This window comes from Cribrihabitans neustonicus (assembly GCF_048820895.1).
Lineage (GTDB): Bacteria > Pseudomonadota > Alphaproteobacteria > Rhodobacterales > Rhodobacteraceae > Cribrihabitans_A > Cribrihabitans_A neustonicus.
Genome location: NZ_JBMERQ010000013.1, coordinates 1 through 57,671, shown reverse-complemented (window position 1 = coordinate 57,671; position 57,671 = coordinate 1). Strand labels below are relative to the sequence as shown.

The 57,671-nt window shown below is 63.7% G+C and carries 48 protein-coding genes and 1 pseudogene (1 of these 49 running past the window's edge); 30 read left to right on the top strand and 19 right to left on the bottom strand.

Annotated features, from left to right (window positions below; translation table 11 throughout):
- The 7 genes from ACOHWE_RS17920 to ACOHWE_RS17890 all read left to right on the top strand — a co-directional run.
- Window positions 1-583: the 3' portion of an SDR family NAD(P)-dependent oxidoreductase gene (locus tag ACOHWE_RS17920; protein ID WP_420668100.1), read on the top strand. 188 nt of this gene lie to the left of the window's left edge; the window shows 583 of its 771 coding nt (coding positions 189-771); its start codon lies off the left edge, out of view; it ends in the stop codon at window positions 581-583.
- Entirely contained in the window at window positions 580-1,485 is a 906-nt protein-coding gene (locus ACOHWE_RS17915) for a 2-dehydro-3-deoxygalactonokinase (RefSeq protein ID WP_420668099.1), read from the top strand. The genes ACOHWE_RS17920 and ACOHWE_RS17915 overlap by 4 nt, the downstream gene beginning before the upstream one ends.
- Complete coding sequence (locus tag ACOHWE_RS17910; protein WP_420668098.1) at window positions 1,482-2,090, top strand: 2-dehydro-3-deoxy-6-phosphogalactonate aldolase; 609 nt, start codon at window positions 1,482-1,484, stop codon at window positions 2,088-2,090. The genes ACOHWE_RS17915 and ACOHWE_RS17910 overlap by 4 nt, the downstream gene beginning before the upstream one ends.
- Window positions 2,087-2,938, top strand: coding sequence for an SMP-30/gluconolactonase/LRE family protein (locus tag ACOHWE_RS17905; RefSeq protein WP_420668097.1), 852 nt, complete (start codon window positions 2,087-2,089; stop codon window positions 2,936-2,938). The genes ACOHWE_RS17910 and ACOHWE_RS17905 overlap by 4 nt, the downstream gene beginning before the upstream one ends.
- A 7-nt stretch (window positions 2,939-2,945) precedes the next feature.
- Entirely contained in the window at window positions 2,946-3,959 is a 1,014-nt protein-coding gene (locus tag ACOHWE_RS17900; protein WP_420668096.1) for an aldose epimerase family protein, read from the top strand.
- Between the two features lie 27 nt (window positions 3,960-3,986).
- Window positions 3,987-5,903, top strand: a complete 1,917-nt coding sequence (locus tag ACOHWE_RS17895) for a beta-galactosidase (RefSeq protein WP_420668095.1) — start codon at window positions 3,987-3,989, stop codon at window positions 5,901-5,903.
- 290 nt (window positions 5,904-6,193) lie between these two features.
- Window positions 6,194-8,086, top strand: coding sequence for a methyl-accepting chemotaxis protein (locus tag ACOHWE_RS17890; RefSeq protein ID WP_420668094.1), 1,893 nt, complete (start codon window positions 6,194-6,196; stop codon window positions 8,084-8,086).
- 536 nt (window positions 8,087-8,622) lie between these two features.
- Here the strand turns inward: ACOHWE_RS17890 and ACOHWE_RS17885 are convergent.
- Together ACOHWE_RS17885 and ACOHWE_RS17880 are read right to left on the bottom strand one after the other, a co-directional pair.
- Entirely contained in the window at window positions 8,623-10,836 is a 2,214-nt protein-coding gene (locus ACOHWE_RS17885) for an NADP-dependent isocitrate dehydrogenase (protein ID WP_420668093.1), read from the bottom strand.
- Window positions 10,837-11,154: 318 nt separating this feature from the next.
- A complete protein-coding gene (locus ACOHWE_RS17880; RefSeq protein WP_420668113.1) occupies window positions 11,155-11,619 on the bottom strand; it encodes an SH3 domain-containing protein in 465 nt (154 codons plus the stop codon).
- 219 nt (window positions 11,620-11,838) lie between these two features.
- On the opposite strand from ACOHWE_RS17880, the gene ACOHWE_RS17875 reads away from it, so the two are divergent.
- The 5 genes from ACOHWE_RS17875 (at window position 11,839) to ACOHWE_RS17855 (ending at window position 19,257) form a co-directional block, all read left to right on the top strand.
- Window positions 11,839-12,825, top strand: coding sequence for a 2-hydroxyacid dehydrogenase (locus tag ACOHWE_RS17875; RefSeq protein WP_420668092.1), 987 nt, complete (start codon window positions 11,839-11,841; stop codon window positions 12,823-12,825).
- Between the two features lie 65 nt (window positions 12,826-12,890).
- Entirely contained in the window at window positions 12,891-14,690 is a 1,800-nt protein-coding gene (gene ggt / locus ACOHWE_RS17870; protein WP_420668091.1) for a gamma-glutamyltransferase, read from the top strand.
- A 91-nt stretch (window positions 14,691-14,781) separates the two neighbouring features.
- Entirely contained in the window at window positions 14,782-16,191 is a 1,410-nt protein-coding gene (locus ACOHWE_RS17865; RefSeq protein WP_420668090.1) for an FAD-binding oxidoreductase, read from the top strand.
- Window positions 16,192-16,264: 73 nt separating this feature from the next.
- Complete coding sequence (locus ACOHWE_RS17860; RefSeq protein WP_420668089.1) at window positions 16,265-16,564, top strand: hypothetical protein; 300 nt, start codon at window positions 16,265-16,267, stop codon at window positions 16,562-16,564.
- Window positions 16,565-16,749: 185 nt separating this feature from the next.
- Window positions 16,750-19,257: a GcvT family protein gene (locus ACOHWE_RS17855; protein WP_420668088.1), complete on the top strand. Its 2,508-nt coding sequence runs from the start codon at window positions 16,750-16,752 to the stop codon at window positions 19,255-19,257.
- Between the two features lie 156 nt (window positions 19,258-19,413).
- Here the strand turns inward: ACOHWE_RS17855 and ACOHWE_RS17850 are convergent, their stop codons facing one another.
- Window positions 19,414-19,830 carry a VOC family protein gene (locus ACOHWE_RS17850; protein ID WP_420668087.1) on the bottom strand — a complete coding sequence of 139 codons (417 nt, stop codon included), beginning with the start codon at window positions 19,828-19,830 and terminating at the stop codon, window positions 19,414-19,416.
- 424 nt (window positions 19,831-20,254) lie between these two features.
- Between ACOHWE_RS17850 and ACOHWE_RS17845 the strand changes: the two genes are divergently transcribed.
- A complete protein-coding gene (locus tag ACOHWE_RS17845; RefSeq protein WP_420668086.1) occupies window positions 20,255-20,674 on the top strand; it encodes a PRC-barrel domain-containing protein in 420 nt (139 codons plus the stop codon).
- 136 nt (window positions 20,675-20,810) lie between these two features.
- On the opposite strand, the gene ACOHWE_RS17840 is transcribed toward ACOHWE_RS17845, so the two are convergent.
- The 10 genes from ACOHWE_RS17840 to xdhA all read right to left on the bottom strand — a co-directional run bounded on the left by ACOHWE_RS17840 (window position 20,811) and on the right by xdhA (window position 33,127).
- Window positions 20,811-21,479 (bottom strand): DUF938 domain-containing protein, encoded by a 669-nt coding sequence (locus tag ACOHWE_RS17840; protein WP_420668085.1) that lies wholly within the window; start codon window positions 21,477-21,479, stop codon window positions 20,811-20,813.
- The gene (locus ACOHWE_RS17835; RefSeq protein WP_420668084.1) at window positions 21,479-22,555 is read right to left on the bottom strand and encodes an NAD(P)/FAD-dependent oxidoreductase; all 1,077 of its coding nucleotides are present in this window, start codon (window positions 22,553-22,555) and stop codon (window positions 21,479-21,481) included. Before ACOHWE_RS17835 ends, ACOHWE_RS17840 begins: the two co-directional genes overlap by 1 nt.
- Window positions 22,556-22,559: 4 nt before the next feature.
- A complete protein-coding gene (locus tag ACOHWE_RS17830) occupies window positions 22,560-23,501 on the bottom strand; it encodes an aldo/keto reductase (protein ID WP_420668083.1) in 942 nt (313 codons plus the stop codon).
- A 209-nt stretch (window positions 23,502-23,710) separates the two neighbouring features.
- Window positions 23,711-24,787 carry a BMP family ABC transporter substrate-binding protein gene (locus ACOHWE_RS17825; RefSeq protein ID WP_420668082.1) on the bottom strand — a complete coding sequence of 359 codons (1,077 nt, stop codon included), beginning with the start codon at window positions 24,785-24,787 and terminating at the stop codon, window positions 23,711-23,713.
- A 66-nt stretch (window positions 24,788-24,853) separates the two neighbouring features.
- Window positions 24,854-25,774 carry an ABC transporter permease gene (locus ACOHWE_RS17820; RefSeq protein ID WP_420668081.1) on the bottom strand — a complete coding sequence of 307 codons (921 nt, stop codon included), beginning with the start codon at window positions 25,772-25,774 and terminating at the stop codon, window positions 24,854-24,856.
- Window positions 25,774-26,856 (bottom strand): ABC transporter permease, encoded by a 1,083-nt coding sequence (locus ACOHWE_RS17815; protein ID WP_420668080.1) that lies wholly within the window; start codon window positions 26,854-26,856, stop codon window positions 25,774-25,776. The genes ACOHWE_RS17820 and ACOHWE_RS17815 overlap by 1 nt, the downstream gene beginning before the upstream one ends.
- Window positions 26,857-26,921: 65 nt before the next feature.
- A complete protein-coding gene (locus ACOHWE_RS17810; protein WP_420668079.1) occupies window positions 26,922-28,439 on the bottom strand; it encodes an ABC transporter ATP-binding protein in 1,518 nt (505 codons plus the stop codon).
- On the bottom strand, window positions 28,436-29,383 hold the full coding sequence (xdhC, locus tag ACOHWE_RS17805) for a xanthine dehydrogenase accessory protein XdhC (protein WP_420668078.1): 948 nt from the start codon (window positions 29,381-29,383) through the stop codon (window positions 28,436-28,438). The genes ACOHWE_RS17810 and xdhC overlap by 4 nt, the downstream gene beginning before the upstream one ends.
- Complete coding sequence (gene xdhB / locus ACOHWE_RS17800) at window positions 29,373-31,769, bottom strand: xanthine dehydrogenase molybdopterin binding subunit (protein ID WP_420668077.1); 2,397 nt, start codon at window positions 31,767-31,769, stop codon at window positions 29,373-29,375. The genes xdhC and xdhB overlap by 11 nt, the downstream gene beginning before the upstream one ends.
- A complete protein-coding gene (gene xdhA / locus ACOHWE_RS17795) occupies window positions 31,766-33,127 on the bottom strand; it encodes a xanthine dehydrogenase small subunit (RefSeq protein WP_420668076.1) in 1,362 nt (453 codons plus the stop codon). The genes xdhB and xdhA overlap by 4 nt, the downstream gene beginning before the upstream one ends.
- 361 nt (window positions 33,128-33,488) lie before the next feature.
- On the opposite strand from xdhA, the gene dnaE reads away from it, so the two are divergent.
- Together dnaE and ACOHWE_RS17785 are read left to right on the top strand one after the other, a co-directional pair.
- Complete coding sequence (gene dnaE / locus ACOHWE_RS17790; protein ID WP_420668075.1) at window positions 33,489-37,001, top strand: DNA polymerase III subunit alpha; 3,513 nt, start codon at window positions 33,489-33,491, stop codon at window positions 36,999-37,001.
- A gap of 101 nt (window positions 37,002-37,102) precedes the next feature.
- Window positions 37,103-38,071 (top strand): hypothetical protein, encoded by a 969-nt coding sequence (locus ACOHWE_RS17785; RefSeq protein WP_420668074.1) that lies wholly within the window; start codon window positions 37,103-37,105, stop codon window positions 38,069-38,071.
- Between the two features lie 97 nt (window positions 38,072-38,168).
- Here ACOHWE_RS17785 and ACOHWE_RS17780 read toward each other — a convergent pair whose 3' ends face one another.
- Window positions 38,169-38,606: a nuclear transport factor 2 family protein gene (locus ACOHWE_RS17780; RefSeq protein ID WP_420668073.1), complete on the bottom strand. Its 438-nt coding sequence runs from the start codon at window positions 38,604-38,606 to the stop codon at window positions 38,169-38,171.
- A 157-nt stretch (window positions 38,607-38,763) separates the two neighbouring features.
- Window positions 38,764-38,958, bottom strand: coding sequence for a SlyX family protein (locus ACOHWE_RS17775; protein ID WP_420668072.1), 195 nt, complete (start codon window positions 38,956-38,958; stop codon window positions 38,764-38,766).
- 98 nt (window positions 38,959-39,056) lie between these two features.
- Here ACOHWE_RS17775 and ACOHWE_RS17770 point away from each other — a divergent pair, with 98 nt between their 5' ends.
- The 5 genes from ACOHWE_RS17770 to ACOHWE_RS17750 all read left to right on the top strand — a co-directional run bounded on the left by ACOHWE_RS17770 (window position 39,057) and on the right by ACOHWE_RS17750 (window position 44,152).
- Window positions 39,057-39,860: a crotonase/enoyl-CoA hydratase family protein gene (locus tag ACOHWE_RS17770; RefSeq protein WP_420668071.1), complete on the top strand. Its 804-nt coding sequence runs from the start codon at window positions 39,057-39,059 to the stop codon at window positions 39,858-39,860.
- Between the two features lie 187 nt (window positions 39,861-40,047).
- Window positions 40,048-41,541, top strand: coding sequence for a histidine--tRNA ligase (gene hisS, locus ACOHWE_RS17765; RefSeq protein ID WP_420668070.1), 1,494 nt, complete (start codon window positions 40,048-40,050; stop codon window positions 41,539-41,541).
- Window positions 41,538-42,638, top strand: a complete 1,101-nt coding sequence (locus ACOHWE_RS17760; protein WP_420668069.1) for an ATP phosphoribosyltransferase regulatory subunit — start codon at window positions 41,538-41,540, stop codon at window positions 42,636-42,638. The genes hisS and ACOHWE_RS17760 overlap by 4 nt, the downstream gene beginning before the upstream one ends.
- Complete coding sequence (hisG, locus tag ACOHWE_RS17755) at window positions 42,635-43,327, top strand: ATP phosphoribosyltransferase (RefSeq protein WP_420668068.1); 693 nt, start codon at window positions 42,635-42,637, stop codon at window positions 43,325-43,327. Before ACOHWE_RS17760 ends, hisG begins: the two co-directional genes overlap by 4 nt.
- Window positions 43,328-43,474: 147 nt before the next feature.
- Window positions 43,475-44,152 (top strand): type 1 glutamine amidotransferase domain-containing protein, encoded by a 678-nt coding sequence (locus ACOHWE_RS17750; protein ID WP_420668067.1) that lies wholly within the window; start codon window positions 43,475-43,477, stop codon window positions 44,150-44,152.
- 82 nt (window positions 44,153-44,234) lie between these two features.
- Here the strand turns inward: ACOHWE_RS17750 and ACOHWE_RS17745 are convergent, their stop codons facing one another.
- Window positions 44,235-44,666: a DUF1489 family protein gene (locus ACOHWE_RS17745; protein WP_420668066.1), complete on the bottom strand. Its 432-nt coding sequence runs from the start codon at window positions 44,664-44,666 to the stop codon at window positions 44,235-44,237.
- A gap of 189 nt (window positions 44,667-44,855) precedes the next feature.
- On the opposite strand from ACOHWE_RS17745, the gene ACOHWE_RS17740 reads away from it, so the two are divergent.
- The 7 genes from ACOHWE_RS17740 to ACOHWE_RS17710 all read left to right on the top strand — a co-directional run bounded on the left by ACOHWE_RS17740 (window position 44,856) and on the right by ACOHWE_RS17710 (window position 54,052).
- On the top strand, window positions 44,856-47,141 hold the full coding sequence (locus ACOHWE_RS17740; RefSeq protein WP_420668065.1) for an adenosylcobalamin-dependent ribonucleoside-diphosphate reductase: 2,286 nt from the start codon (window positions 44,856-44,858) through the stop codon (window positions 47,139-47,141).
- A gap of 321 nt (window positions 47,142-47,462) precedes the next feature.
- A complete protein-coding gene (locus ACOHWE_RS17735) occupies window positions 47,463-48,560 on the top strand; it encodes an AAA family ATPase (protein ID WP_420668064.1) in 1,098 nt (365 codons plus the stop codon).
- Between the two features lie 46 nt (window positions 48,561-48,606).
- Entirely contained in the window at window positions 48,607-48,975 is a 369-nt protein-coding gene (locus tag ACOHWE_RS17730; protein ID WP_420668063.1) for a hypothetical protein, read from the top strand.
- 496 nt (window positions 48,976-49,471) lie between these two features.
- Window positions 49,472-50,239: an SIR2 family protein gene (locus tag ACOHWE_RS17725; RefSeq protein WP_420668062.1), complete on the top strand. Its 768-nt coding sequence runs from the start codon at window positions 49,472-49,474 to the stop codon at window positions 50,237-50,239.
- A gap of 195 nt (window positions 50,240-50,434) precedes the next feature.
- Window positions 50,435-51,961, top strand: a complete 1,527-nt coding sequence (locus ACOHWE_RS17720) for a hypothetical protein (RefSeq protein ID WP_420668061.1) — start codon at window positions 50,435-50,437, stop codon at window positions 51,959-51,961.
- Between the two features lie 29 nt (window positions 51,962-51,990).
- Complete coding sequence (locus ACOHWE_RS17715) at window positions 51,991-53,142, top strand: hypothetical protein (RefSeq protein WP_420668060.1); 1,152 nt, start codon at window positions 51,991-51,993, stop codon at window positions 53,140-53,142.
- A 292-nt stretch (window positions 53,143-53,434) separates the two neighbouring features.
- Window positions 53,435-54,052 carry a hypothetical protein gene (locus ACOHWE_RS17710; protein WP_420668059.1) on the top strand — a complete coding sequence of 206 codons (618 nt, stop codon included), beginning with the start codon at window positions 53,435-53,437 and terminating at the stop codon, window positions 54,050-54,052.
- Window positions 54,053-54,386: 334 nt separating this feature from the next.
- On the opposite strand, the pseudogene ACOHWE_RS20150 reads toward ACOHWE_RS17710, so the two are convergent.
- Window positions 54,387-54,494, bottom strand: a pseudogene (locus ACOHWE_RS20150) (transposase); the annotation flags it as partial.
- A gap of 238 nt (window positions 54,495-54,732) precedes the next feature.
- On the opposite strand from ACOHWE_RS20150, the gene ACOHWE_RS17700 reads away from it, so the two are divergent.
- Both ACOHWE_RS17700 and ACOHWE_RS17695 read left to right on the top strand, forming a co-directional pair.
- Window positions 54,733-55,455, top strand: coding sequence for a hypothetical protein (locus ACOHWE_RS17700; protein ID WP_420668058.1), 723 nt, complete (start codon window positions 54,733-54,735; stop codon window positions 55,453-55,455).
- Window positions 55,452-56,078 carry a hypothetical protein gene (locus ACOHWE_RS17695; RefSeq protein WP_420668057.1) on the top strand — a complete coding sequence of 209 codons (627 nt, stop codon included), beginning with the start codon at window positions 55,452-55,454 and terminating at the stop codon, window positions 56,076-56,078. Before ACOHWE_RS17700 ends, ACOHWE_RS17695 begins: the two co-directional genes overlap by 4 nt.
- Before the next feature lie 61 nt (window positions 56,079-56,139).
- Here the strand turns inward: ACOHWE_RS17695 and ACOHWE_RS17690 are convergent, their stop codons facing one another.
- Window positions 56,140-56,358: a hypothetical protein gene (locus ACOHWE_RS17690; RefSeq protein WP_420668056.1), complete on the bottom strand. Its 219-nt coding sequence runs from the start codon at window positions 56,356-56,358 to the stop codon at window positions 56,140-56,142.
- Window positions 56,359-56,617: 259 nt separating this feature from the next.
- On the opposite strand from ACOHWE_RS17690, the gene ACOHWE_RS17685 reads away from it, so the two are divergent.
- Entirely contained in the window at window positions 56,618-57,082 is a 465-nt protein-coding gene (locus tag ACOHWE_RS17685; RefSeq protein ID WP_420668055.1) for a hypothetical protein, read from the top strand.
- Window positions 57,083-57,225: 143 nt separating this feature from the next.
- Here the strand turns inward: ACOHWE_RS17685 and ACOHWE_RS17680 are convergent, their stop codons facing one another.
- Window positions 57,226-57,417 (bottom strand): hypothetical protein, encoded by a 192-nt coding sequence (locus ACOHWE_RS17680; protein WP_420668054.1) that lies wholly within the window; start codon window positions 57,415-57,417, stop codon window positions 57,226-57,228.
- Between the last annotated feature and the right edge of the window lie 254 nt (window positions 57,418-57,671).

Below are 57,671 nucleotides of genomic sequence, written 5' to 3'. Positions count from 1 at the left end.
GTTCCTGCCCTGCGACATCACCGATGTTGCCGCGCTGAAGGATTGCATCGCCAAGGCCGCGGAGGCGTATGGCCCCGTGACCGCGCTGGTCAACAACGCCGCCAACGACCAGCGCCATAGCGCGCTGGACGTGGACGAGGACTTCTGGGACTGGAGCCAGGCGATCAACCTCAAGGCCTATTTCTTTGCCTGCCAGGCGGTGATCCCCGGCATGCGCGATGCCGGCGGCGGCGCGATCGTCAACTTCTCCTCGATCAGCTACATGATGGGCAACACCGGCTACGTCAGCTACACCACCGCCAATTCCGGCATCAACGGCATGACCCGCTCGCTTGCGCGGGAGTTCGGGCCGGACCGCATCCGCGTGAACGCCCTGGCGCCGGGCTGGGTGCTCACCGAAAAGCAGCTCGGCAAATGGGCGACGCCCGAGGCGCTGGCCGCGCATCTGGAGCGGCAATGCCTGAAGGATCACCTCGCGCCGCAGGATATCGTCGATGCGGCGCTGTTCCTCGCGTCTGATACCAGCCGGATGATGACCGGGCAGGCAATGGTCGTCGACGGCGGCGTGGTGGTGACGGGATGAGCGCGGCGGATGCCGCCTGGGTTGCGGCCGATTGGGGCACGTCGAACCTGCGCGCCTGGGTGATGGACGGCGCGGGCGAAGTAATTGCGGCGCTCACCTCGGACCGGGGCATGGGCAGCCTGAAACCCGCAGAGTTCGAGCCGGTTCTTCTGGACCTGATTGCGCCCTATTTCGCGGACCGGACGTTGCCGGTGATCATCTGCGGCATGGCTGGCGCGCGGCAGGGCTGGGTGGAGGCGCCCTACGCCTCCGCCCCCTCTCCGCCGCCCGGTGCTGGCGATGCGGCCCGGCCGGAGGTGTCTGACCCGCGGATCGCGGTCCATATCCTGCCCGGCGTGATGCAGGACGATCCCCCGGACGTGATGCGCGGGGAGGAGACCCAGATCGCGGGCTTCCTGCGTGGCGCGCCAGGGTTCGAGGGCGTGCTTTGCCTGCCGGGGACCCATAGCAAGTGGGTCCGCATCCAAGGCGGAGAGATCACGGGCTTTGCTACCTTCATGACAGGCGAGCTGTTCGCGCTGCTCTCCGGCCAGTCCGTGCTGCGCCATTCGCTCGGCGGCGAGGGCTGGGACGACGCGGCTTTCCAAACCGCCGCCGCGGAGGTGCTGGATGCGCCCGAGCGTCTGGTAGCGCAGCTCTTCCCCCTGCGGGCGGCGTCGCTCTTGCAGGGCACTAGTGCCGCCGCCAGCCGCGCGCGGCTCTCGGGCCTGCTGATGGGCGCCGAGCTCGCCGCCGCGCGGGCGCACTGGCAGGGGCAGGACATCGTGTTGGTCGGCGCGCCTGGGCTCACTGCGCTCTACCGGACGGCGCTGCAGGATCAGGGTGCGAAGGTGCGTGAAACGGATGGCTCCGGGCTGGCCCTGGCGGGGCTGACGGCCGCTTACGAGGAGATGACGACATGAACCGCGAAATCATCGCAATCCTGCGCGGCGTGACGCCCGGCGAAGTGCTGGAGATCGGCCAGGCCCTGGTGGAGGCCGGCATCACCCGCATCGAGGTCCCGCTCAACTCACCCGAGCCGCTGCGCTCCGTTGAGGCGCTGGCCGGTGCGCTGTCCGGGGCCGCTCAGATCGGCGCGGGCACCGTGCTGCGCCCCGAGGACGTGGACGCCGTGCACGCCGCGGGCGGCAGCCTCATCGTCTCGCCCGACTGCAACCCGGAGGTGATCGCCCGCACCAAGGCGCTGGGTATGGCCTCCTTTCCGGGCGTGATGACCCCGACCGAATGCTTCACCGCCCTGCGCCACGGCGCGGACGGGCTGAAGCTGTTTCCCGGCTCGCTCATCGGCATCGCGGGGTTAAAGGCCATCCGCGCGGTCTTGCCGCCCGAGGCGCGCACCTACGCGGTTGGCGGCGTGGGGTCTGAGAATTTCGCCGAATGGTTCGCCGCGGGCGCAACCGGCTTCGGCATCGGCACCGCTCTCTACAAACCCGGGTTCACGGCGGCAGAGGTTGCTGCCCGGGCTGCGGAAATCGTTTCTGCCTACGATGCGGCGGTGGCGGCATGAGCGCGCAGGTATTCGACAGCCGCAACTGCACGCTCGGCGAAGGCCCGCTCTGGCATCCCGAACGTCAGCAGCTGTTCTGGTTCGACATCCAGGGCAAGCGGCTTATGAGCCGGGACGAAAGCGGCCCGTTGGAGTGGCAGTTTGACGAGCATGTCTCGGCCGCGGGCTGGGTCGACCACGACACCCTCTTGATCGCGTCGGAGACCGCGCTGTTCCGCTTCGGATTCGCCGGCGGCACGCGGGAGGATGTGGCGGCGCTGGAGGCGGACAACCCGGTGACCCGCTCCAACGATGGCCGGGCCGATCCGTTCGGCGGCTTCTGGATCGGCACCATGGGCAAGAACGCCGAGCCGGGTGCGGGCGCGATCTACCGTTTTTACAAGGGTGAGCTTGTGCAGCTTGTGCCGGGTATCACTATCTCCAATGCGATCTGCTTCAGCCCGGACGGGCGATACGTTTATTACACCGACACCCCCACCCGCCGCATCCTGCGCCAGCCGCTGGACGGTGAGGGCTGGCCAAAGGGCCCGGCGCAGCTGTTCGCCGACCTCTCAAGCGAGGGGCTGAACCCCGATGGCGCGGTCGTGGACGGCGAAGGCTGCCTGTGGTGCGCGCAGTGGGGCGCCGCGCGCGTCGCCCGCTACGCACCGGACGGGGCGTTTCTTTCCGCCATCGAATATCCGGCCAGCCAGATGACCTGCCCGGCCTTCGGCGGCCCGGACTTGCAAACGCTGTTCGCCACCTCGGCAGCAGAGGGGCTTGATCCGGCGGGAGATAATGACGGCCGGACCTTCGTGGTGAAGACCGGCACCGCGGGACAGGCCGAACACCGCGTTCTCTTGGACTGAGGCGGAGATGGAAGGCGCCGCGGAATTTGGCCGCCTGCCATCGGGCGAAGCGGTTCACCGTTACTCCATCGCGGGCGGCGGGCTGATGGCCAGCATCTTGAGCTACGGCGCCACCGTGCAGGATCTGCGGCTGGAAGGGCACCCGCACCCGCTGGTCCTTGGGGCGGATCACCTCGCGCCCTATCTCGGGCCATTAGCCTATTGCGGCGGCCTGGTGGGCCGGTTCTCCAACCGTATCGCAAACGGGCAGTTTGAGATCGACGGCCGGGCGTTCCAGGCGGACCGCAACGAGAACGGCACGCACTGCCTGCATGGCGGGCGGCGGGGCGCAAGTTCCCGGATCTGGGCTTTGGAGGATCTGGGCGCGGATCGGGTGGTCCTATCATTGCGCATGGCGGACGGGGACATGGGATTTCCTGGAAACCTCGACGTTCGCGCTGCCTTCACCCTCACCGCCTCCAGTGGTCTTGAGATAGAGATTACTGCCCGCACGGACGTACCCACCCCGGTCTCGTTCGCGCATCATGGCTATTTCAATCTCGATGGCAGCCCCGGGATATCCGGCCACCTGTTGAGGATTGATGCGCCCGCCGTCCTGCCGGTGGATCAGGACAACATTCCGACCGGAGAGATCCGTAAGGCAGCAGGCACGGAATTCGATTTCCGTAAGCCCCGCGAAATCGGAGGCCGGCGGCTGGATCACAACTTCTGCATCGCCAGGGCGCCGGGAGTACTGCGCGAGGCAGCGGTCCTAAATGCACCGCAGAGCGGGCTCGCAATGCGGGTGGAGACCACAGCGCCGGGAATTCAGGCCTACACTTGCGACCACCTCCCTCCAGCTGGTGTGCTAGGGTTGGAGGGCCGGCGCTGCGGGCCGCGCGCCGGGCTGGCGCTGGAAACCCAGGCCTGGCCAGACGCTCCGAACCACCGGAATTTCCCGCGCGCAGTCCTGCGGCCGGGCGAGACTTACAGGCACCTGGTTAGATACGGATTCCGCAAACCGGGCAACTCAAGCCGCTGACTGGCTGCAAAACCACATGAGGGCATCATGAAACGCACCCTTGGCACCTGCTACTACCCTGAGCACTGGCCGCGGCGGATCTGGGAGGAGGACGCCCGCCGCATGGCTGAAGCCGGAATCACCTGGGTTCGCATCGGCGAGTTTGCCTGGTCGCGGCTGGAACCGCAGCCGGGCGCCTATGACTTTACCTGGCTGGACGAGGCCATTGCGGTGCTCGGGCAGGCGGGGCTGAAGGTGGTGCTGGGCACGCCCACCGCGACGCCGCCGCGCTGGATGCTGGACCGCCACCCGGACATGCTCGCTGTCGATGCCGGGGGCAGGCCGCGCAAGTTCGGCTCCCGCCGCCACTACTGCTTCAGCCACGAGGGCTACAAGGCCGAATGCGCCCGCATCGTGACCCTTCTGGCCGAGCGCTATGGCACCAATCCCCATATCGCCGCCTGGCAGACCGACAACGAATACGGCTGCCACGACACGGTGATTTCCTACAGTGACAGCGCCGCGCAGGCGTTCCAGAAGTGGCTCGCGGCCCGTTACCCCGCGCAGGGAAACAAAAGCGGCATCGAGGCGCTGAACGAAGCCTGGGGCAACGTGTTCTGGTCGATGGACTACGATGACTTCGGCCAGATCGGCCTGCCCAACCTCACGGTGACCGAGCCAAACCCGTCCCACGTGCTCGACTTCCGCCGCTTCAGCTCGGATCAGGTGGTGGCTTTCAACCGGCTTCAGGCTGAGATCATCCGTGCCCATTCCGCGGCGCCGATCGCCCACAACTACATGGGCCGGATCACCGAATTCGACCATTACAAGGTGGGCGACGACCTGGATATCGCCAGTTGGGACAGCTACCCGCTCGGCTTTCTTGAGGACCGGATCAAGTCCGATGCCGCCCACCAGCGCGCTTACGCGCGTCAGGGCGACCCGGACTTTCAGGCCTTCCACCACGACCTCTACCGCGCCGTGGGCCGCGGCCGCTGGTGGGTGATGGAGCAGCAGCCCGGCCCGGTGAATTGGGCGCCGCACAACCCGGCGCCGCTGCCGGGCATGGTGCGGCTGTGGAGCTGGGAGGCCTTTGCCCATGGTGCGGAGGCGGTTTGCTATTTCCGCTGGCGGCAGGCCCCGATGGCGCAAGAGCAGATGCATGCCGGACTCTTGCGCCCGGACAGCGTGGCAGCACCTGGGCTGGCGGAGGCCATGGAGGTCGCACGCGAACTGGCGGACGCCCCGGAGGTGGCGCCCGTGCAGGCCGAGGTGGCGCTGATCTTCGACTACGAGGCAGACTGGGCCTGGTCGATCCAGCCGCATGGCACCGGGCTCAGCTATTTCGACCTGGTGTTTGAGACCTACCGCGCGATGCGCAAGCTTGGCTGGTCGGTCGACATCCTGCGCCCCGATGCGGCCCTGAGCGGCTACAAACTGATCGCCGCGCCCGGTCTGATGCACATGAGCGATGCCTTGAAGCAGAGGTTGCAGAAAAGCGATGCTCTCTGCCTTCTCGGCCCGCGCAGCGGCGCGCGGGACGCCACCATGCGCACGCCGGTGCCACTGCCGCCGGCTCTGCCCGGCTGGAACCTGACGGTAACCCATGTGGAGAGCCTGCGCCCCGACATGCCCATGCCTCTGAAAGGCGGCGGCGCGGTCACCGGCTACCGTGAGGCGGTGGAGGGCGAATTCGAGGTCATCGAGGCGCTGGAAGACGGCAGCCCGGCCGTTGTCGCGGACGGCCGAAGGATCTATCTGTGCGGCTGGCTGGACCAGGAGGCGTTGGCCGCCGTGCTGCGCCATGCCGCGAAGCGGGCCGGAGTGGAGTGCCTTGATCTGCCAGAGGGCGTCCGGGTCAGGCGGACCGGTGCGGAGTGCTTCTGGTTCAACTACTCGGCAGAGACCCGCGAGGCCGCAGGGCGGTGCCTGCCGCCGGTGTCAGTCTCGCGCACGGCGCTTTGATGCGGGCGGGCGGCGCCGCTGCCGGGGGAGTTTGCGCGCCGGGAGCGGTCCCGCCCGTGCGGGCCATTTTTTATGATGGCAGCGTCCGAATCGCGGCCCGCCGCCGGGTGCCTTCAGGGGCGGGGCCTGCCGCCTGGACACGCCCGGTTTCTGCGCCCGGAGCGCGGCGCCCGGTGTTGGACGGGCGCTAATAATATGCTGGAATTTATGCGAAATGCGGCGGCTAGGGAATTCTTAGGACTCCCTGCCTAACGGTATGTGGAACTGCCCTTAGAAAGGACCTGTTTCAAATGCCTGCACTATTCTACCGTCTTCCCGTGCGAATTTACGCCCTGGCGGCGCTTGCGCTCGGCATGGCGGCCGCGCTGACGGCTGTGCTGCTGTCGCAATCCGTCAAGAACGCTTACGATATGCGTTACCAGGAACTCCACCACGTCACGGACGCGGCAGTGAGCCTGCTGCAGGATCTGGAGACAGGCATTCATGATGGCCGCTTCACCCCGGAACAGGCCCGTGACATCGGCCGCGAGCGCCTGAGCGCCCTGCGTTTTGGCGATGCGGGCTACGTGTTTGTCTTCGATCATGACCTGGTCGTGCAGGCGCACCCGACCGTGCCCGCATGGAATGGCACCAACCAAGGTGAATATGAGGATGTGACCGGCATCAAGGTGTTCCGCGAGCTGGAGAAGATCGCTGCCGCCGATGGTGCGGGGCCGCTGACTTACTACTTCAAGAAGCCGGATTCCGACACCGTCGAAGCCAAGATTGGCTATGTCCAGGCCTTCAAACCCTGGGGCTGGATCGTCGGTACCGGGGCCTACATTTCCGATATCGAGGCCGATGTGGCGGCGATGCGCACCAAGGCCTTGGTCATGTTCGCAATCAGCCTTGCGGTGTTGGCGATTGCCGCCTTCTTCATCACCCGGAGCGTTACCGGGCCGCTCGGCGCGCTGCGCGACCGGATGCTGACTCTTGCAGACGGCGATACCGAAGGCAGCATCCCGGCCACTTGGTCCCGCAGCGAGCTGGGCGAGATGGCGCGTACTCTGGATGTGTTCCGCCAGGCCCAGATCCGGCAGCGCGATCTGGAAGAGGCCAAGAGGGAGCAAGATGAACGGCAGAGCGAGGTCGTGCGCGTGCTGAGCGGAAAGCTCTCGGCCCTGTCTCATGGTGACCTGACCGCACGGATTACCGAAAGCTTCCCGGAGGAATACGAGCAGCTGCGGGCTGATTTCAATTCCACCTCCAGCCGGCTCAGCGATACGGTCTCCCAGGTGATCGACGCGGCCAGCAGCATCAGCAACGGCGCCGCCGAGATCAGCCAGGCCTCCGATGACCTTTCGCAGCGCACGGAAAGCCAGGCCGCCACGCTGGAGGAAACCGCCGCCGCGCTGGACCAGCTGACCGCCAGCGTCAAGTCAGCCGCCGACGGCGCCCGCGGGGTCGAGGCCACAATGGGTGAAGCCCGCGCCGAGGCCGAGGAAAGCGGCAAAGTGGTGCAGAATGCCGTGCAGGCGATGACCGAGATCGAGCAGAGCTCGGCCCATATCTCGCAAATCATCAGTGTGATCGACGACATTGCCTTTCAGACCAACCTGCTGGCGCTGAACGCAGGCGTCGAGGCCGCCCGTGCTGGCGAGGCGGGCAAGGGTTTTGCGGTTGTTGCAAGCGAGGTGCGGGCGCTGGCGCAGCGGTCTTCCGACGCGGCGATGGAGATCAAGACCCTGATTGGCGACAGCTCGAAACAGGTGGAGCGCGGGGTGGACCTCGTCGGCAAGACCGGCGAAGCGCTGCAAAGCATCGTGGCGCGGGTAGGCCATATTTCGAAACTGGTCTCGGGCATCGCCGAAAGCGCCGCGGAGCAGTCCACCGGCCTCGGCGAAATCAATACCGGCGTGACACAGCTCGATCAGGTGACCCAGCAGAACGCCGCGATGGTAGAAGAAGCCAATGCGGCGGGGCATATGCTGAAATCTGATGCCGCCAAGCTGGCCAGCCTGGTCGAGCACTTCAAAATCAGCGGCATGTCCGCGGCTCCTTCGCGGGCAAAACCGGCGCCTGCACCCTCGGTGCCGACCGCCCACGGCGACGATGGCTGGAACAACAGCGCCGCGGTGCAGCCGGTCAAGGTTGTGCCGGCCTCGAACGGCAATGCCGCAAAAGCGCTGTGGGAAGATTTCTGATCCTCCGGCGGCCCATTATTAAAACACCAAAACGCCCGGGTTTGGCCCGGGCGTTTTGCATTCGGGCTGATCGGCGGGGACTGCATTGGTGCCGTCCTTTCGGAAAGCGCCCGCGCTCAGATGCTTGCCCCGCAATCATGCTCCTTCGGGGAACCATACCCTGGGCGCATGATCTTGCATGGCAGGATGCATGTCTTCCGCCGGTCCCGTTCCCGGTTCGCAGTACAGGGGGCGCCTGCCAAATCAGGAGAAGGACCGGGAGTATCGGTGGATCGTGCCGGCAGGCCGCCGCGCATCGCCGGCGCGCGCCCCGCATGGTGGCGAGTTCGGGAGGCTGGGACATTCTCGATACGGAGCACGGGTTGGACGCGGCCCCCGTTTGGATTGCCCCAGCGCGCCAGCAGTTCAGGGCCTGCCGTTATCCGGGAATAGTGTGTTGCTCCAGCATGACAAACCGACATGGCCTGCATGCACTTGAAAAAAAACGCCCGGCGGGATGGCCGGGCGTTTCTCCGCTTCCGATCAGACGCTGGCGTTTAGCCGATGATCGCGTTCAGCGTTGCCGAGGGGCGCATCACCTTGGCCTTCAGCTCGGTGCTGGGGTGGTAATAGCCGCCGATGTCGGCCGGCTCGCCCTGCACTGCGGCGAGTTCGCTGAGGATCTCTTCTTCCTTGGCTCCCAGCGCTTCGGCGATCGGTGCGAAATGCTTGGCGAGGTCAGCGTCCTCGGTCTGCGCCGCCAGTGCTTCGGCCCAGTAGCGGGCAAACCAGTAGTGGCTGTCGCGGTTGTCCGGCTCACCAACCTTGCGCGAGGGCGAGCGGTTGTGGTCGAGGATGCCTTGAGTGGCGTCCTCGGCCGCCTTGCCCAGCACGGCTGCCTTGGCGTTGCTTTTCACGTCGGCGAGGAACTTGAGGCTTTCCCCGAGGGCGCAGAATTCCCCCATCGAATCCCAGCGCAGGTGGTTTTCCTGCACCAGCTGCTGCACGTGCTTGGGGGCGGAGCCGCCGGCGCCGGTCTCGAACAGGCCGCCGCCGTTCATCAGCTTCACGATCGACAGCATCTTGGCCGAGGTGCCCAGCTCAAGGATCGGGAACAGGTCGGTCAGGTAATCGCGCAGCACGTTGCCGGTTATGGCGATGCTGTCCTTGCCTGCGGTGATGGTCTCCAGTGACTGGCGGGTCGCTTCGCGCGGGGCGAGGATTTGGAACTTGTCCGCAACACCGGCGTCTTCCAGCGCGGGCTTCACGTATTTGATCAGCTCGGCATCGTGGGCGCGCTTGGCGTCCAGCCAGAAGATTGCCTCGGAGCCGGTCAGGCGCTGACGGTCCATCGCCAGCTGGATCCAGTTCTCGATCGGCGCCTTCTTCACGGTGCAGGCGCGCCAGATGTCGCCTTCCTCCACGTTGTGGGAATGCAGCGTTTCGGCGTTGGAGAGCACGATGCGGATGGTGCCGTCTGCGGGGGCCTCGAACGTGGTCGGGTGGGAGCCGTATTCCTCGGCCTTCTGCGCCATCAGGCCGACGTTGGCGACCGAACCCGCCTTGGTCACGTCCAGCGCGCCGTTTTCCTTGAAGAACTTGATGGTCTCATCATAGACCGGCGCGTAGCAGTTGTCCGGGATGACGCAGTTCACGTCGCCTTTTTCGCCCTTGGAATCCCAGCCCTTGCCGCCAGCGCGGATCACCGCGGGCATCGAGGCGTCGATGATCACGTCGGAGGGCACGTGCAGGTTGGTGATGCCCTTGTCGCTGTCGACCATGTACATCTCGGGGCGCTCGGCGCGGATGTTCTCGATCGCGGCGACGATGTCGGGGTTGTTCTTTACCCGCTCCAGCAGGTCGCCCATGCCGGAGTTGGGGTTGACGCCCAGCTCGCGCAGCTCCGCGCCGTATTTCTCGAACACCGGCGCCAGCCAGGCCTTCACCGCGTAGCCGAAGATGATCGGGTCGGAGACCTTCATCATCGTCGCCTTCATGTGCAGCGAGAACATGGTGCCGTCGGACTTGGTGTCCTCGATCGCGTTGCCAAGGAAATCGGACAGCGCTTTCACAGACATGAAGGTGGCGTCGGCAACGGTGCCTTCTTCCAGCGGCCAGCCGTCCTTCAGCACGGTGACGGTGCCATCCGTGGCAACAAACTCGATCCGCGCGGCACCGGCCTGGGCGGCGGTGATGGTGGCGGATTTCTCGTTTGCGTAAAAGTCGTTGCCCGGCATCGAGGAGACCTTGGTCTTGCTGTCTGCCGACCATTTGCCCATCGAGTGCGGGTTCTTCTGGGCAAAGTTCTTCACCGCCTTCGCGGCGCGTCGGTCGGAGTTGCCTTCACGCAGGACCGGGTTCACCGCCGAACCCTTGATCGCGTCGTAGCGGGCGCGGACCGACTGCTCTTCCTCGGTTTCCGGCTTCTCCGGATAGTCGGGAATGTCGTAGCCCTGCGCCTGCAGCTCGGCGATGGCGGCGGTGAGCTGGGGCACCGAGGCCGAGATGTTGGGCAGCTTGATCACGTTGGCGTCCGGGGTCTTCACCAGCTCGCCCAGGGCAGCCAGGTCATCGGGCTGGCGCTGGTCTTCGGTCAGCTTCTCCGGGAAGGCGGCGATGATGCGGCCCGCGAGGGAAATATCCTTGGTGCCAACGGTGACGCCTGCGGCTTCGGCGAACTTGCGGATCACCGGCAGGAAGGAGGCCGAGGCCAACTCGGGCGCTTCGTCTACGATGGTATACAAAATGTCGGGGTTTGAGTTTTCTGCCATGTTCCACAACCTTTCAGCGAGTTCGGAGGCTTTGATAATGTCTGCGTAGCGGCGCTGCGCCCCAAGGTCATGCCAGCGGCGGGACAGGGCCCCGCGCCGGGCGGCCGGCAGGGGCGGCCATCGGGTATGGCCCTCATGTAAAACACGATTGCCGCGGGTGCAATTGCCCCCTGCATCTTTCACACCGCGCGGATTGCCGCGTTGCGGGGCTCAGGCCTTGAGAGGAAGGGAAGGGGGGCGCTGCCATTCTTGGCCTTGCGGCCAATTCACCCCGGGGTATTTACGGCCAGAAAGTGGCGGCGGGTGCGGGACGCGGGGTTATTCCCGGACTTCGTCCGGGGCCACGCCCCAGAGCTTCTCCTTGGGTGCCCAGCCACGGTACCCGCCGGCCGAAATCTCGCACCAATCCGGGTTGCAGGCGCCGAGCCGGGCCACCACGCCCAGCTCGAAAGCGGCGGCCACCGGTGCGCGCGCGTCCGGTTTGGAGTGCACGGTAAGCATGTCCTCCTCCACCAGCACGGTGCGCACGCCCGAGAGCAGCGCATAGTGGACCCAGCCGCCGGCGCCGTCGCGGTCGCGCACCCGGCGCCAGTGGCCGTATTCGGCGGTAATCTCCAGCGGCATACTGCGGCGCTTGAATACCCAGTCGATTTTGTGGGTGAGCGAGGGCCCCCGCCGCACGTTGCCCTCCGCGGCCTTCATGGAGACGAAACGGGGCAGCGGCAGGTTGGTGACCGGGCCGCGGTTTTCCGCCCGCGCCGCGGCGGCCGCACCCGCGGCCATCACAAGCGCAACCGCCGCCGCTGCCAGATGGCGCCATGCCAATGCCGCTTTTTTCACTGCCAGTCCGCCTCTATGCCTTGCCGTCTGTATTTCCCGACCCTCCGCCGCAGTACAAGACGGCGCTGAAGGGGAGATGCGCATGGGTTCTTGTGCCCGTCTGCGTCCTGCGCCACGATGCCACGCAAGCGCAACAATTGAAAAGACCAGGGGAGAGCGCAAGTGCCAAGAGAACGTCTGAGTGTTGTCGTGACGCGACGGTTGCCGGAACCGGTGGAGACGCGGCTGAGCGAGCTGTTTGATGTGCGCCTGCGTGAGGATGACACACCGATGACCAAAGCCGAGCTGGCGGCGGCGATGAAGGAGGCCGACGTGCTGGTGCCCACGGTCACCGACACGATTGACGCAGGCCTCCTGGGACAGGCGGGGGAGCGGCTGAAACTGATCGCCAATTACGGCGCCGGGGTGGACCATATCGATGTTGCGACGGCGCGTCAGCGGGGCATTCTGGTCTCCAACACGCCCGGCGTGCTCACCGATGACACCGCCGACATGACGATGGCGCTGATCATGGCGGTGGTGCGCCGCATTCCAGAGGGCCTCGCCGTGATGCAGAGCGGCGACTGGAAGGGCTGGGCGCCGACCGCGCTTCTGGGCGGGCGCATTGCCGGGCGGCGGCTCGGCATCCTCGGCATGGGCCGGATCGGCCAGGCGGTGGCCCGGCGCGCCGCTGCCTTCGGCATGCAGGTGCATTACCACAACCGCCGCCGCCTGCGCCCCGAGATCGAGGAACAGCTGGAGGCGACCTATTGGGAGAGCCTTGACCAGATGGTGGCGCGGATGGACGTGCTGTCGATCAACTGCCCATCCACGCCTTCGACCTTCCATTTGATGAACGCGCGGCGGCTTAAGCTGATGAAGCCCTCGGCGGTGATCGTGAATACTTCGCGCGGGGAGGTGATCGACGAGCATGCGCTGACCCGGATGCTGCGTGCGGGCGAAATCGCGGGCGCCGGGCTGGACGTCTATGAACACGGGACAGACATCAACCCGCGCCTGCGCGAGCTGTCCAATGTGGTGCTGCTGCCGCATATGGGGTCGGCCACCATCGAGGGCCGGATCGAGATGGGCGAGAAAGTGCTGTTGAACATCAAGACTTTCGAGGACGGGCACCGGCCGCCGGATCAGGTGGTGCCGTCGATGCTTTAGGCTGCCGTTGGCCCGCCCGGGCCGGGATTGGAACGGAACAATTGCGCATAGAGAGAGGGATTTACATGAGGTATTCTACGCTGGTTCTGGCACTGGGTGCCGCCTTATCCGCTCCGGCCACGGCGCAGGAGGCCGCCGATGCGGTGGCGCCGGAAAGTGCGGCACCGGGCAGTATCGCAGCGATCTCGGAAGAAGTCGCGGCGGCGCAGGAGGCCAAGGCAGCAGGCCGCGTGGTAGAGGCCGAGAACTGGATGGTTGCGGCCGCCAACCCCCACGCGGTGGCCGCGGGGGCGGAAGTTCTGCGCGGCGGCGGCACAGCGGCGGACGCAATGGTGGCGGTGCAGGCGGTGCTGGGCCTGGTGGAGCCGCAATCCTCGGGCCTTGGCGGCGGCGCGTTTCTGGTCTGGTATGACGCCGAGACCGGAGAACTGACCACCCTCGATGGGCGCGAGACCGCGCCAATGGCGGCGACGCCGCTGCTGTTTCAGGATGAGACCGGCGCGCCGCTGAAGTTCTATGACGCGGTAGTGGGCGGCCGCTCGGTCGGCACGCCTGGGACGCCCGCACTGATGGAGGCCGCGCACCGTCGCTGGGGGCAGGCCAACTGGGCGGGGCTGTTCGAACCTGCGGTGCGGCTGGCAGAGGAGGGATTTGCCGTCTCGCCCCGCCTTGCCGCGCTGGTTGCAGGCGATGCCGAACGGCTTGGGCGCTTCCCCGCCACCGCCGCCTATTTCCTGCCCGGGGGCGCGCCGCTGGCCGAAGGCGCGACGCTGCAGAACCCGGAGTATGCCGCCACCCTGCGCGCCCTGGCTGAGGAGGGCGCGAAGGCGTTCTATACCGGCCCGCTGGCGGCTAAGATCGTTGACACTGTAACCGGCGCGGAGGGCAATGCGGGCGTGCTCTCGGCCACCGACCTGGCGCTTTATCACGTGAAGGAGCGCCCGGCCGTCTGCGTCACCTACCGCGCCTTCGAGGCTTGCGGCATGGGGCCTCCGTCTTCGGGGGCGCTTTCGGTGGGACAGATCCTCGGCATGCTGGGGCAGTATGACCTGGCCGAACTGGGCGCGGAGAGCGCCGAGGCTTGGCGGCTGATCGGCGATGCCTCGCGCCTGGCCTTTGCCGACCGCGGCCGCTACATCGCCGACAGCGACTATGTTCCCGTGCCAACGCATGGGCTGGTGGCGGCGGATTACTTGGCGGCGCGGGCGGAACTGCTGGCCGGTGACGACGCGCTGCCGGAGGTGGCGCCGGGCGCGCCGGAGTTCGACCACGCGGGCCTAGCGCCCCGGCTGGCGGATGACCAGTCGATTGAGCTGCCCTCGACCTCGCATATCTCCATCGTCGATCAGTACGGCAACGTGCTGTCGATGACGACGACGATCGAGAACGGCTTTGGCTCGCGGCTGATGACGGGCGGCTTCCTGCTGAACAACGAGCTCACGGATTTCTCCTTCCGCACCCATGTGGAGGGCGCGCCGATTGCCAACCGGGTGGAGCCGGGCAAGCGGCCGCGCTCCTCGATGGCGCCGACGATTGTGCTCAAAGACGGCGAACCGGTGCTGGCGATCGGCTCACCGGGCGGCAGCCGGATCATCGGCTACGTGGCAAAATCCATCGTGGCCTGGGCCGACTGGGGGCTGAACCTGCAGGAGGCGCTGGCGCTGCCGCATGCGGTGAACCGCTTCGGAACCTTCGACCTCGAAGCGGGCACCAGCGCGGAAGCGCTGGAAGGGGCGCTTGCGGAAATGGGCTATGAGGTGAACATCCGCGATCTGACCTCCGGCCTGCATGCCATCGAAATCGGCGAAGAGGGTCTGAAGGGCGCGGCCGATCCGCGCCGGGAAGGCATTGCGCTGGGCGGGTAAGCACGGCGGCTCTTGTTCCGGATCATTGCCCGCCTATAGTGCGGCGTAAAAAAATGGTGTGTCCGCATACCAGCCACAAGGAGACCCGCAAATGGTGCAAGCGACACCGCTGCCGCGCAACGAGGCCGGTATCAAAGCTGCCGTCGATATCCTGAAGCAGCAGTTTGGCGAGCGTTTGCAGACTGGCCGGGCGATCCGCGAGCAGCACGGCCATACCACCACCTGGATCGTCAACCAGGCGCCCGACGCTGTGGTCTTCCCTGCCTCGACCGAAGAAGTCTCAGCCATCGTGAAGGTCTGTGCGGAGCATGGCGTACCGGTCATTCCCTTCGGCACCGGCACCTCGCTCGAGGGCCATGTGAACGCGCCTGCGGGCGGTATTTGCATCGACATGATGCGCATGGACAGGATTCTGGCCGTTCACCCGGAGGATCTGGACGTGGTGGTCCAGCCTGGCGTGACGCGCGAGCAGCTCAACACACATTTGCGCGACCAGGGGCTGTTCTTTCCCATCGACCCCGGCGCAAATGCTTCGCTGGGCGGCATGGCGGCGACGCGGGCGTCGGGGACTAACGCTGTGCGCTATGGCACGATGAAGGACAACGTGCTGGGGCTGGAGGCGGTGATGGCCGATGGCGGCGTGATCCGCACCGCACAGCGGGCGCGGAAATCCTCCGCTGGCTATGACCTGACCCGGCTGCTGGTCGGCTCCGAAGGCACCTTGGGGCTGATCACCGAGCTGACTCTGAAACTGCAGGGCATTCCGGAAGCGATCCGCTCCGCCCGTTGTTCTTTCCGCACGGTCGATGACGCCTGCCGCGCGGTGATGATGACCATCCAATACGGCATCCCGGTGGCGCGGATCGAGCTGCTGGACGCGCTCAGCGTGCGTGCAGCCAACGCCTATTCCAAGCTGGAGCTGCCGGAGACACCGCTGCTGCTGCTGGAGTTCCACGGCTCGGACGCGGGCGTGGTGGAACAGGCGGAGACTTTCGGCGGCATCGCCGGGGAATTCGGCGGCTTCGACTTTGCCGCCGCCTCCACCGCGGAGGAGCGCAATGCGCTGTGGCAGGCGCGCCATGACATGTACTGGGCGTGCCTGCAGCTGCGTCCGGCTGCCAAGGGCATCTCCACCGATGTCTGCGTGCCGGTGTCGCGGCTGGCGGAATGCGTCGGCGCCGCCCGCGCCAAGGCCGAGGAACTGGAGCTGATGGCGCCAATGGTGGGCCACGTGGGCGACGGCAACTTCCACGCGCTGCTGCTTATCGACATGGAGAGCGCGGAGGAGCGGCAGAAGGCCGAGGAGTATATCGGCTGGCTCAACGATCTGGCGATCTCTATGGAGGGCACCTGCACGGGCGAGCACGGCATCGGCCAAGGCAAGCGGCCTTACCTGCAGAAGGAGCTGGGCGCAGCCACCCGCTACATGGCTGCAGTGAAGGCGGCCCTGGACCCGGAGAACATCCTGAACCCCGGCAAGATCCTGACTGGCAAGGAGTAGCCGCGGGCCTGCCGGAAAACGGCCGCAATCTTCTGCTCTTCTGACCCCGGGTTTGTCTGGGGGAGGGGCGGTCATGGCGCTTCGGAAAGCGATTGGCATTGTGGTTTTTGCGGCGCAGTCCGTGGTCGCTGCCGACTACTTCATCCAGACCCGGGACGCCGGGCTTGTCTGGGGCGAATTGAGTAGCGCGGACTATGCCGCGATCGTGCGGGCTCGCTTTGCGGGCGGGGCCGCTGGATCGCATTCTCTTGCCGAGCTTGCTTCCGGCGTGGGGAGAGAAGAGCCGATTTCCGCTGCGGACCCTGGAGGTAATTCCAAAGGCGAAGCCCCCGGCATCTGCATCCGGCGCGGCACCGCGCTGCAGTGCAACTAGGCGGCCGCGGCGCGGCCGAAGCGGCGGAAAACAAGGGCGCTCCGGCCCGCCAACAGCAAGAATTCCGCATCCCAAGCGGGCGCAGGTCGGTTTTGTCGGTTTTTCGGTCGGATGGATTTCGCGCAATTTCCCGCGCTTGGGCATAAACCGTCCTCAAGAATCCCATAACTCCGGAGAGCGGGCGAATGAAAACCCAAGTCAAAGCACTGGTTGTCGGCGGCGGTGCCGTTGGCACCTCGATTGCCTATCACCTGGCCAAAGCCGGCTGGGACGACGTCATGCTGATCGAGCGTGACGAGCTGACCTCCGGCTCGACCTGGCACGCAGCCGGCCTCCTGCCGCTGTTCAACATGTCCTATGCGACCACCCACATCCACAAGTACTCGGTCGATTTTTACAAGACCCTGGAAGAGGAAACCGGCTTGAACGCAGGTTTCGCCGTGGTGGGCAACCTGCGCATGGCGCAGACCCAGGAGCGCATGGACGAATACATGCTCTATGCCTCCACCGCCGAAACCTGCGACGTCAAATACGAGTGGCTGACCCCGGAGCAGATCAAGGAACGCTGGCCGCTGATCGAGACCTCCGATCTGAAGGGCGCGATCTACCACACCGAGGACGGCTATATTAACCCCGCCGACGTGACCCAGGCGATGGCCAAGGGGGCCCGCCAGCGCGGTGTCGAGATCGTCCGGAAGATGCAGGCCGATGCCTTCCACTGGACGGGCACCCATTGGGAAGTCACCTGTACCAAGATGGTCGAGAAGGGCGGCAACCTGGTCGAGTCCGACGAGAAGGTGGTAATCACCGCCGAGCACGTCGTAACCGCATCCGGCAACCACGCGCAGCGCACCGCAAAGATGCTGGGCATCAAGATGCCGGCGATCCCGGTCGAGCACACCTTCATCGTCATGGATCAGGACCCCGAGCTGGTCAAATGGCGCGCAGCCGGCAATCCGGAGCACCCGGTCGTGCGCGACGCCGACAACGAATCCTATGCCCGCGAGGAGCGCGGCGGCTGGATCCTCGGCATCTACGAGCGCGGCGCGCCCGCGCGCTTCGAGCATGGCGTGCCGGACAGCTTCCGCGCCGACCTGTTCCCGCTGGATCTGGACCGGATCGCCGACCAGTACATGGCGATGGCCGAGCGCGTTCCCTCCTGCGCCGAGAGCGGTCTCAAGGACGACTTTAACGGCCCGATCTGCTATACCCCCGACGGCAACCCGCTGGTCGGCCCGGCTCCGGGCCTGCGCAACATGTGGCTGGCAGAAGGCTTCTCCTTCGGCATCACCGCTGCCGGCGGCACCGGCTACTATCTGGCGCAGATGATGGTGGACGGCGAGGCCGAGATCGACATGGCGTCGCTCGACCCCAAGCGCTACTCGCAGAACTGGATGACCACCGAGTTCGCGGCCCGCAAGAACGAAGAGTGCTACGAGCACGTCTATATCCTGCACCACCCGGATGAGGAGCGCGAGGCCTGCCGTCCGCTGCGCACCGCTCCCGCCTATGATCGCCAGAAGGCGCGTGGCGCTCAGTTCGGCTTCGTGAACGGCTGGGAACGCCCGAACTACTACGGCCCGCTGGACGCACCAGAAAACTTCGACCACGACTCCCGCTCCTTCCGCCGCGGCAAGTGGTGGCAGTATGCCGTGGAAGAAGCCAAGGCGATCCGTGAGGGCGTCGGCCTGATCGACGCAACCGCCTTTACCAAACATGTCGTCAAAGGCCCCGGTGCCACCCGGTTCCTGGATTGGTTCACCTGCAACAAGCTGCCCAAAATCGGCCGTATCAACCTCACCTACGCGCTGACCTCGGCGGGCACCACCCGCACCGAATACACCATCGTGCGCAACGGTGAGAACAACTACTACCTGGTCTCCGCCGGTGCCTGGACCGAGTATGACGCGGACTTCCTGAGGAAGGCCGCCGAGGACAAGATGGAGGAGTTCGGCTACATCGAGATCCAGGATGTGACCACCCAGTGGGGCGTCTTTGCCATCGCAGGGCCGAAGTCGCGCGACGTTCTGAAAGAAGTGATCAACGACGCAGATCCGGAAACCGCGCTGTCGAACAAGCGCTTCCCGTGGCTTTCGGCCAAGCAGATCGAACTGGGCATGTGCCCGGTCAATGCGATCCGCGTTGCCTACACAGGCGAGCTGGGCTGGGAGCTGCATCACCCCATCGAGATGCAGAACTACCTGTTCGACCTGCTCGAAAAGGCCGGTGAAAAGCACGGCATGAAGCTGGTCGGCGCGCGCGCCCAGAACTGGCTGCGCCAGGAGAAATCCTACCGTGCCTTCGGCAACGAGCTGGGCCGCGATGCAACCCCGCTGGAAGCCGACCTGCCGCGCTTTGTCGAGCTGGAGAAGGACTTCCACGGCAAGGACAAGCTGATCGAGACCGGCGTGCGCGTCAAATGCTGCACCCTGCTGATCGACGGCCCCTCGGACGCCGACCCCTGGGGCCGCGAGGCGCTCTATACCGAAGAGGGCACCCGCGTCGGGCGTCTGACTTCTGGCGGCTACTCGGTGGCCTTCGGCAAGTCCATCGGCATGGGCTACGTGAAGCCGGAGCTCGCTGTGGAAGGCACCAGGCTGAAGGTCAAGATGCAGGACAAGCTGTGGAATGCGGTAGTCACCTGCGACAGCCCCTATGACCCGAAGAACGAGACCATCCGCCAGAACGGGTGAGGTCTCGTGCGAGAACTTACGAAGCCCCGGTCTTTGGCCGGGGCTTTTTCGTTGGGGGACTGCGGTCGGCCGGACGGCGCACAAGGGCGGTTTCGAGCCCATTCGACCGGTTTCCCGCAGTGCAGCGTATGGTTCCGGCGGCTTGTGGAACAGGCCTTATCCGTCCCGCCCCGGTTCGTTCGGATCACTTGAAAACAGGGCGATCTTGTTGCCCTGGGGATCGCGAAGGTAACCAACATAGAACTGCGGTCCATAAGCGGCACGAAACCCCGGCTCCCCTTCGCTGGAACCGCCCGCGAGCAGCGCGGCGGTGTAGAGGTCACGCACCTGCTTCTGATTTCGGGCCGCGAATGCGACCATGAACCCGTTTCCGGCCGAGGCAGGACCTCCGTCGAAGGGAGGCTTGACGTAGAAGTCAGGCAGAACGGGAGACTGCCCCGGTTCTGCAGGCAGCGCATAACTCAGTCCCGCTGGGCCTTCTTTCAGCTCGTAGCCAAGGGCCGGAAGGAACGCGGAATAAAACCGCTTTGCGCGCGCGATATCGTCCGCTCCAATTGTGACGTAGGCAATCATACTTCGTGTTTCTTTCCGAATGCCTGGTTACTCAGGCGAGATCACTGGGGTTTTGTCAGCTTACAGATAACCCGGCCCATTGTGCGATCCCTGTCGTTCCCCGAAGCCGGCAACGGTGCAACTGCAGTGCAAGCTCACCTGGCCCCGCGCGCGGCAATGCCGCCCAACCCTGCAGGCGTCTCTCCAGGAGGCTTTACCTTGCACCCGTGCGTATGGAGCGCAGGGCCGGGTGCTTCGCCGAAAACCGGAATTCAGGCAGCCCCCGCGGCGGCGCGCGGCGCAGCGGCTCTCTGCCCCCGGCTCTCCGCGCCAGCTGCAACCGGCGTGGCAGCGGCCAAGGGGCTGGATATTTCTTGCATTTTCCAGGAACCTTCGCGCCCGGCACTCGTTACCCTGATGAAGCAACTGGGAAAGGAGAAGTCACATGAAACGTCTCGCAACCATCGCCCTCGCCGCAGGTATGGCAGCTGCGCCGGCACTGGCCGAAACGCACATGGACACCGCCAACCTGATCCGCACCCGCGACATCACCGGCGGCGACATTTACACTCTGAACGGCCCGATGGATGAGGACACCTGGGGCAATTGGGAAGCTGATGGTGTCGGACCTGACTGGAACGACATCGGTGAGATCGAAGACATCATTCTGGACCGCAACGGCCAGGTGAAAGGCGTGGTAGCAGAGATCGGCGGCTTCCTGGACGTGGGCGACAAACACGTGATGATCCCGGTCGAGGACATGCGTCTGGCACCGGTTGACGACAAGAAATACGTGATCGTCACCCGCTTCACCGAAGAGCAGCTGGAAGAGATGCCTTCGGTCGACGAAGGCTGGTGGGATTAATCTTTCCTAACCCAAATGAGGGGCCGCAAGGCCCCTCTTTCCTTTTGCGGGGTGCGGTGATTGCGGAATTGGAGAGTGTAAATTTCCAGCCCGGTTACTGCGCCGGAATCCGGTTCCCCGTCGCGGCCGTCCGGCCTCAGCCCACCGGCTTCTCCGCAATGAACGCGAGGTTGTTGGCAGGCATCTCGGCCACCTCAACCACCTGCAGCCCGGCCGCTGCAAGCCAGGTTTCAACCGCCCGGTCGTCCTTGTAGCCTATCTTGGGGTCATGTGCGCTGAGGGTAGCATGGAAGGCGCGGTCTCCGGGGCTTGTCAGCTTTCCTGCGCGCAGGAAGGGGCCATAGAGTACGAAACGCCCGCCTGGCGCAAGTGCGGCGGCGGCTTCGCGAACCAGCACCTGCGCTTCGCTTCCACTGATCAGGTGCAGGAGATTGATGAGAACGATCAGGTTCTGGCCAGAATGCAACGCTGACCAGCCAGGTGCCGCCGCATCGACTTCGATAGGTGCCCTGAGATTATCGAGACCGGCCTCTGAGACATACGCCTGAATGCTGGCGAGCCGGGACGGGTCCAGTTCGCTCGGCTGCCAAATCAGGTTCGGCATGCAAGAAGCGCAGGCCACGGCGTGCTGGCCCGTGCCGCTGGCCAATTCCAGCGCGTGGCCGCGTTCCGGTGCAACACGCAGAAGCAAATCGCGGATTGCCGGCGTGTTGCGGGCCGCAGCCGGAGCTGTGAGCTTATCCGAGCCTGGCGCCGCCTCAGGCCGCGCTGCTGAGGCGGCGCCGGGCACCCCGCGCAGCGGCATCAGCGCAGCCGGTCCGGCCGCAGTGCCGCCACAGCCGCGGCATCGAGTTCGGGGTTGCGGCCCGCCACCAAATCGGCCAGGAGCTGCGAGGCGGCAGGCGCGGTCTGAAAGCCGTAGCCGCCCTGCGCCGCGCACCAGATGAACTCCGGACAGGCCGGGTCCGGTCCCAGCACCAGTGCCCCGTCCGCAACGAAACTGCGCAGCCCGGCCCAGTTGCTCTCCACCCTTGTGACCGGTTCGCTCACCATCGCCTCGTAACGGGCAAGCCCCTCGGCCAGCACCATGTCGTCGGCAAAGGCGTCATGCGGCTCCACCGGGTCAGCATCAGCGGGGGAGACCAGCAGCTTGCCCGCATCCGGTTTGGCGTACCAGGTCTCGCCTGCGCCGAGCAGCATCGGCCAGCCGCGCACGTCGTGGCCGCCCGGCGAAGGCAGCCGCGCCATTGAGCGCCGCCGCGGCTGCAAGCCGACGGGCACGACGTTTGCCAGGGCCGCGATACGGTCAGCCCAGGCGCCCGCGGCGTTGACTAGCTGGCGGCCTTCATACGCCTCGCCGCCCGCCTGCAGCTGCCAGCCGCCAGCGATGCGGGTGATCGTGGTAACCGGCGCCTTGGTCACCACTCTGCCGCCGCCCGCGCGCACGGATCGCGCGAAATCCTGCAGCATCCGGTCTGTGTCGATATCCTCGGCTTCGCTGCTGAACGCGGTTTGGGCTACTGTATTCCGGTTCAAAACTGGCACCATTGCGCGGGCCTCATCGAGGTCCAGCGGCGCCATTCCCAGCGCATCGCAGTCGCGCGCAAAGAGGTCGGCTTCCTCCGTCCCCGCCACTAGCATCAGCCCGCGCGGTGTGAGATAACCGCCATTGGACTCGCGGTGGTAGGCGGCGCTCGCCCGGCTCAGCGCCACCACCGCGGAATTGCCGTAGTTTTGCTCGAACAGCGCAGCGGAGCGGCCCGAGGCGTGGTAGCCAAGCGCGTCCTCCATCTCCAGCACGGTCACCTGTCCTAGCGCCGAGAGCCGCGCCGCAGCGCTCAAGCCCGCGATGCCGCCGCCGATCACGAGGAAATCCTGCATTCGCCTAGGCCTCCTGTTCTTCGAGCCGGTCGGTGGCAGGTGCGGGCCGCGGGCTGAGGGCGGCGATGGCCTGGTAGAGTTCGCGGTCCATCCGCAGATCAAGTGCCGCCAGCGAGGGCTGGAGCTGTTCCGCGTTACGGGCCGAGATGATCGGCATCGGCCGCGCGGGATGTGCCGCCGCCCAGGCCACGGCAAGGGTGGCGGGATGAGTGCCGCGCTCCGCCGCGAGCGCCGCCAGCCGCTGCGCGGTCTCGCGCATGTGCGCCTCGCCATAACGGCGGTTATAGCGCGGATCCTCGTCCAGACGCCCACTGCCGCCCGCAGCGTATTTGCCGCTCAGCAACCCGCCACCGAGCGGCGAATAGGGCGCCACGGCGATGTCCTGGTCGGCGCACATCGGCAGGATCTCGACCTCGGCCTGGCGTTTCACCAGCGAATACATTGGCTGCACTATGTCGATGGCGAGTCCCGAGACGGCGCCCTCCATCTGTGCCTTCATTACCTGCCACGCGGCGAAGTTGGATAACCCCGCATAGCGGATCAGCCCGGCGTCCTGCAGCGTGGCAAGGCATTCCAGCGACTCATGCAGGTCCGTGTCCGGATCGAACCGGTGCAGATAAAGGATATCGATCATCTCCAGCCCCAAACGCCGGCGGCTGTCGTCGAACTGGCTGCGGATGTTCTCCGCACCCGCACCGCCGGTGTAGCCCGCCTTGGTGGCGATCAGCAGGCGGTCGCGTTCCTCGCGGACCAGCCGGCCCAGGATCCGCTCCGAGCTGCCATCGGTATAGACCCAGGCGGTGTCGAAATGATTGATACCCGCTGCCCGGCAGGCGGCATACATCGCGGCTGACTGCGCCTCATCGGCGCGGCCGCCGAACTGCATGGTGCCAAAGGCAAAACGGCTGGCTGGAGTGCCATCCTGTGTGGTCAGAATCCTGCTCATGCGCGGAGAGTGGCACAGGACCGGAGGATCCGGAAGCGCGATTTGGCGATGCCGCCCAAAGGCGGCGGGGCGAGGATTCCGGACGGATCCTGGGCGGGGAATTCCCGAATTTTCCGGGCCGCCGCGCGGCCGGGCGCAGCACGTCCTGGAGGGCAGCAAAAAGGCCCGCCTTGCGGCGGACCTTTCCGGTATCCAATAGGACCTCGGGCTTACTGCGGGATGTCGCCGTCGATACCCTCGACATAGAAGTTCATACCCGCGAGCGTGCCGTCATCGGCCACTTCGCCCTCGGCCAGCCACGGCGTGCCGTCCTGCTTGTTGAGCGGGCCGGTGAAGGGGTGGTGCTCACCGCTGGCGATGGCTTCCTTCAGGGCCAGCGCGGCCTCCTTGACCTCGGCCGGAACCGCGTCGGAAATCTCGCCGATTTCGACCATGCCTTCCTTGATGCCGTGCCAGGTGTCGACGCTTTCCCAGGTGCCGTCCATCACCGCCTTGGTGCGCTCGATGTAATAGGGCGCCCAGTTGTCGATGATCGAGGAGACCCGCGGCTTCGGAGCGTATTCGGACATGTCGGAGGCCTGGCCGAAGGTGATCACGTTGCCCGCCGCCTGAGCCGCTGCCTGCGGCGCGGTCGAGTCGGTGTGCTGCAGGATCACGTCGGCGCCCTGTTCGATCAGCACGCTGGCCGCGTCGGCCTCTTTGGCCGGATCGAACCAAGTGAAGGCCCAGACGATCTTGAACTGGACGTCGGGGTTTACCTTCTTGGCGTGGATATAGGCCGAGTTGATGCCGCGGATCACTTCCGGGATCGGGTAGGAGCCGATGTAGCCGATAATGTTGCTTTCGGTCATGTGGCCCGCGATGGTGCCCTGCACCGCCCGGCCCTCATAGAAGCGGGCGGAATAGGTCGAGACGTTATCGGCGCGTTTGTAGCCGGTGGCGTGCTCGAACTTCACATTGGGGAATTTCTTGGCGACGTTGATGGTCGGGTCCATGTAGCCAAATGAGGTGGTGAAGATCAGGTCGGCGCCCTCCAGCGCCATCTGGGTCATCACCCGCTCGGCGTCGGGGCCTTCTGCCACGTTCTCCACGTATACCGTTTCGACCTTGTCGCCGAACTCGGCTTCGACGGCCTTGCGGCCCTGGTCGTGCTCATAGGTCCAGCCGCCATCGCCCACCGGGCCGACGTAGACGAAGCCCACCTTGGTCTTGTCTTCGGCAGCCAGCGCGCCGCCGGCCAGGCCCAGGGCCATTGCGGCGCTGGTGAGAAGGGTTGTCAGTTTCATCAACGGGCTCTCCCAAGTTGGTTTTGTTTGGCCCCGAAGGCCCGGGGCGGGCATGAGCCTCCCGCGTTAGCGGGAGGCGTGGAAATTGCGGCCGAGCGACGCCGGGGCGCTGCTTTTGTCCGCAGAAAGGATAACAAGCACAAGGATCGTAATCAGATAGGGTGACATTGCCAGATACTCGACCGGGATGGCAACGCCCGCCGCCTGCAGATTGAGCTGGACCACGGTGACGCCGCCGAAAAGATAGGCACCCGCCAGCGCGCGCCACGGCTTCCAGCTGGCAAAGACCACCAGCGCCAGGGCAATCCAGCCGATGCCCGCGGTCATCCCCTCGGTCCATTGCGGCACCCGGATCAGGCTGATGTAGGCGCCGCCAAGCCCGGCGCAGGCGCCGCCGAACATGATCGCCATCAGGCGGATCTTCACCACCTTGTAGCCAAGCGCATGGGCGGCGTCGTGGCTCTCGCCCACCGCGCGCAGGACCAGCCCCATGCGCGAGTATTTCAGAATCCACCAGACGGCAGCGGTCAGCAGGATGCCGAAATAAAGCACGATGTCATGGCTGAACAGGATCGGCCCGATCACCGGCAGCTCGCTCAGAACCGGGATGTGGATATCGCCCATCCGCGGGGGTTTGACACCGACATACGACTGCCCCATCAGAGCGGAGAGGCCGAGCCCGAACAGGGTAAGCGCAAGTCCCGAGGCGACCTGGTTCGCCAGCGCGAATTGGGTCAAAATCGCGAACAGGATCGACAGTGCCGCCCCTGCAAAGGCCGCAGCGACAAAGCCCAGGGCAGGGGAGCCGGTTTCCACCGCGGTGGCGAAGCCTGCGATGGCACCGACGATCATCATGCCCTCGACGCCGAGGTTCAGGACACCGGATTTCTCCACTACGAGTTCGCCGATGGCGGCCAGCAGCAGCGGGGTCGCCGCCACCATCAGGGAGGCGATCAGCAGGACCGGGTTGATTGCAGAAAGATCCATCAGGCCACCTCCGGCTTGCCGATTGCGATGCGGAAATTGGTGAGCAGGTCGAAGGCCAGCAGGAAGAAGAGGAGCATGCCCTGGAAAACCTGAATGGCAGCGGCGGGCAGCTGCAAATTCGACTGGGCAATGTCGCCGCCAATATAGGTGAGCGCCAGCAACCCGCCCGCGAGCAGGATGCCCACCGGGTGCAGCCGGCCGAGGAAGGCGACGATAATGGCGGTGAATCCGTACCCCACGTTGAAGTCGATGGAGATCTGCCCCGACGGCCCGGAGACCTCGAACAGGCCAGCAAGCCCCGCCAGCGCGCCGGAGGTGCCAAGGCAGAACAGGATCAGCCGCGCCGGGTTGACGCCTGCGAAGCGCGCCGCGCGCGGTGCCTCGCCGGTCAGGCGGATGTGGTAGCCCAGCATGTGCCGGTTGAGGAGCACATAGGCAAAGATCACCGCGATCAGCGCCGCGACCACGCCCCAGTGCATGCCGGTGCCTGTGATCAGCTCGGCGTTATGGGCGCTGTCCCAAGCCTGCAGGTTGCGCGAGCCGGGAAAGCCGAAGCCCTCGGGGTTCTTCAACAGCCCCAGCGAGACCGAGGCCAGCATCTGCTCCGCCACATAGACGAGCATCAGGGAAACCAGGATCTCGTTGGTGCCGAAGCGCACTTTCAGAACCGCCGGGATCATCGCCCAGGCCCAGCCGCCAAGCGCGCCGGCGATCACCATGATCGGGAAGATGTACCAGGCCTCAAGCGGATAGAAGGCAAGGCCCGCGCCCGCGCCGCAGATGGCGCCCATAATATACTGGCCCTCGGCGCCGATGTTCCAGATACCAGCGCGGAAGCCCAGCGACAGGCCAATCGCGATCAGCACCAGCGGCGCGCCCTTTACCAATAGCTGTGGCCGGTAGTAGAAGGCGAACTCGCCGAACAGCGGGTCCCAGAAAATAATGCGGATCGCCTCGACGGGCGGTTTGCCAAGTGCGGCGAACAGCAGCCCGCCAAACACCATCGTGGCCAGCACCGCCACCAGCGGCGTGGCCATCGACCAGGCGCGCGACGGCTGCGGCCGTTTCTCAAGCCGGATCATTCAGACGGCTCCCTGTTTCATCTTTCCAAAAATACTCTCGCCGGAGGCGAATTCTGCGGGCCGCCTCAGACATGCGCCACTTCCATGCCATGCGCACCGCCCATCATCAGGCCGATCTCGTCCACAGTCAGGCCCATCGCCTCGCGCGGGGCGCTCAGGCGGCCTTCGTTGAGGGCGGCGAAACTGTCGGAGATCTCCATCAGTTCGTCCAGGTCCTGGCTGATGCAGATCACGGCCGTACCCTTTGCTGCGAGGTCCAGCAGCGACTGGCGGATGGCGGCGGCGGCGGCGGCATCGACGCCCCAGGTCGGCTGGTTCACCACCAGAACCTCGGGGTCCTGAAGCACCTCGCGGCCGATCACAAACTTCTGCAGGTTGCCGCCGGACAGCGAGCGTGCCGCGTTGCCGGGGCCGGGGGTGCGCACGTCAAAGGCCTTGATCACGCGCTCGGCAAACTCCTTGGAGGCGCCCCAGTTCAGAAACCCGTTCTTTTCCAGCTTCTCCCGCACCGAGGCGGTCAGCATGGCATTCTCGGTCAGGCTCATGTCCGGTGCCGCGGCGTGGCCGAGGCGCTCTTCCGGGGCGGCCAGCACACCGAGCCTGCGCCGCGCGGTGGGACCGAGGCGGCCAATCGGCTTCCCGTGCAGCTTCACTGCGTCCGGAGCGGTCAGCGTTTCACCGGACAAGACGCCAAGGAGCTCGTCCTGGCCGTTGCCGGCCACGCCGCCGATGCCCAGGATCTCGCCCTTGCGCACGGTCAGGTGCACGTTCTTCAGCGCGGTGCCGAAGGCCGAGGGCGCGGGCACCGAAAGGCCGGTGATGTCGAGCGCCACCTCTCCAAGCGCGCGCCCCGAACGTTCCGGGGTTTGCAGCGCGCTGCCCACCATCATCTCCGCCATGTCGCGGGCCGAGGTCTCCGAAGGCGTGCATTCGCCCACGTTCTTGCCCAGCCGCAGGATGGTGGCGTGGTCGCAAAGCGTGCGGATCTCTTCCAGCTTGTGGGAGATATAGAGGATCGAGGTGCCCTCGCCGCGCAGTTTCTGCAGGGTCTTGAACAGGATCTCCACCTCCTGCGGTGTCAGCACCGAGGTCGGCTCGTCCATGATAAGGAGCTTCGGGTCTTGCAGCAGGCAGCGGATGATCTCCACCCGCTGGCGCTCCCCGGCGGAGAGGTCCCCGACGGTGCGGAACGGGTCGAGCGGCAGGCCGTAGGTCTCCGACACCTCGCGGATGCGGGCGGCGAGGTCGCGCATCGGCGGCGGGTTCTCCATCCCCAGCGCGATGTTTTCCGCCACGTTCAGCGCGTCGAACAGCGAGAAATGCTGGAACACCATGGCGATGCCGTCGGCACGCGCCTGGCGCGGCTCGCCCGGTTCGAACGGCTGGCCGCGCAGCAGCATCTTACCGCTGTCGGGTTTCACCAGCCCGTAAATCATCTTTACCAAAGTCGATTTCCCGGCGCCGTTTTCGCCCAGGAGGGCATGCACCTCGCCTTCGCCGATGTCGAAGGAGACATTGTCGTTGGCCACAACTCCGGGGTAGGCCTTTGTCAGGCCTTGCAGGCTCAAGAGTGGAACGGTCACGCGCGGCGGTCCTCTTTCAATTCGTTTTTTGCACCGAGCCGCAGCAGCTGTGCCGCGACGCCGACCGCAATCATTTGCGGATGTTTGCCCAGTTGCGGATCGCCGATCGGGCAAGTGATCCTGGTGATCTGCTCCGGGCTATGGCCCAGGGCAGAAAGGCGCGCGCGGAACCGCGCCCATTTCGTGGCCGAGCCGATCAGCCCGGCAAAGGCGAAACCATGGCTCAGCAGGCCGTGGCATAGCGCCAGATCCAGTGCGTGGGAATAGGTTAGCACCAAATGTTGTGCATTCTCAGGTGCATGACGCAGCAGGAGCACAGGATCTGCCGCCACCAGTTGGGTGACCTGGGGCGGGATCTGATCCGGGAAGCGTTCGGGCGCGGTGTCGACCCAGGTGATCTCCAGCCCCGGCATCGGCGACAGCACATCGACAAGCGCGCGGCCGACATGGCCCGCGCCCCAGATCCACAGGGGCGTTTCCGGGCGGTGCACGGGTTCGATCATCCAGTCCCCGGCCAGCTGCGGCTCTGGCGCGCGTCCCTGGCTGCGGGCGGCGGCGAGGATGCGGCTTACCGCAAGCGGCATCTCTGCGGGCGCTGCGGCAGCTGCTGCCGGGCGGGCGATGACCTCCGCGTCCAGCCTGGCCACTTCGGCGGCGGTGTAGACCTCGCTCAGCAGCGTGACCGAGCCGCCGCAGCACTGGCCAAGCGCGGGCCCCAGCGCATGGGTGCTGAGCAGCGAAGGCTGGCGCTGCCTGCGCGCGGCCGCAGCGGCCTCGAACTCCAGCGAGCCGCCGCCGATGGTGCCGGACTGGCCATCCTCCCAGACCAGCATGGCCGCGCCCGGCTCGCGGGGGGAGGAGCCGCGCACGGCGGCGATCACCACGCGGACCACGCGGCCCTGCGCTTCCACCGCCTGCCGGAGCGCCTGGACATCAAACCCCATCGCGCAGCCTCCGCGTGGCGCGCCAGAGCTCCTCTGCCGTCGCAGGCGCATTCAGATGCGGGTAGCCGTCGCCGAAGGCCGCGGCCGCGTCGCTCAGCGCAAGCCAGGCGGAGATGCCCAGCATGAAGGGCGGCTCCCCCACTGCCTTGGAGCGGTAGATGGTGTTTTCACGGTTGGTGCAGTTGAACAGCTCAACGTTGAACACATCCGGCCGGTCCGAGCAGGCCGGGATCTTGTAGGTGGAGGGCGCATGGGTGCGCAGCCGTCCGGCGCCGTCCCAGACCAGCTCCTCGGTGGTGAGCCAGCCCGCCCCCTGCACATAGCCGCCCTCGACCTGGCCCTTGTCAATGGCCGGGTTCAGCGAGGCGCCGGCGTCATGCAGGATGTCGCAGCGCAGGATGCGGTTCTCGCCGGTGCGCCCGTCGAGCGCAACCTCGGTAATCGCGGCGCCATAGGCGAAGTAGTAGAACGGCCGCCCGCGGCCCTTGATGCGGTCCCATTCGATCTTCGGCGTCTTGTAGAAACCGGTAGCGCTGAGGCTCACGCGGTTCTCGTAGGCCAGCCTGGCGGCCTCGGTAAAGGTCAGCACCTCGCCGCCCACATGCACCTTGCCGCCGGCAAAGCGGATGTCGCGGGTCTGGTAGCGTTCGGCCAGCAGATCCTCGATCCGGGCGCGGATCTCGTCGCAGGCGGCCTTCACCGCCATGCCGTTGAGGTCCGACCCGGAAGAGGCCGCAGTGGCCGAGGTGTTGGGCACCTTGGCAGTGTCGGTGGCGGTGATCTTCACCATTTCCAGCCCGACGCCAAAGCGGCTGGCGGCGACCTGCGCCACTTTCTGGAACAGACCCTGGCCCATCTCGGTGCCGCCATGGTTCATGTGGATCGAGCCGTCCTGATAGACATGCACCAAAGCGCCCGCCTGGTTGAGGTGGGTGAGGGTGAAGGAGATGCCGAATTTAACGGGCGAAAAGGCAATGCCCTTCTTGATATGCGTGTTCTCCCGATTCCACTTGCGCACCGCGTCGCGCCGGGCGGCGTAGTCGGCGCTTTCGGCGAGCTGCTCGGTCATCTCGTGCAGAATGAAGTCTTCGACCGGCATGTGGTAGGGCGTGGTTTGCACTCCCGCTGGCGGCTCCGGCACCTCGGCGGGCTGCGGGGCGGCCCCGCGGGAGGCGAGATCGCCGCCGCCTTCCGGCAGCTTGCGCCGGTCGTGCGCCTCACCCGGGCTGGCATCGCCATCCTGCATAGGGGCGTAGTAGTTCAGCCGCCGCACCTCCAGCGGATCGCGGCTGAGGGTATGGGCGATGTGGTCCATCACCCGCTCGATCCCGACCATACCCTGCGGTCCGCCAAAGCCGCGGTAGGCGGTGGCGCTTTGCAGGTTGGTCTTGAGCCGGTGGCTCTCGATCCGGATCGCGGGGATCAGATAGGCGTTGTCTGCATGCAGCATTGCGCGGTCCGCGACCGGCAGCGACAGGTCCTGCGCCCAGCCGCAGTTCACCAGGTGCAGGAACTCGACGCCCAGCAGGCGCCCCTCCGCGTCAAAGCCCGCGCGGTAGGAGATCCGGAACGCGTGGCGCTTGCCGGTGATCACCATGTCGTCGTCGCGGTCATAGCGCATCTTGCAGGGCTTGCCGGTGAGGCGGGCTGCAACGGCACAGGCCACCGCCAGGGCGTTGCCCTGGCTTTCCTTGCCGCCAAAGCCGCCGCCCATGCGCCGGGTCTCCACACGAACCGAGTGCATCGGCAGCCCGATTGCTTCCGCCACCTTGTGCTGGATCTCGGTCGGGTGCTGGGTGGAGGAATGCACCAGCATGCCGCCATCTTCCTGCGGCAGCGCCATCGCCGCCTGGCCTTCGAGGTAGAAATGCTCCTGCCCGCCAATCTCGAAGGTATCCTCCACCACATGCGGGGCGGCGCCGATGGCCCGGGCAGCATCGCCTTTCTCGTAGATGCGCGGGCCTTCCTCGAAACGGCTGTCTGCGGCAAGCGCGGCATCGAGCGTCAGCAATGCCTCTTCCTCCGCGTACTCCACCCGGCCCTTGCGGGCGGCGACACGGGCATTGCGGTGGCTGTCGGCCACTACCAGGAACACTTGCTGTCCGATGTAATGCACTGTGCCGTCAGCCAGGAGCGGCTCGTCGTGCAGCGACGGAGAGACATCGTTGTCAAACGGCAGGTCGGCGGCGGTGAGCACTGCCACCACGCCGGGGCTCGCTTTCACCTCCGTAAGGTCCATCGCGGTGATCCGCCCCTTGGCGATGGGCGAGAGCCCAAACGCCAGATGCAGCGTGCCGCGCGGAGCGGGGATGTCGTCCACATAACGGGCGGCGCCGGTCACATGCAGGCGGGCGGCGTCATGCGGCAGGGGTTTGGTCACGCTCACGGCCGCACCTCCAGCACCGAAACAGGCGCGCCGGAGAGGTCGGAATAATAGCGGTCCAGCATGTTGCGCGCGGTTTCCAGCCGGTAATCGGCGGAGGCGCGCATGTCGGTCATCGGGGTGAAGTCCTGATCGAAGGCGGCCGAGGCCTGCTCAACGGTGGCCTCGCTCCAGGGTTGGCCGGTGAGGGCGGCCTCAACGTGCGCTGCGCGTTTCGGAATGCCCGCCATGCCGCCAAAGGCGATGCGGGCGGAAGTAACAGTGCCATCCTCCACCGTCACGTTGAAGGCGCCCAGCACGGCGGAGATATCCTGGTCAAAGCGTTTTGAAAGCTTGTAGACCCGCAAGGCATCCGGCTGGCGTGCGAAGCTGACGGCCTCGACGAATTCGCCTGGCTGGCGGTCCTGCTTGCCGTAGTCGAGGAAGAAGTCCTCCAGCGGTATTTCGCGCCGGGTACCGCCCTTGCGCAGGTGCAGTGTGGCCCCGAGCGCGATCAGCGCGGGCGGGTTGTCCCCGATCGGCGACCCATTGGCGATATTGCCGCCCACGGTCGCCGCAGCCCGTATCTGCTGGGAAGCAAAGCGGCGCGCCATTTCGGCGTAAGAAGGGTGCAAGTCCTGCATTGCCGCACGCAACCGGTTCATGTCCGCCATCGCGCCGATGCGTACGCTGTCTTCGGTGATGGTGATGTCCTTCAGATCGGGGCAGCCGTCGAGGAAGATCATCTGCGGCAGATCGCGCAGGCCCTTGGTGACCCAGAGGCCCACGTCGGTGGCGCCGGCCACGAGGGTGGCGCCGGGGTTCTCTTCATAGAGTTTGGCCAGTTCGTCCGCGGTGCGCGGCATCAAGGGCTGGGCGCCGGGCTCGCCGGCGTGGTCCTGCGCGATCCAGTCGGGCACCGGGTGTTTGGCGGCGGCCTCCGACGCGCGGATGATGGGGGCGTAGCCAGTGCAGCGGCACAGGTTGCCTGCGAGCTGGTCGTCGTAGTCTTTGGCGCCGTTGGCGTGCGCGGTGACCATCGCCATGATGAAGCCCGGGGTGCAGAAGCCGCACTGGCTGCCGTGGTGCTCCACCATCGCTTCCTGGACCGGATGCAGGCTGCCATCCGGGCCTGCGGCGCCTTCGACGGTGCGCACCGCCTTGCCGTTAAGCTGCGGCAAAAACAGGATGCAGGCGTTCAGGGGCTTGCTGCCGTACGCATCGGTGACCATCACCGTGCAGGCGCCGCAGTCGCCTTCGTTGCAGCCTTCCTTGGTTCCGGTGAGTCCGCGGTCCTCGCGCAGCCAGTCGAGCAGGGTTGCTGCCGGGTCGGGGTCCGGCAGGCTTACCTCCTCACCGTTGAGATGAAAGGTAACCGTCATAGCTGAAACCCGCCGCCTTACCCCGTGAACCCAAGATGCCCTCCTTCGATGCGGCGTAGAAAGAGCGGCGGGCCTTGCTTTTGCTTGCTGATCAATAGCCTAGGGAGCATTGCCGTGTTATGGCAAGAAAAACTGACACTGCGATGCAGCAAATAGAGGGACAGATTGTTTCTCAAGCACGGCCCCGCCGGTTATTATCTAATAATTATAGCGGGTTGTTGCGGGTCATCTGCTGCGTGCTATGGAAGGACTTTCAATTTTTTCCGAATGGTCCAGCGCCGCTTGCCTGGCGCTGTGCAGGCCTGCAGCGCCACCGCAAATGGGCCTTCGCCCCGCCGCGCCAATCGGGTAGCGTGCCGGCATGACCAGCTCTCCCCGATTCATCCACCTGCGCACCCATACCGAATACTCGCTTCTGGAGGGCGCGCTGCGGCTGAAGAAGCTGCCGGACCTCTGCAAGAAGCATGACATGCCTGCGATTGCGGTTACCGACACCAACGCGATGTTTTCGGCGCTGGAGTTCTCGGTGACCCTCTCCGGTGCGGGCATCCAGCCGATCATCGGCTGCCAGGTCGATCTGACCTTCCAGGAGGCGGAACCGGGCGGCAAGCCCAGGCCGCCCGCGCCGCTGGTGCTGCTGGCCCAGAGCGAGGAAGGCTACGAGGGGCTGATGCGGCTGTCTTCCTGTCTTTATGTCGACAAGGGCGGTCAGCTGCCGCAGGTGACGCTGGAGGATCTGGAGGCCAACAGCGCCGGGCTGATCTGCCTCTCCGGCGGGCCGGACGGACCAGTGGGACAGCTGTTGCAGCAGCGCCAGCGCCCGGCCGCCGAGGCGCTGATGCAGCGGCTGAGGGAGATCTACCCGGACCGGCTCTATGTCGAACTGCAGCGCCACCCGGGCGAGGACGGCCAGCCGGAGGCCGAAAAGCTGACCGAGCGCGGCCATGTGGAGATGGCTTACGCGATGGGTTTGCCGCTGGTCGCCACCAATGATGTCTATTTCCCCAACCCGGAGATGTACGAGGCGCATGATGCGATGATCTGCATCGCCGAGGGGGCCTATGTCGACCAGGCCGAGCCGCGCCGCCGCCTGACTGCGCAGCATTACTTCAAGAGCCAGCAGGAGATGGTGACGCTGTTTGCCGACCTGCCGGAGGCAATCGAGAACACGGTGGAAATCGCCAAGCGCTGCGCCTTCATGGCCTACCGGCGCGATCCGATCCTGCCGAAATTCGCCGATGACGAGGTTGAGGAACTGCGCCGCCAGGCCAACGAGGGCCTGCAGAACCGGCTCGCGGTGATCCCCCATGCGGTGAGTGTGGAGGAATACCAGGAGCGGCTCGATTTCGAGCTGGGCATCATTGAGGGCATGGGCTTCCCCGGCTACTTCCTGATCGTTGCCGACTTCATCAAGTGGGCCAAGGATCAGGGCATCCCGGTGGGACCGGGCCGGGGTTCGGGCGCAGGCTCGCTCGTGGCATATGCGCTCACCATCACCGACCTCGACCCGCTGCGCTACTCGCTGCTGTTCGAACGCTTCCTGAACCCGGAACGGGTGTCGATGCCCGACTTCGACATCGACTTCTGCATGGACCGCCGCGAAGAGGTGATCCGCTACGTGCAGGAGAAATACGGCCGCGACAGGGTGGGGCAGATCATCACCTTCGGTGCACTCTTGTCGAAGGCCGCGGTGCGGGACATCGGCCGGGTGCTGCAGATGCCCTATGGCCAGGTCGACCGTCTGTCCAAGATGATCCCGGTCGAGGGCGTGAAGCCGGTATCGATCGAGAAGGCGCTGCAGGACGAGCCGCGCCTGAAGGAGGAAGCCCGCGACGAGCCGGTGGTGGACCGGCTTCTGACCTACGGCCAGCAGGTTGAGGGGCTGCTCAGGAATGCCTCCACCCACGCCGCGGGCGTGGTGATCGGTGACCGGCCGCTGGATGCGCTGGTGCCGCTCTATCAGGATCCGCGTTCGGACATGCCGGCCACACAGTTCAACATGAAATGGGTCGAGCAGGCCGGGCTGGTGAAGTTCGACTTTCTCGGCCTGAAGACTCTCACCGTTATTCAGAACGCGGTGGACCTGATCCGCCAGTCAGGCCGCGACCTGCATATCGCCGCCGACGGCACCCAGCTCTATGACCCTCCGCCGGGTGCAGAGAACGAGATCAACGCCATTCCGCTTGATGACAAGGCGACCTACGACCTCTATTCCCGGGCCAAGACGGTGGCGGTGTTCCAGGTGGAATCCACCGGCATGATGGATGCGCTGAAGCGCATGAAGCCCACCTGTATCGAGGACATCGTGGCGCTTGTGGCGCTGTACCGGCCAGGCCCGATGGAGAACATCCCGGTCTACTGCGAGGTGAAGAACGGCCAGCGCGAGATCACCTCGGTGCATCCGCTGATCGACCACATCCTGGAAGAAACCCAGGGCATCATCGTCTACCAGGAGCAGGTGATGCAGATTGCCCAGGTGATGGCGGGCTACTCGCTGGGCGGCGCGGACCTGCTGCGCCGCGCCATGGGCAAGAAGATCAAGGAGGCGATGGACGCTGAGCGTCCGAAGTTCGAATCCGGCGCCGCCAAGAACGGAGTGGAGAAGAAAAAGGCCTCCGAGGTCTTCGACCTGCTGGAGAAATTCGCCAACTACGGCTTCAACAAGTCGCACGCGGCGGCATATGCGGTGGTGTCCTACCAGACCGGCTGGCTCAAGGCGAACCACCCGGTGGAGTTCATGGCGGGTGTCATGAACTGCGATATCCACCTGACCGACAAGCTGGCGATCTACTTTGAGGAGGTCCGCAAGGGGCTCGGCCTGAAATACGTGCCGCCCTGCGTCAACCGCTCTCTCGCCACCTTCAACGTGGTCAACGGCGAGCTGGTCTATGCGCTGGGCGCGCTGAAGAACGTCGGGCTCGACGTGATGCGGCTGGTGACCGCGGCGCGCATGGAAGACGGCCACGAGCGGCCTTTCGTCAACCTCTATGACTTTGCCCGCCGAGTGAACCTCAAGAAGGTCGGCAAGCGGCCCTTGGAGATGATGGCGCGGGCCGGGGCCTTCGACCAGCTCGACCCCAACCGCCGCCGGGTGTTCGAGAGCCTGGAGGCGCTGGTTGCCTATTCCGCCGCGGTGCACGAGCAGAAGAACTCCAGCCAGGTGTCGCTGTTCGGCGAGGCGGGCGACGACCTGCCCGAACCGCGGCTGGCGGCGGTGCCGGACTGGCTGCCCGCCGAGCGGCTCAGCGAGGAGTTCAAGGCGGTCGGCTTCTACCTGTCGGGCCATCCGCTCGACGACTATATGCCTGCCTTGAAGCGCAAGGACGTGATGACGCTGGACGAGGTGACCGCCAAGGCCGAGCGCGGGCCCTTCATGGCCAAGATGGCAGGGGTGGTGGCCGGCCGGCAGGAGCGCAAATCGGCCCGCGGCAACCGCTTTGCCTTCGCGCAGCTGTCCGATCCGTCGGGGGCATTCGAGGTCACGCTTTTCTCCGAAGTGCTGGAGAAGTCGCGCGAGTTCCTCGACACCGGCGCCAAGGTGGTGATTACTGCCGAGGCGACGATGGAGAGCGACCAGCTGAAGCTCCTGGTGCGCTCGGTCGGGCCGGTGGATGCAGCGATTGCCGACGCCGGGCGCAGCAGCCTGCGGGTCTATCTGAACGACCCCGCCGCGGTGGCGACGGTGGCGCAGGTGCTGGAAGACGCCAAGTCCGCCGCCCGCAATGCGGCACGGGGCGAGATTTACATGTACTTGCAGGACCCCGGCCTGCCCGGCGATGTTGAGATGGACCTGGGCCAGCCCTTCCCGATCAACCCGCAGATCAAGGGCGCTCTGAAGTCGCTGGAAGGCGTGCTGGACGTGGAGGAGATTTGAGGGCGCGGCGGCCACTGGAAACAGCTGGACGTGTGCCTGAATATACGTAGCTGCGAGGTTGTTACCTTGGTTCTTGACCGCTATGAGGAGCGCCGGGCCGAATGCTGAACGGCAAGGGAAGCTGGAAAGGAACGACCTTGGATCATACTCTGCAGAACCCGCGGACAATTCTGACCTGTTTTGCCGGGCGCAGGCAGTTCATGGAAGTCCAGCTCAAATATGTCCTGAAACTTCTTGACCGCTATGAATGGCTCGAACGCTACGACGTCTGGAACTTCGCGTGGGATGAAGAGGACCGGCGCTGGCTCGAGACCCTGCCGGATCTGCACCCGAAAATCCGGGTCTGCCATGCCCCTGCCGAAGGGGAAGCAGCCAGAGCGGGTGACCTGGCCTCGAAGCAGTTTGCCCACTTCTTCACCGACGCCTATCCTGCGCGCGAATACCGGGATGCAGTCTTCGTAAAGATGGACGATGACACGCCCTACATCGACGTTAATAACTTCGGAAACTTCATCGCAATCCGCGCGGCGTTCCCTCAGTATTTCCTGGTTTCCGCAGATGTGACGAACAACGACCTGCGCGTGGAGGATCCGACGAAGTCCCACGAAAAACTGCTGGCGACACTGGAGGGGCAGGGGCAAACCGGACCGGTATACGGGCAGGTCTATTCGAACACACTGCGGCTTTCGATTAATTTCGTCAGTTGGCTGGGCACGGATCTGCCCTTCATCCGCGACGAGTTTTCCAATGGCATCGGGTCCGACGACGAATGGCGGATGTGCCACAGCATCGCAAGCAGGCTGCGGCGGGAAAACCTCATCGTCAAAGGATATAATGCCGCTCACCTGTGCTTTTTCCAGCAGTTGTCAGAGCCCGGCTACGACGTCGGCGGCACGCTGCGAAGGTATGCGGCAATTGCCGATGGAACTGATATCCACCCGGGTGCCTGGGCGGGGTTTGAAGCGTTGGACTTGACGATCCCGGAAAAGGTCGTCCGCAAGAGGAAACGCGTGCGCCCCAAAAAATACTTGCGGCGCAAGGTGGGGAAGATCCTGAAGAGTTTCTCCTAGCGTCCCGGGCCGGGGGGCAAGTTCCCTGCCATGCTTCTGTGTCGGCGTCTGCATTCAACCGGGACTGGATAACGCAAATCGCGCGCCCCTCCGGGAGCTATCTCCAGTCGAGACGGGCCCCGCTGAGGCAGACCGGCAGGGTATCGGGCGGCATCTGGCCCAGCCCCTCGAAGAGCTTGATATAGTTCAGGCTGGAGTGGATGGCGGTGATCTGGCCGTCCTCGACCTTGAAGATCATCTGGCCGTCGAACTCGAAGGGCGGGCGGCTCGGGTGGTTCGGCACCTTCACGGTGAAACAGGTGATCACCCAGTCGCCCGCTTCCTCGAACACCGAGAACCCGAACTGCGGCGCGCCGCCGAGAAGCGCCTTCATCGTGGTTACGAAATCCGAGGCAATGAACTGCTTGCCCATCAGGCTGGAAACCGGGCCTGTGGCCTCGGTCCCCTCTGCAAACATCTCGCCCAGAACGTCGTTGTTGTCGCGGTACCAGACTTCCTCGAACCAAAAGCGGACCAGCTCTGCGTTGCTTGCCACGTCGAATTTCCGTTCATCGTTATTTCTGCGTGAAATACATGTGCAGAAGTTATATTTCGCCGAGGTTAATTGACGCCGGTTTTGCCGGACGCGCCAGGCGTATGGCGGATCGGACAAATCCGACCGTCCAGCCTGGCTTGGCGCGCCCGGGCGTCCCTCAGTAATGCGGCGGGCGTTCGTCGCCGAAGACCACGCCGCCGCTGCCCTCCTGCTGGCGGTCAGCCTCGCGCTGCATCAGCATGGCGACACGGCGGGTGAGGACTTCGATCTCCTGCTGCTGGCGGGCGATCACCTCGCTCATCTCGTCGACGCCGCGGGTCAGATGGGCGATTTGCTCTTCCAGATGCTGCATCCTTGTTCTCCTGCGCTGCGCCGTGACGTCATAGGCGCAGGGGGCTTGCCCGTCCAGCCCGGGACGATCCAGGCTTTCCGGCAGAGGAGGGCCAGCCCATGACGATCCGCAGCGAAACCCGCGAGGGTATCACTACCGTGACTCTGAACAGGCCGGAGGTCCGCAACGCGGTGGACCCAGAGACCGCGCAGGCGCTTTATGACGCGTTTCTGGCGTTCGAGGCCGACACGAATGCCCAGGTGGCGGTGCTGACCGGGGAGGGCGGCTGTTTCTGCGCGGGCTTTGATCTGAAGGCCGCAGGCGCTGGGGCGGCGGAAGGCTGGATCGCCGGGCTCGATATCCCCGAGGACTGGGACGATCCCGTCGGCGCGCCCCGGCCGGGGCCAATGGGGCCGTCGCGGTTATTGCTTTCGAAGCCGGTGATCGCCGCTATAGAAGGCCCGGCGGTGGCAGGGGGGATGGAGCTCGCCGCGTGGTGCGATCTGCGGGTGATGGCGGAAGGGGCCGTCACCGGGGTGTTCTGCCGCCGCTGGGGTGTGCCCTTGATCGACGGCGGCACCGTGCGGCTGCCGCAGATACTGGGGCAGGGACGGGCCAATGACCTGATCCTGACCGGGCGCGCGGTGGGGGCTGAGGAGGCTCTGCAGCTCGGCTTTGCCAATCGTATCTGCGCGCGCAGCGCGGCGCTGGAGACCGCGCTGGACTTGGCCCGGGACCTCACCCGCTTCCCGCAGCTCTGCCTGCGCGCGGATCACCTTTCGGCCCGAATGCCGCCCGGGGCGCTGGCGGAGGCGCTGCGGCGGGAGTGGCGCAGCGCCGCGGTCTTTGCCGCCGAGGGGAAGGCAGGCGCCGCGCGCTTTGCCGCAGGCCGCGGGCGCGGCGGGGATTTTTCAGAGATCTGAGGCTTGGCCGCCGCCGGGCTGGCGCACCTTTGCTGCGCGAAGACGCAAGACATCCGGCGAGGGTATTTTTGCCAGCGTGAACGCACTTCTGCGGCCATTGGCAGGGGCCTCGCGCCTTGCCGCGGGGCGGCGCTTGGGCTAGACCCCGCGGCGAGCAATTGACCCAACCACCCGCGAGGAGGCCGAGATGGCCAAAGTGAAGAAACAGCCCCGCCCCAAGGCGCAGACGCCGAAGGGGTTCCGTGACTATTTCGGTGCGGAGGTGACCCAGCGCAGCGAGATGCTGCGGGCCATCGCGGGTGTGTATCATCATTACGGCTTCGAGGCGCTGGAATCCTCGGCGGTGGAGACCGTCGAAGCGCTGGGCAAGTTCCTGCCCGATGTCGACCGCCCGAACGAGGGCGTCTTTGCCTGGCAGGAGTTCGACGAGAAGGACAACGGCGAATGGATGGCGCTGCGCTATGACCTGACCGCGCCGCTGGCGCGGGTCTATGCCCAGCACCGCAACGACCTGCCGACGCCCTACCGCCGCTATGCGATGGGCCCGGTCTGGCGCAACGAGAAGCCCGGGCCGGGCCGTTACCGCCAGTTCTACCAGTGCGATGCGGATACCGTCGGCAGCGCCTCGATGGCGGCGGATGCGGAGATCTGCGCGATGCTCAGCGACACGCTGGAGACCGTCGGCATTCCGCGCGGCGATTACCTGGTGCGGGTCAACAACCGCAAGGTTCTGAATGGCGTTTTGGAGGCCATGGGGCTGGAGAACGCCGACGGCAAGCGCGAGGACGTGCTGCGCACCATCGACAAGTTCGACAAGGTGGGCGAAGCGGGCGTGCGCGAGCTGCTGACCAAAGGGCGGCTCGATGCGTCCGGCGCCTTCATCGACGGGGTTGGCCTGAGCGACGATCAGGCTGGACCCGTTCTGGCGTTCCTGACCTCCAAGGCAGCGGATGCGGCCGGCACCATTGCCAACCTGCGCGCCGCGGTGGGCGACAGCAAGGCGGGCCAGGACGGCATTGCAGAGCTGGAACAGATCGGCGAGCTCTTGGCCGCGGGCGGCTATGGTCCCGACCGGATCGAGATCGACCCCTCGGTGGTGCGCGGTCTGGGCTATTACACGGGCCCGGTGTTCGAGGCGGAGCTGACCTTTGAGATTTTCGATGAAAAAGGCCGCAAGCGCCAGTTCGGCTCGGTTGCGGGCGGCGGGCGTTACGACGATCTGGTAAAGCGCTTCACCGGACAGGAAGTGCCCGCGACCGGCGTCTCCATCGGCGTCGACCGGCTGCTGGCGGCGCTGCGCGAGAAGGGCCGCATCCAGGCGCAGGCCACGGGGCCGGTGGTGGTCACCGTGATGGACCGCGCCCGGATGGCGGATTACCAGGCGATGGTGGCGGAGCTCAGGAACGCGGGCATCCGCGCCGAGGTCTATCTGGGCAACCCCAAGAACTTCGGCAACCAGCTGAAATACGCGGACAAACGCAACTCGCCCGTTGCCGTGATCGAAGGCGGCGACGAGAAGGATAAGGGTATCGTGCAGATCAAGGACCTGATCCTGGGCGCGAAGATCGCCGAGAGCGCAACTCTGGAAGAGTGGAAGGAAAGGCCAAGCCAGTTCGAAGTGCCGCGCGGCGAGCTGGCCGCCAAGGTGCGGGAAATCCTCGACGGGCAGGGCGCGGAATGACGGTCCGGTCGCAGGCCCAGGCCTCCGTGCAGGCCCGCGCTGCGATGCTGCGGCTGCGCTTCGAGGCCGCGGGCGCGCAGGTGGTGGATACGCCTCTGCTGCAGCCCGCCGATACCCTTCTGGACCTCTACGGCGAGGACATCCGCGGCCGCGCTTACGTGACCTCCGACGCCCTGCGCGGAGAGCAGATGCTGCGTCCCGACTTCACCGTGCCGGTGGTGGAAGCACATATGCGCGATGGCGCGGAACCCGCCCGCTATACCTACTCGGGCGAGGTGTTCCGCCGCCAGGAGATCGACCCGGACCGGCCCAATGAATACCTGCAGGTCGGTTACGAAGTCTTCGAGCGGGACGATCCGGCAGCGGCTGATGCCGAAGTGTTCTCGCTCTTCGCCCTGCAGGTGCGCGGCCTGCCGCTGCGCGCGGCAACTGGGGACATCGGCATCCTGATGGCCGCGGTCGAGGGGCTGGCGACCACCGATAAGCGCAAGGCGGCGCTGATGCGCCACATCTGGCGGCCGCGCCGCTTCCGCGCGCTTTTGGACCGCTATGCCGGCCGCACGCCGGTGCCAGCGAGCCGCAAGAAGCTCCTCTCTTCCGAGGGCGTCCTAACCGGCTCGGCAGTGGAAATCGGCAAGCGCCGCGCCGCCGAGATCCAGGAGCGGATCGAGGCCCTGCGAGCGGATGCCGCCGCCCCGCCGATCCCCGAGCATGAGCTTCTGGCGCTTGAGGCGCTGATGGCGGTGCGCGAAACCGTGCCTTTCGCGCTGGAGCGGATGCGCGACATTGCGGTCGATCTGCCCGCGATCACCCCGGCGCTGGACCGGCTTGAAGAGCGCACCGCGGCGATGAAGGCACGCGGCGTCGATGTCGATGCGCTGGACTTCGAGGCCTCTTACGGGCGCACCTCGATGGAATATTACGACGGCTTCGTCTTCGGCTTCTACGCCGCCAAGCGCCCCGATCTGCCGCCGGTCGCCAGCGGCGGGCGCTATGACGCGCTGACCCGCAGGCTGGGGCAGGGCGAGGAGATTCCCGCCGTGGGCGGGGTGCTGCGGCCCGATCTGATGCTGCAACTGGAGGCGGGCAAGCCATGACGCTGAAGCTTGGGGTGCCGTCCAAGGGGCGGCTGATGGAGAAGACCTTCGACTGGTTCGCCAAACGCGGCGTGACGCTGGAGCGGACCGGGGCGGAGCGCGAATATGCGGGCCGCGTCGAGGGTGTCGACGGGGTCGAGCTGGTGCTGTTGTCTGCGGGCGAAATTCCGCGCGAGCTGGCGGCAGGGCGCATTCACCTTGGCGTCACCGGCACCGACCTGGTGCACGAAAAACTGCCGCGCTGGGAGCAGCAGGTGGAAGAAGTGGAGCCGCTGGGATTTGGCCACGCCGACCTGATCCTCGCGGTGCCTCTGTGCTGGATCGACGTCGACACGCTTGACGATCTCGATGCCGCCGCCGCGGCCTTCCGGGCGCGGCATGGCCACCGGCTGCGGATTGCGACCAAGTACCACCGGCTGGTACGCGAATTCCTGACCGAAGCGGGGGTCGCCGATTACCAGCTCGTCGACAGCCAGGGCGCGACCGAAGGCACGGTGAAGAACGAAACCGCCGAGATGGTCGCCGACATCACCTCCACCGGGGAGACGCTGCGGGCAAACCACCTGAAGCTGCTGTCGGACGGGCTGGTGCTGAAGTCGCAGGCAACGCTGTGGCGCAGCCGGGTGGCCAAATGCACCAAGGCGGAAAAGGCGGCTCTGAACGCGCTGCTGGCCAAACTGGACAGCTGAGCCGCGGTGAGGCGGCGCCGTTTGGTTCCGCAATTGCGATGAATTTTCTGTGATCCCGGGCGCCGCTGATTTATTGGGCGCCCGGGTTTCAATCCTGCAAACCGGGCATAGTTGGGGTGGGGTAAGCTCCAACTGAAAGGACAGGATATGAAGATTCTGATGGTTTTGACCTCGCACGATCAGCTGGGGGACACCGGGGAAAAGACCGGTTTCTGGCTGGAGGAATTTGCGGCACCTTACTACGTGCTGCGCGATGCCGGTGCCGAGATCACTCTGGCCTCGCCGAAGGGCGGCCAGCCGCCGCTGGACCCGAAATCCGATTCCGAGGACGCCCAGACCGACGCGACCCGCCGCTTCAAGCAGGATGAGGACGCGCAGAAGGCGCTGGCTAATACGGTGAAACTTTCCGCCGTCGAAGCGGATCAGTTCGATGCGGTCTTTTATCCGGGCGGCCATGGCCCGCTGTGGGATCTGGCCGGGGATGCGGACAGCCGCAGACTTCTGGAAAGCTTTGCCGCCGCGGACCGACCGATCGGCGCCGTCTGCCATGCACCGGGTGTTTTCCGCCACGTGAATGGCAGCAATGGCGAGCCGCTGGTGAAGGGCCGCCGTGTTGCGGGCTTTACCAACAGCGAGGAAGAGGCCGTGGGCCTCACCGATGTGGTGCCCTTCCTGGTCGAGGACATGCTGAAGGAAAAGGGCGGCAACTACGAAAAGGGCGACGACTGGGCGCCATACGTCGTGGTAGACGGCAAGCTGGTGACCGGCCAGAACCCGGCCTCTTCCGAAGGCGCGGCCAAGGAGCTTCTGGCGCTGTTGAAGTAGTCACGCGGCAAGTGCGGGGCAGGCGGCGGCAAACCGCCTGTCCATCCTGCCCGTGCGGCGGGCGCCTGCCAGTCTGATCCGGTCAGATTACCCCGATCTCTGCCAGCGCCTGAGACAGTTCCGGCGGCAGCGGCTCCTCCTGGCTGCGGCTCTGCGTCAGGTCGGCGGGGCTCTCCCCGGGCTTGAGGTAGCGCCATCCCTGGAACGGCCGCTTGATTGCGGTGTGGGTGCGGTGGATCTCCGGATCGAGCACGATGGCGCAGCGGCGTGTGCCGTCGCTGCCGGTCACCTCGTCGAGGCTGACAATGCGTTGGCGGCATTGGATAAGCCCCTTGATGACCCAGTAGATCGAGCCGCCGTTGAGCAGCTCGGCCTCGCGTTTCGGCCACATCCGGGTGACATGGCGCGGGTGCCCGCCGCGCGCGCGCGCAGCCTGCGACGTCTGCCAGGCGATCAGGCTGTCAACGCTTTCGGTACCCACTGAAAGCTTTACTAGGTTGATGAAGTTATCCACAGATTCCCCACAGAGTCTTCCCGAAAGATACCTTTATATAGTAGGTCGAAGTTTGGTTCCAGCAAGGTGTTGTGGTATACTCGGCAAGAAAATCGTAACGGAATGCGTTTTCCGCGTTGAGCCTGCCGCGGCCCCTGGTGTATCCAGACCGCCATTCCTTACCGCCTTCACGACTCAGAGGACCGACATATGAGCCGCTTTGCCGCCCCCATCGCCGAGCAGATCTGGGATATGAAATACCGTTTCAAACAGGCAGACGGCACTCCGATCGATGTCACCGTCGAGGACTCCTGGCGGCGGATCGCGCGCGACTTGGCGCAGGCGGAAAAGAAGCCCGAGGTGTGGGAGGAGAAATTCTTCGCAGCCCTGGAAGACTTCAAGTACCTGCCCGCAGGCCGGATCACCGCAGGCGCGGGCACCGCGCGCCAGGTGACCCTGTTCAACTGCTTTGTGATGGGCACCGTGCCGGACAGCATGTCGGGCATCTTCGACATGCTGAAGGAAGCCGCGCTGACCATGCAGCAGGGCGGCGGCATCGGCTATGACTTTTCCACCATCCGCCCGCGCGGCGCCGACGTGAAGGGCGTGGCCGCGGATGCCTCCGGCCCCTTGTCGTTCATGGACGTCTGGGACGCGATGTGCCGGACCATCATGTCCGCAGGCTCCCGCCGCGGCGCGATGATGGCGACCATGCGCTGCGACCACCCGGACATCGAGCAGTTCATCACCGCGAAGTCCGACCCCGCCCGCCTGCGCATGTTCAACATGTCGGTGCTGGTCACCGATGCCTTCATGGAAGCGGTGAAGGCCGATGGCTCCTGGGATCTGCAGTTCGGCGGCAAGGTCTACCACACCGTGCAGGCGCGCGACCTGTGGAACAAGATCATGCAGGCGACCTATGACTACGCCGAGCCGGGCGTGATCTTCATCGACCGCATCAACAAGGCCAACAACCTCTCCTACTGCGAGCAGATCTCGGCCACCAACCCCTGCGGCGAGCAGCCGCTGCCGCCCTACGGCGCCTGCCTGCTGGGCTCGATCAACATGGCCCGCCTGGTCGCCAACCCGTTCGAGGCAGACGCACACCTGGATCAGGCTGCAATGCAGGAGCTGGTCGCGACCGCGGTGCGGATGATGGACAACGTTGTCGACGTCTCCAAGTTCCCGCTGGAGGCGCAGGCCCAGGAAGCCCGGAACAAGCGCCGCATCGGCCTTGGCGTCACCGGCCTGGCCGACGCGCTGCTGATGCTCGGCCTGCGCTATGGCTCGGACGAGGCGGCGCGTCAGACCGACGAATGGCTGCACGCGATCGCCCGCGCCGCCTATCTGGCGTCGGTGGACTTGGCGAAGGAAAAGGGTGCCTTCCCGCTGTTTGACGCAGAGAAATACCTGAACTCCGGCAACATGCTGAACATGGATGAGGACGTGCGCGAGGCGATCCGCAAACACGGCATCCGCAACGCGCTGCTGACCTCGATCGCGCCGACAGGCACTATCTCGCTCTATGCAGGCAACGTGTCGTCGGGGATCGAGCCGGTCTTCGCCTATGCCTACACCCGCAAGGTGCTGCAGAAGGACGGCTCCCGCACCGAGGAGGAAGTGGTCGATTACGCGGTGCAGATGTACCGCGAGAAATTCGGCGCGGACGCCAAGCTGCCCGACTATTTCGTGAACGCCCAGACCCTGACACCCGGCGAGCACGTCAAGATGCAGGCCGCGGCGCAGAAATGGATCGACTCGTCGATCTCCAAGACCATCAACTGTCCGGAAGACATCTCATTCGATGCCTTCAAGGACGTCTACATGCAGGCCTGGGACGAGGGCTGCAAAGGCTGCACCACCTACCGGCCGAATGACGTGACCGGCTCGGTTCTGTCGGTCTCCGAGACTGCCGACACCGCCCCGGGCGAAAGCGCCGGCGCGCCGCAGCAAAGCGACAGCGCCGAGGTCGTCTACATGTCCGAGCCCCTCGACCGCCCGCAATCGCTGGAGGGCCACACCTACAAGCTGAAGTGGCCGGACAGTGAGCACGCGATCTACCTCACTATCAACGACATCATTATCAACGGCCACCGCCGTCCGTTCGAGGTCTTCATCAACTCCAAGAACATGGAGCATTACGCCTGGACCCTGGCGCTGACCCGGATGATCTCGGCCGTATTCCGCCGCGGCGGCGACGTGTCGTTCGTGGTGGAAGAGCTGAAAGCGGTGTTCGATCCGCGCGGCGGTGCCTGGGTGCAGGGCAAGTACATCCCCTCGATTCTGGCCGCGATCGGCGGCGTGATCGAGACGCATCTGGTCAAGACCGGTTTCCTGGAAGGCGAAGGCATGGGCCTCAAGTCCGACCCGCAGGCGCAGGTGGTGAACCTAAACCAGCCCCGCGGAAAGGCCTGCCCCAGCTGCGGCCAGTATGACATGCAGATGGTCGAAGGCTGCATGACCTGCCGCAGCTGCGGCCACTCCAAGTGCGGCTGAGGCGCGCAGCGATGTAGAGTGTATGGCCCGCGAAATCGTGACCATTTTGGGGGTTTTCTGACCATTCCGACACGGGTTTAATGACCACCGGCCGCGGCGCGGCCGGTGGTTTCTTTTTAAAACAATGACATAGGTGGCGGTTGCCTTTTGCCTTCTGACGAGGCCGGTTCGCCTGAACAAGCCCGCTCTGCCTGTTGACTGAAACCGCTGTTCTGAGCAGGACTGTAGCTCAAACCTGGCCAGGTTCTTTCCTTCACTTACCCGAGTACACCCTGTGCAATCGGGAGCCAGACGGCGCTGTGCGCCGGGAAAGGGCCAGCTATGTCCAAGATCAAATTCATCGACGCAGAGTTCCTAGATGCCGACAAAGAACGTCGGGCAATACGGCGGCGCCTGGAGCGGTTTCTGAAAGAGCGGCGCGTATCAGAGCGCGGCGTTGTGCCTCCGGAACCGGAGGATCCGGAAGACGTCCTGCGGTGGGAAACAGACTTGATGCAGGTTCGTTTCGAGCGCGAAGTTCAGGACCGCATAGACCGCCGGGTGAACAGGCTGGCGGAGCGGCGGGACGCGGCTGCAGGTCTCACCCACCTGAAGCGCGATGACCGAAGGGCGCTCGAGGCTCTGCGCAACGGTGTGAGATTGATCCGGATCCGGACAGAACACCAAGCGGATGAAATCGCCGCTGGAATCCATGCCGACATGCCCTGGATGGCACCTGCGACGGATCTCCTTTGGAAATCGATGCGGCGATCAGTCCGCAATGGGGATTCGGGCTTTCGCTTGCCTCCGGTGCTGCTGGACGGACCCCCGGGAATTGGCAAGAGCATGTGGGCCCGTCAGCTGAGCACAGCACTTGGTGTGCCCCGCTGTGGCGTAGAGGCGACGGCAGAGCAGGCGTCGTTCGGCATCGTGGGCTCCCAGCGCGGCTGGGCCAACGCACAGCCGGGACGCCCTTTGATGACGATCCTGAAGCACCTGATCGCGAACCCGATTGTCGTTGTGGATGAGGTGGAGAAGGCCGGGGTCGCAACTTCGGTCAAAGGGAACAGCTTTGGACTTTCCGAGGGGCTGCTGTCCCTTTTGGAGCCATCCTCAGCGGCATCTTGGCAATGCCCCTATTATCAGGTCGGGTTCGACATGTCCCGGATCAGCTGGGTGCTGACCAGCAACACCTTAACCACCTTGCCAGCCCCTCTGTTAAGCCGCCTGGAGGTCATAAAGCTGTCACCTGTCCCGGTGCCTGACCTGGTAGCCTTTGCCCGCCGTGAGGGCGGCAGGCGCGGGTTGGCACAAGCGTCTGTCGAGGCCGTAGTCGAGGTGCTGGAGATTTCTGGTCAGACAGCGCCGTTGAGCCTGCGGCATGTCATTCGGATGCTCACCCGGGGGGAAGCGTTGGAGGCGGCTCGGCTTCTTCATTGAACATGCAATTTCTTTAAACGTAGAACTTTATTGGAAGGAGCCGCATATGGCCGACCGAAATCATTACATCACTGTTGAAGCGCAGCGCATCATGGAGCGGTTTCCCGAGGTGTATGGGCCTCCGCCTTGGAGCATCAAGAAGACAAGCCTCGCTTGGGGCTTCGCCTGTGGCGAGGGCTGGTATCCTCTGATTGAGCGCCTTAGTGCAGATCTCGCCGACATCATACGTGAGGATGGTCTGACACGCTTCCGGGCGCAGCAGGTTAAACAGAAACTGGGTGAGTTGCGGTTCTATGCGCTCGGCGGCAACGAGCGCACCGCCTATCGGATAGCTCAGGCCCAATGGAAGCTGCGAAGACCTGTGAGCATTGCGGTACTCGGTCGGCCCAGAAGAAATCCCTCGGCGGCTGGCTAACAACCACATGCGATACCTGCGCCATGCGGCTATTGAGGTCTCGATCTTAGCAGGAGCAGCACCCCTAATTGCTTTTGGGGGCATGCTCTGAGCCTTTAAGTGTCTCCTACTGCTTGTAGACATGCTGTAGGCGTGAAGGCTGGTAGCCAACTTCCCGTATTCGGACATCCCACTTGGCGTAGGAGATGGCGTGGTTCAGCACAGATGATGCTGGGCTTAGCAGGAATGTCAGCGATGCGCAGAAAACGCCCTTTGCAAATCAATCCCAGCGGCCAAGTCCAGCCTTGATTTTCGCCGCGCTGCCGCGATCAAGAGCTGTCGCTCGTCGTGGGTGCAGCATGAAGTTGTCATCGTGTGGCCGGGCTACCGAACTTTGCTACCGTTCGCTGCAGTCACAACCGTAAGCCGTAGAATAGCACAAGCTGACATTGGGGCTTGGCTGTCTGCAGAAATGGCACAGTTGCTCAGGCACACGTTTAAAGTTAGCTGTTTAGGCATGAAATTACTTCCTGACGGTCCAGATATTCCTCAAGAATTAATCGCCGCCCAAGAAAAGGGTGAAGTGCTGTTCATCTGTGGGGCAGGAGTGTCAATGACGGTCGGTTTGCCGTCGTTTCGAGGACTTGTTGCTGCAGTCTATGGAGAGCTTGGCGAAAATTGGCATCTACATCCGGCCGAACGCGAGGTAATGGAACAGGGCGGTCGGCTTGCGGGGCAGTATGATCGAGTGCTTCGCTTGCTGGAGCGACGTTTGACAGCAGTGGGCACAGGGAACGCCGGCCGCCTGCGTGAGCGATTGAGAGATGCTATTCGTATAAAGCTTCAGCTTCCCCAAGAAGGGGAAGTGAACCTAGAGGCTCACGCGGCATTACTTGACCTCTCCCGAGACTCAGAGAGCCAGATCAGGCTAGTGACCACCAACTTCGATACGCTTTTTGAGCGAGCATGGCCGCGGGGTGGGAGGGCTCCTTCGTTCGCTGGGCCAGCGATGCCGCAGCCGAAGACTGCGGGCTGTGCAGGTGTGATGCACCTGCACGGACGCCTTGCGGATGAACATCTGGGTTTGTCCGAAACTGATCTTGTTCTAACAAGCGCCGAATTTGGCGATGCCTACCTGCGCTCTGGATGGGCCTCTCGATATGTCTACGACTTGGTCCGTGCATACACTGTGGTGCTGGTTGGGTACCAAGCCGACGATCCGCCTATGCGGTATTTACTTGAAGTACTGGAGGCAGATAGACAACGGTACTCTGACCTTCGGTAAGTTTACGCCTTCGCCAACGCGGAAGACGACGAGGTGCTAACCCGCGCTCTGTGGGAGAGCAAAGGGGTCACGCCCATTCTCCATATAGTCGACGACAATGGCGGATACGATCCGCTGTATAGGTCAATCCTAGAATGGCGGAATTACGCGAAAGACCCATCAGCGTGGCGGAGAGAGCAACTGCGGCAGTTGTTTTTGGACGACCCAGCAAACTCAACCGAAAGCGTCCTGCGTGCCACCGAACTCCTGCTTCATGGGGACGCATCTCTGCTTCTTTCCGAACTGAATCCGCCGGCGGCTTGGTTGCCAGCTCTGCGACAGCAACGTGTATTCGATAGTGGTTTTACCAGTCCTGGTCCATGGATTGCCGCACGGCTGAACGACCCTGATATGATCCGAGCGGCTGCGGCGCATCCTGAATTTGATGACCAGACCGTAAGGTACGTAGAGCGTGGACTTGATCAGAAGCGAGACGAGCTTGGTCCCGTCCGAACGCGCTGCTGGGAGATTTTGCTATCGGCCAAGAAACCGGTGGCAGGATACGATCACGATCTTAAGTGGTACCGTCAGGCGCCTCGTATTCGAGCTGGCGAAGTCGGCTACGAAGCCAGGCAAATTGTGGCAGAGCTCTTGCGGCCGAGGATACGGATTGGGCGACATCTTCAGCTCTTCGAAGAGCAAGTGGACTCACGAGCGGCTAACCCCGAGGAGACCCTTCACTCATTCATGCGGTTGGATTTCCAACCTCGCGAACGCGTTGGCACTGATGATATCTTGGAAGCATGGCCTAACGTCGAATTTTCGTTGGTGCGGCTGCTGCACAAGCTGGAGAGATTACTGCTGGACACACTGGAGCATGCCGAAGACGTAGGATTTACGATTGGATACGACCGAAGCGATAGTGATGTTCCTTCTATTGCGCCTCACCCTCAGAACCAATATCGCAGTGGTTTCTACCCAATAGTTCGGGTCATGGCTGACCTCTGGGAACGGCTTGCCCTAGTTGCGCCAGAAAGGGCCGTAGCGCTATCGCGGCCGTGGATAAAGACACACTTCCTGCTCTTTAAGCGCTTAGCGGTCTTTTCCGCGACAAATACTGTCCATCCCGTTTGCAATTTGGTTGATGCAGTTATGAGCCTCGATGACCATGAATTCTGGGTGAGTGGCGCTCAAGTCGAGATTATGAGGGGGCTGGTAGAGCGTTGGGATGAATTCATGCCGGAGGCTCGTGATCAGCTTGAAGAGCGCATAAATGCCGACATTCCGCGTGAGCTCTTCGAAGACGATGCGTTCGACGAGGCGCACTGGCAGTCGGTTCGTGATAATGCCACCTATCGGCGCTTGAGTAGGCTAGAAGCGGCCGACAAGCCCATCAGCGAAGCAAGCGTCAACTTGTTGAAAGAAATCGCTGAACGTCATCCCGAATGGCGCCCGAGTCCTGGCGATCGGGATGACTTTCACAGTTGGAGTGAAACTCGAACTGGCCCCGACGGTGACGTTGAATTGCTTAAGGATGTGCCGGAGGAAGGTCTCCTCGGAGAGGCCCTCAGGATCGAACAAGAGCGTCAATTCGATCAGAGCGACCTTTGGCGGCAATTCTGCTCGTCTGATCCTAGCCGGGCGTTTCGCGGGCTGGTAGCAGAAGCCGGGGGGGAAACTGGAACGTATACGCTTGGCGTTCCCTGTTGTGGGCTACTGGCCGGTCGTTCGACGATGACCTAAGGGCAGAAATTGCCGTTTCAGTATTAGAAATGCCAGATGATACGATCAGTGAGCTGACCAGCACGATAACCGACTGGATAAGGACTCATCGAGCGTATCTAGCTGACCAGCCTCAAGGCGGGACCAGTCTGCTGTGGAAGTTGTGGGATCGCCTGGCGCATCTGGTTTATGACGACGATTCAGATTTCGATACGGTGTCTGACGATTTGGTAGATCGAGCCTTGAATTTACCTGGCGGCGAACTCGCTTGGACACTCCTCGATCATCTAATTGCTGAGAAGCCGGAGCCCGGCACGGGTCTCGGTGTGATGGAACCGCGCTTCCTACACGTCGCTCGTTCCGACAGTGAAGCGGGCCTTCTTGGCCGAGTTCATTTTTCTAGAGCCATGAATTATTTGCACCACATCGCGCCGAATTGGACTTCTGCGGAGATGCTGCCACGCTTTCAGGAGGGGCACACAGAAGCGATGGCTATGTGGAAGGCCAATGCCCAATCTCGGGTCGGATCACCAGAACTGTTCAATGCGCTGAAGCAGCCCCTTCTCGCGTTCATTCCGCGCCCTGATTTAAGCGACAACGAATCGAGCAATCTAGTCACCCGTCTTATTGATATAACAATTTGGCGCCAATTGGGCTCAGCCTCAGAATATGAGCTTTCTGCGGCTGAGGTTCGTGACCTTCTTGTCATTGGTCCTGCGCGACTTCGAGAGCATGTGGCGTGGCTCCTATGGCGTTTGCAGGCCGATAACTCGTCAGAAGAAGGTGATCTGGGCGAAAAGGGCGATCGGTGGAAGAATCTCGTTGGCCCCATCTTCCAGGCTATTTGGCCGCTTGATGTTCGTTTGCGGACGAAGCGTGCGTCAGAGAACCTCGTTCTTATGGTCATGGAAACTGATAAGGCTTTCCCTGAAGCTGTTGGAACCATTGTTGATTATTTGGAACCCTATCAAATTTACGCCTTGGAGCACGCCTTCCGCCTGGAAAGGGCGCACGAGGATCTGATTGCACGTTATCCGAGATCCATCATTATTTTGACGAATGCATTGGTTGATCCAGAGCTTCATCCGGTTCCAAGCGATTTGGGTAAGCTCCTTGATGACTGCATAGAAATTGATCCGGAAGTTGCCAATATTGAAGCCTATCTGCGCCTCAACGGATTTAGGCGTTTTGGTGGCGCGTAGTTGAACCCTTTTCCTTATGGCTGTGGACCGCGAATTCGTTGCACCAAATCCTTCACGACCAGGGTGACCCATATGATTAGAACTCTACCACATTCACGGAAGTTGCAATCGATGCAATTGCCAGCCACACTTCAGAAACCTCTCGCATCTCTCACCTTTAGCGCACAGAAAATGGTATGATATGTCAGTAAAACGGCGAAACCACACGGTCCCCAAAGGGCTGCTCAAGAACTGGATAGGCGACAAGGAGGGGGTTCAAGGGTTTCACTTCGCAAACCTATCCGAAGGAACGATGAAATTCGAAGCGGGTAAAAAGGCGAATTTTGCGATCACTCAATTTTTCTATGTTCCCGAACGTGAAGGTGGAAGACGTGATGAGGAATTGGAGGACTGGTTTTCCGTCGACGAGAATGGACTGGCCCAAATCGCCCGAGCCGCAGAATCTGGCACACTGTCCAACTTTGAAAACCCGAAGCTTTTGAACCAAGCGATACGTGCCTGTATCGCGCTAGGCAGTCGCAGCGCGTACAGTATGTATATGGGTATGCACTTCTTTTTCCAGAATGAGCAGTCACCACACGAAACGTCCGTCGACAATGTCTGGAGGTCGATTAGTTGCAAATTCAATCAGTTTAGGTCCTGGGATTTTAAAGTACTCTATGACTTGCCTGCGCCACTCCTTCTTAATGATCGCCCTTTCGCAGACTTCACACCTAGAGATATCGACGCTGTGGCGATGCCTTTAGGTCCTCGTTCATTGCTCATTGGATCCTGTGGAGACAGCCGAAATGATTCGAAAATGAAAGTCTCTGCCATTAAAGGCCAACCTGAACATAAAAAGATAGTGGATATGGTTAATCATTTTTCGATTGAAATGGCTCGCCAATGGATTGTCGCTCAAAAAAAATAGAGACCTGGAGGCAGTTTGTTGCAAATTAACGCCGAAGGCTGTCAAAGAAAGAATGACCACTGATCGAGCAATTATTTACCCCCTGGACTAATGAGGTGTTGAGGAATAGGAAATCACCCACCATGGCTGTCTTACGTGCTCAAACTTGCAAGAATGGACAACATCTCAAGAGAATTCAGCCTTTTCGCGAATCGACTTCGCTTTGAAAAAGAAAGACCCTTAGTGTGTGATCGTTTTTTTCAGACTGAGTCGAAGCACCTTCCGTAAGTTTGCTGATCTGCCTTGCTTGACTAGTGCGGCGCGGTGACTGGTAGCCAACTGCGCATCGCGGCTCATGCACCCCGAACCGGCTCGCCACCTCGGCTGCCGTCTCCTCGCCTTTCAGGGCTCCCAGCGCGACCTTCGCCTTGAACTCAGGCGCGTGCTGCTTCCGCTTCGACATCTTTGATCTCCTTCTCGTCGAAGATCAGCAGACTGCAAATCGTAGCTTATGTCAGTGTCCGAATTTCGGGGGGTAGCTCAAACATCGAACCGACGGCACCGACCCCATCGCCAAAAACTTGGAAAAAGGGGGCTATCTTCTTGCGCACGAGACGAGTCGCTCATAGCCTCCGCGTCGTGGATTTCCTTTTCTGGGGCAAGTGCTTATGTTCGATGCCGTAATCGCAAAGAAAGCGAGAATGGAGAAGATCCTTCACGACGCGAAGCGTAATCCTCGCGAGGACCTTGTAACATCTTCTCTCTTCGGGATGCTGCGGCTTTTAGCGCCCGAGTCTCGGCAGACGGCGCTTTCAGTCCTATGCGACCACCCACTGCCGAGCGACGCCAAAATCTATCTCTGGCCGTTTTTTATCGGGAGAGGCGAGAACTCCGAACCCGATGTGGTGCTGGAGTTCATGGAGAACGGGCGGCGGGCCTACTGGGTCATAGAGGTGAAATGGGGAGCGCCGCTCGGCGCGGACCAATGCGCTCGAGAAATCCGAACCGTAGCGCACGGACGCTGCCGCCGCGGCGGTGTGCCCGCGGGTGACAGGAACGTGCATGGCTACACGCTTCTCGGGGCCGAGCCCAAGCACCAGAAGGCGGTGGCTGACCTGCGCCTCAAAGTCCGGAATGGGCTGGAAGCCGTCCCCGTTAACGGCATCAGATCGCTGGAATGGACCGCTGCTGTCGAAAAACTGCGGACTCTCGAACATGAAGCAGGCGACCTGGGTCTTAAGTCATGGTCACGGCTGTGCGCAGACTTCCTCGCAGGGCAACCGCAGGGTGCTGTGCTAGGGGACTGGCCGACAATGACAATGCCGATGAAAGGCAGCTTTAATTTCGATGCCGAGGAGAGGTTCACCCTGCCGCCAATTACCGCTGTGCCAGCAACGCGATATTATTTCAGAGAGAACGAATGACCGACCACGATGCTATTCTTTGGCAGTCCGCTAGAAACCTACTCGACGCGCAAGAGAACTTGAACAAGCTCTACGAAGCCTTCTGGCAGGTCGAATGTAGTGACACAGGGCTAAAAATCGAGGAGCGCAACGAAGACGCGTCGGATGGGGAATTTCTCCAGCCCGTTTGGAACACCTATTTCGTCCACCGGCGCAACAGTCGCTCTAACTCAAGGGCAAAAGGCATAGTGACGATCGCGATCCAGCTCACAGCGGACGAAGGCAGCGAGGCCGACTGGGCGGACGGCAAGCGGTCCAAGGTCATCGTCGGGTATTGGCCTAACGGCAACGACGACGATCCATGGGTCTTCACGACGGACGGACCCAACGACGCGGGCTATTGTGAAGAGTGGGTCGCAGAGAGGCGCTTCTGGCGCAGAGAGGACACTGAGGACAAGAGCTGGTTCTATGCCGTGCCGCTCAATCTTCTAACCGACACGAAATGTGTACGAGAACTCATCGTCGCCCCAGTGCATGAGATCCTGCGGGCCGGACCCTGTGACGTTTTCAGCAAGGTCGATGACTCCCTCGCCAAGGTAGAAGCCAGTCTCTGCCTCCCGCCGCAGCCCAGTGCCGCCGAATGACTCGGCTCTTCTTCATCGGTAACGTCCGCACAGTTGTCCGCACTCTGTGAGTTCACCGGCTTCAGAACCTCGCAGTCGAAGCGAACGGCAGAAACGGCGGGCTGCGCTGCAGCACAAAACCTCGGCTAGTTGCGTCAAATGGCCGAGTTTGCAAATGGCGCTTCTGCGCATCACTGCCACTGGTGCTGACCGCAGCATTTGAAGCAGTGCGCCGTGGCGGTTCAATGACCGCCTTCGGGAAGCCGACCAGAATTTTTTGCACCGGCAGCATCTTTTGCATGGCGCCCCGCGCCAATGACCGCTCCGGGCTGCCTGCGGTCAGCTGTGACAGCGACGGTAACCGTCCAGGCCGGTGATGACTCCGCTGCGCCGCCGCAAGGCCGCTCCGAGCCCAGGTTGACCGATGCTGCCAAATGCACGGATGTCCGCTTTTCCAGACGCTGCTAGAGGCTCAACGAACTCAGCCTCTACATGTGTAAGTGGAAAGTAATGCTCATTCACCAGTTGTTGACCCTCGAACGCGATGGCATGATGTTCGCATGCTGCGTTTCATTGCCAATTCTAGTATCGTCTTTTTCCTAACAATTTTGACCCAGATCGGCGGCGCCGCATGGCTAATAGCGCTTTTCTTCCGTCAGAGAATTGTCGCATTTATACTAGCTTATGCGGCTTTAACGGCGGCAACTGTTTGGATCGCACCGACTTTTGGTCGGGTGGCATTGAACTGTTTCGATGATGGCCCGCTTCAGGTGCAAAGCTGGATGTTCTGCGCTCTTAATCGCCACTACGTGACCCCTGAGTTGCGAGAAGTACTCGTCGACACCGCTGAAGAGATGGATCGCCAGTACCTGGGCACGGAAACTCTTGTACTTGACGCAAACTTCCCGTTCTTAGACGGCTTTCCTTTGCTGCCGCATCTTTCGCACGACGATGGTGAAAAGGCCGATCTCGCATTTTTTACCGGGATGAGACAGGATACCTACCGGGTGCAACACGATCACTGATAGGGTATTTCGCGTTTGAGCCCGGTCCGACTGATTGCACGCCGAGATGGCCAACTCTGAGATGGGACATTGATGTTCTTCAGCCGCTCTGGCGCAATTATGCCTTGGACAAAGAGCGTATGGCCGCGGTCATGAGAATACTCTCAAACGATGAACGCGTGGGGAAAACCTTCATTGAACCGCATCTCGTTCAATCGTTGCGGGTCGCCCATCCGCGTGTTCGGTTCCAAGGGTGTAGGGCGGCTCGGCACGACGATCATATTCACTTTCAACTGTGATGGCAGACCAGAGTTCTGGTCATGTCGTCGTTTCGGGTCGCCTGCAATTTTCGTCAACTCCGGCATCCACAGCCGACCTCTGTGAACCCGCAGCGAAGGCCCGCTCAGTCCGGCTTAGCGGTCGCTCGTGCGGGCGGTTTCTGGACGCCTGGCAGCGGAGGGCGGCATCGAGCCTATTCCGTTGAAAAAGCCTGTTCTTCGGCGGCTGTGATGTAGCCTGTCGATAGGGCGTGCCGTGCGCCTGTCATGCCAGGCGGGCGTTTTGGGGTGGAGGGAGGAGCTTTGCGAGCTTTCTGAGGTTCTGGGCGGTG

Coding starts and splice junctions, on each gene's coding strand:
- ACOHWE_RS17915 (WP_420668099.1), top strand. CDS start 580: ATGAGCGCGGCGGATGCCGCCTGGGTTGCGGCCGATTGGGGCACGTCG.
- xdhA (WP_420668076.1), bottom strand. CDS start 33,127: ATGACGGTTACCTTTCATCTCAACGGTGAGGAGGTAAGCCTGCCGGAC.
- ACOHWE_RS17785 (WP_420668074.1), top strand. CDS start 37,103: ATGCTGAACGGCAAGGGAAGCTGGAAAGGAACGACCTTGGATCATACT.
- ACOHWE_RS17820 (WP_420668081.1), bottom strand. CDS start 25,774: ATGGATCTTTCTGCAATCAACCCGGTCCTGCTGATCGCCTCCCTGATG.
- ACOHWE_RS17825 (WP_420668082.1), bottom strand. CDS start 24,787: ATGAAACTGACAACCCTTCTCACCAGCGCCGCAATGGCCCTGGGCCTG.
- ACOHWE_RS17860 (WP_420668089.1), top strand. CDS start 16,265: ATGGCGCTTCGGAAAGCGATTGGCATTGTGGTTTTTGCGGCGCAGTCC.
- ACOHWE_RS17900 (WP_420668096.1), top strand. CDS start 2,946: ATGGAAGGCGCCGCGGAATTTGGCCGCCTGCCATCGGGCGAAGCGGTT.
- ACOHWE_RS17880 (WP_420668113.1), bottom strand. CDS start 11,619: ATGGCCGCGGGTGCGGCCGCCGCGGCGCGGGCGGAAAACCGCGGCCCG.
- ACOHWE_RS17760 (WP_420668069.1), top strand. CDS start 41,538: ATGACGGTCCGGTCGCAGGCCCAGGCCTCCGTGCAGGCCCGCGCTGCG.
- ACOHWE_RS17730 (WP_420668063.1), top strand. CDS start 48,607: ATGGCCGACCGAAATCATTACATCACTGTTGAAGCGCAGCGCATCATG.
- ACOHWE_RS17685 (WP_420668055.1), top strand. CDS start 56,618: ATGCTGCGTTTCATTGCCAATTCTAGTATCGTCTTTTTCCTAACAATT.
- ACOHWE_RS17865 (WP_420668090.1), top strand. CDS start 14,782: ATGGTGCAAGCGACACCGCTGCCGCGCAACGAGGCCGGTATCAAAGCT.
- ACOHWE_RS17735 (WP_420668064.1), top strand. CDS start 47,463: ATGTCCAAGATCAAATTCATCGACGCAGAGTTCCTAGATGCCGACAAA.
- xdhC (WP_420668078.1), bottom strand. CDS start 29,383: ATGGGGTTTGATGTCCAGGCGCTCCGGCAGGCGGTGGAAGCGCAGGGC.
- ACOHWE_RS17845 (WP_420668086.1), top strand. CDS start 20,255: ATGAAACGTCTCGCAACCATCGCCCTCGCCGCAGGTATGGCAGCTGCG.
- ACOHWE_RS17775 (WP_420668072.1), bottom strand. CDS start 38,958: ATGCAGCATCTGGAAGAGCAAATCGCCCATCTGACCCGCGGCGTCGAC.
- ACOHWE_RS17710 (WP_420668059.1), top strand. CDS start 53,435: ATGAAATTCGAAGCGGGTAAAAAGGCGAATTTTGCGATCACTCAATTT.
- ACOHWE_RS17850 (WP_420668087.1), bottom strand. CDS start 19,830: ATGATTGCCTACGTCACAATTGGAGCGGACGATATCGCGCGCGCAAAG.
- ACOHWE_RS17895 (WP_420668095.1), top strand. CDS start 3,987: ATGAAACGCACCCTTGGCACCTGCTACTACCCTGAGCACTGGCCGCGG.
- ACOHWE_RS17695 (WP_420668057.1), top strand. CDS start 55,452: ATGACCGACCACGATGCTATTCTTTGGCAGTCCGCTAGAAACCTACTC.
- ACOHWE_RS17690 (WP_420668056.1), bottom strand. CDS start 56,358: ATGCAAAAGATGCTGCCGGTGCAAAAAATTCTGGTCGGCTTCCCGAAG.
- ACOHWE_RS17815 (WP_420668080.1), bottom strand. CDS start 26,856: ATGATCCGGCTTGAGAAACGGCCGCAGCCGTCGCGCGCCTGGTCGATG.
- ggt (WP_420668091.1), top strand. CDS start 12,891: ATGAGGTATTCTACGCTGGTTCTGGCACTGGGTGCCGCCTTATCCGCT.
- ACOHWE_RS17725 (WP_420668062.1), top strand. CDS start 49,472: ATGAAATTACTTCCTGACGGTCCAGATATTCCTCAAGAATTAATCGCC.
- ACOHWE_RS17855 (WP_420668088.1), top strand. CDS start 16,750: ATGAAAACCCAAGTCAAAGCACTGGTTGTCGGCGGCGGTGCCGTTGGC.
- hisS (WP_420668070.1), top strand. CDS start 40,048: ATGGCCAAAGTGAAGAAACAGCCCCGCCCCAAGGCGCAGACGCCGAAG.
- ACOHWE_RS17890 (WP_420668094.1), top strand. CDS start 6,194: ATGCCTGCACTATTCTACCGTCTTCCCGTGCGAATTTACGCCCTGGCG.
- ACOHWE_RS17715 (WP_420668060.1), top strand. CDS start 51,991: ATGCCAGATGATACGATCAGTGAGCTGACCAGCACGATAACCGACTGG.
- ACOHWE_RS17700 (WP_420668058.1), top strand. CDS start 54,733: ATGGAGAAGATCCTTCACGACGCGAAGCGTAATCCTCGCGAGGACCTT.
- ACOHWE_RS17885 (WP_420668093.1), bottom strand. CDS start 10,836: ATGGCAGAAAACTCAAACCCCGACATTTTGTATACCATCGTAGACGAA.
- ACOHWE_RS17750 (WP_420668067.1), top strand. CDS start 43,475: ATGAAGATTCTGATGGTTTTGACCTCGCACGATCAGCTGGGGGACACC.
- ACOHWE_RS17840 (WP_420668085.1), bottom strand. CDS start 21,479: ATGCCGCTGCGCGGGGTGCCCGGCGCCGCCTCAGCAGCGCGGCCTGAG.
- ACOHWE_RS17770 (WP_420668071.1), top strand. CDS start 39,057: ATGACGATCCGCAGCGAAACCCGCGAGGGTATCACTACCGTGACTCTG.
- ACOHWE_RS17740 (WP_420668065.1), top strand. CDS start 44,856: ATGAGCCGCTTTGCCGCCCCCATCGCCGAGCAGATCTGGGATATGAAA.
- ACOHWE_RS17910 (WP_420668098.1), top strand. CDS start 1,482: ATGAACCGCGAAATCATCGCAATCCTGCGCGGCGTGACGCCCGGCGAA.
- ACOHWE_RS17905 (WP_420668097.1), top strand. CDS start 2,087: ATGAGCGCGCAGGTATTCGACAGCCGCAACTGCACGCTCGGCGAAGGC.
- ACOHWE_RS17835 (WP_420668084.1), bottom strand. CDS start 22,555: ATGCAGGATTTCCTCGTGATCGGCGGCGGCATCGCGGGCTTGAGCGCT.
- dnaE (WP_420668075.1), top strand. CDS start 33,489: ATGACCAGCTCTCCCCGATTCATCCACCTGCGCACCCATACCGAATAC.
- hisG (WP_420668068.1), top strand. CDS start 42,635: ATGACGCTGAAGCTTGGGGTGCCGTCCAAGGGGCGGCTGATGGAGAAG.
- ACOHWE_RS17830 (WP_420668083.1), bottom strand. CDS start 23,501: ATGAGCAGGATTCTGACCACACAGGATGGCACTCCAGCCAGCCGTTTT.